Below are 57,671 nucleotides of genomic sequence, written 5' to 3'. Positions count from 1 at the left end.
CCAGATGGGTGACGATGCCGACCTGGCACCGGTCATAGGCCAGGCCTTCGGTGAGGATGGCGCGCGCGCCGTTCTCGATGACCGCGGCATCGATGGCGCGGTTCACCAGAATGCGGCGGGCCGCCGTCCAGTGGGCGGCGTCGGCCGTCTCGACCTCGCGCCGGTCAAAAAACAGGCCCTGGCTGCAGGCCAGTCCGACGCGCGCACCCGACAGATGCAGCAGCCGCGCCACCATGCGGGCCACGGTGGTCTTGCCACGGGCGCCGGTCACGCCCACCAGCGGGATGCGTCCGGTGTCGCCCTCGGGCAGCAAGTGATCGATGATCGCCCGGCCAACAGGGCGGGGCGAACCTTCGGCGGGTTTCAGGTGCATCAGCAGACCGGGGCCGGCATTGACCTCGACCACGGCGCCGCCTTGTTCTGCCAGCGGACGCGAAATGTCGTCGGCCACCAGGTCGACGCCAGCGATGTCCAGACCCACCACACGCGCCGCCAGTTCGACATGCGCGGCCACGCTGGGGTGCACGATGTCGGTGACGTCGAACGCGACATTGCCATTGCGCTGGATCAGCACGTGGGTGCCGGCCGGCGGCACGGAATCGGCGTCAAAGCCCTGGCGCGCGACTTCCAGGCGCGCCGCCGAATCCAGGTGGACCAGGTTCAGCGGATGGTCTTCGGTGCGGCCCCGGCGGGGGTCGCTGTTCAACTGGCTCTGGATCAATTCCTTGACGGTGGATGTGCCGTCGCCGACCACCGACGCGGCCATGCCCCGCGCAGCCGCGACCAGCTTGCCGCCGACCACCAGCAGGCGGTGTTCGTTGCCGCTGATGAAGCGTTCCACGATCACGCCGCTGCCTTCGTCGTTGGCAATGCCATACGCGGTGGCGATCTCTTCACGGGTGCGCAGGTTGGTGAACACGCCGCGGCCATGGTTGCCATCGCAGGGCTTGACCACCACGGGCACGCCGATGCTTTCGGCTGCGTCCCAGGCGTCGTCGGCGCTGTCAACCGCGCGGCCTTGCGGCACCGGCACGCCGCAGGCTTCCAGCAGCGTCTTGGTCAGGTCCTTGTCGCGTGAGATGCCTTCGGCGATCGCACTGGTGCGGTCGGTTTCGGCGGTCCAGATGCGGCGCTGGCGCGCGCCGTAGCCGATCTGCACCAGGTTGTCTTCGCTGAGCCGGATGGTCGGAATGTCGCGGTCATCAGCGGCATCGACGATGCAGGCCGTGCTGGGGCCCAGGCAATGCCGGCCGATCAGGCGGCGCAGGTCAGAGACGGCGTCGTCCACATCGAAAGGTTCGTCCTGGATCGCCGCCATGACCAGGTCGCGCGCGGCGTACAGCGCCGCATGCGTGACCTTTTCGTGCCAGGCGCGCACGATCACGCGGTACACACCGCGGGTGGAGGTTTCGCGCGCCTTGCCGAAGCCGCCCGGCATGCCGGCCAGGTTCTGCAATTCCAGGGTGACGTGTTCCAGGATGTGGCCGGGCCACGTGCCTTCGCGCAGGCGCTGCAGGAAACCGCCGCGCTCGCCATAGCTGCATCGGTGTTCGATCAGGGAGGGCAGCCACGCCACGAGCCGTTCGTAGAAGCCGGGAATGAGGTTGGACGGGTAGTCCTCCAACTCGCCGATATCGACCCACGCCTCGAGTACCGGACGATAGGTCCAGATGTTCGGGCCGCGCAGGGTGAGCACATCGAGAAAATCAATGTGTTTGTCTTTCATGAAGGTCGTGGTGTCTCGAAGGGCGGAGGGAGCCGTGAGGAACGGCGAACGTCGGTTGCGCATCGTTATGGTTTGCCCGCCGGTCGCAACCGCCATGAGCAGGATACGCCAGCGGCGCGCGCCCCGATATCGGCTTTTGCGTGCAGCACCGCGAAATGTATGTGTTAAGTCTCCTGTAAGCAAGCTGTAAGTATTGGCGGGGCACAAGATAAGGGAATCCCCTAGGTGTGGCCGCGCAACGGCCCGTGTGGCGGCGTAAGCTTTCTCGCCGCTCCCTCTATACTCCGAGACATGCTGTAACAGTCGCCCGCCCGGGCCGCGCGCGACCCAGGCCCGACCCGCCCACCCCTGGCCCACGCTTTGATGACACCCGTTACCCCAACCGCCACTGCCCTGGCGGACGCCCCGGCATCCGTGCCTTCCGACCTGGCCGCCGTGCTCGGCGCCGACGAGCCCGTGCTCGCCAGCGTGTCGCTCGACCTGGATGACGCCCTGCGTTTCACGTTCGGCCAGCTGGTCCTGACGCCACGCCGCCTGATCGCGCAGCATGGCGGTGGCGCATGGCAATCCTGGCCCCTGGCCGATGGCACGCGCCTGCACCTGCATGACCACGCCGGGGTTGGCTGCCTGGCGCTCGACGCGCCCGATGCCCGGCTGGCCACCTGGCGCTATACCCTGGCCCAGCACGCCGATGCGGCGCGCCTGGCTGATGCCTTCGCCCGCGAACAGGCCATGCGCGCGGCCGGCGGCGTGCGCGCACCGCAACCCGATGCCGACGACACGCAGCGGGACTTTGGCGGCGACGTGGAACCCACCGAGGCCGACTCGGGCTGGGCGCTCATGCGCCTGGGCCGGTTCGCGCGGCCGTACCGCAGTCAGCTGATCATCGGCTTCATCCTGACGGTGCTGTCGACGGCTGCGACCCTGGTGCCGCCTTACCTGACCATGCCGCTGATGGACGAGGTGCTGATCCCGTTCCAGAACGGCGCGCCGATCGACATCACCAAGGCCACCTGGTACCTGAGCGGGCTGCTGGTGTCGGCGCTGCTGGCGTGGCTGCTGGGCTGGGGCCGCACGTATCTGCTGGCCTGGGTCAGCGAACGGATCGGCGCCGATCTGCGCACGACCACCTACGAACATTTGCAGCAGCTGTCGCTGGAATACTTTGGCGGCAAACGCACGGGCGACCTGATGGCGCGGATCGGGTCCGAAACCGACCGCATCTGCGTGTTCCTGTCCCTGCATCTGCTCGACTTCGCCACCGACGTGCTCATGATCATCATGACCGCGCTGATCCTGGTGTCGATCGACCCCTGGCTGGCCATGGTCACGCTGCTGCCCTTGCCGTTCATCGCCTGGATGATCCATGCGGTGCGCGACCGGCTCAAGCACGGCTTTGAAAAGGTGGACCGCATCTGGTCCGAAATCACCAATGTGCTGGCCGACACCATTCCTGGCATTCGTGTGGTCAAGGCGTTCGCGCAGGAAAAGCGCGAGGTCGCCCGCTTTCGCGAAGCCAACGACCACAACCTGGCCGTGAACGATCGCGTCAATACGATCTGGTCGCTGTTCTCGCCCACGGTCACCTTGCTGACCGAGATCGGTCTGCTGATCGTGTGGGGCTTTGGCATCTGGCTGATCGCCAATAAACAGATTTCAGTCGGTGTGCTGGCGGCCTTCCTGGCGTATATCAGCCGCTTCTATCTGCGGCTCGATTCCATGAGCCGCATCGTGTCGGTCACGCAAAAGGCCGCGGCGGGCGCCAAGCGCATCTTCGACATCCTGGACCGGGTATCCAGCGTGCCCGAACCCGCGCAGCCGGTGCCGCTGGGCCGCGTCGAAGGCCGCATCGACATTCGCCAGGCCGCGTTCCGGTATGGCAGCCGCAGCGTGCTGCGCGGCGTGTCGCTCACGATTGCGCCGGGCGAGATGATCGGCCTGGTCGGCCACAGCGGGTCGGGCAAGAGCACGCTGGTGAACCTGATCTGCCGCTTCTACGACGTCAGTGAAGGATCGATCAAGGTCGATGGCATCGACATCCGGTCGCTGGCCATTTCGGGCTACCGGCACAATATCGGCGTGGTGCTGCAGGAACCCTTCCTGTTCTTCGGCACCATTGCCGAGAACATTGCCTATGGCAAGCCGCAGGCCACCCGGGCCGAGATCATCGCGGCGGCGCGCGCGGCGCATGCGCATGAATTCATTCTGCGCCTGCCGCATGGGTATGACTCATTGGTGGGCGAACGTGGCCAGTCCCTGTCGGGGGGCGAGCGCCAACGCATTTCGATCGCCCGCGCCTTGCTGATCGACCCGCGCATTCTGATCCTGGACGAGGCCACGTCGTCGGTCGACACGGCCACCGAAAAGGAAATCCAGAAGGCGCTGGATAACCTGGTGCGCGGGCGGACCACGATTGCCGTGGCGCACCGGCTCAGCACCTTGCGGCGTGCCGACCGGCTGGTGGTGCTGGACAGGGGGCAGGTGGTGGAAGAGGGGCCGCACGACGTGCTGATGGCGCGACAGGGCGCCTACTTCCGGCTGTACCAGGCCCAGTCGCGGCCGGCGGATGGCGACGTGGTCGCGTGGAACAACAACGCGGACGAGACAGCATGAATCCGACCCCTTCGATGGCTCAAGACGCCGTGCCCGGATCCCTGGCCACCATCCGCGACGCCATGGCCCCGGCGGCGGTCGTGCCCGGTTCCCTGCAGCGGGACGCCTTCGGCCATCTGGTCTATACCGGCGCCGACGGCGTGGCGCACAACGGCGTCGTGCCGGTGCGCGCCTTTCCGATCGACGGCCGCCTGGAACACATCGCGCTGGTCGGCCGGGAAGGGCACGAACTGGCCTGGATCCCCCGGCTGGATGCGCTTGACGATGCCAGCCGCGCGCTGATCGCCGAAGAACTGGCGCGGCGGGAATTCATGCCGGTGGTTACTCGCATCATCAGCGTGTCGACGCTGGCCACGCCCAGCCGCTGGGCCATCGAGACCGATCGCGGTCCGACCGAACTGGTGCTGCGCAGCGAGCAGGATATCCGCCGGGTGTCGGGCAATACGCTGCTGATTGCCGACGGGCATGGGCTGTATTTCCTGATCCGGGACCTGACCCGGCTGGACCGCGGCAGCCGGCGGCTGCTGGACCGATTCCTGTAGGCCACGCGACAAGTGCGTGCGCTCACTGCACGCATCGGAATACCATATCGGCAGGTGGCCACGACGCCACCACGACAACGATATTGGAGACCGTCATGAAGCGTTCGATCCGCCTGCTCTTTTCCGCGTGTGTGTTTACCGCGACCGCCGCTGCCTCGGCCACGGCCATGGCCCAGGACTGGCCCAACCGTCCGGTCAAGCTGGTGGTGCCGTTTCCGGCGGGCGGGCCGACCGACATGATCGGCCGTGAAGTGGCCGAAGTGCTGCGGGCCGAATTCAAGCAACCGGTGATCGTCGAGAATCGCCCGGGCGGCAACGGCACCCTGGGCCTGGGTGTGCTGGCCAAGGCGCCGAACGATGGCTACACGCTGGGCCTGGTCGCGATTACCGTGGCCATTGCACCGCACCTGGGCAATGCAGGCTTTGATTCGTTCAAGGACTTCACGTACATCAGCAACGTGGCGTCGACCACGCCGGTGCTGGTGGCGGCCAAGGACGCGCCGTATTCCACCCTGTCCGAACTGGTGACCTACGCCAAGGCCAACCCCGGCAAGATCGCCTACGGCACACCCGGCGTGGGCACCATTCCCCATCTGGCCGTGGAACTGTTCCAGACGCAGGCCGCCGTGCAGTTCAATCACATCCCGTACAAGGGCGCGCAGCAGCAGATCCAGGACCTGATCGGCGGGTCGACCCAGCTCGACTCGCAAAGCTCGCTGGTGGTGGCGGGGCCGCAGATCAAGGCCGGGCGCATCAAGGCCATCGCGGTATTGTCCGAACAGCGGTCGCCCCAACTGCCCGAGACACCCACGGCCAAGGAATCGGGCTATCCCGGTCTGGTGGTGGCGCCGTGGTTTGGCATTGGCGGACCGGCAGGCCTGCCGCCCGAGGTGGTGCAGAAGGTGCACGCCGCCCTGGCCAAGGGCTTCCAGCGCAGCGACGTGCAAGAGAAGTTCACCGCCAACGGCAACGTGATCCACATCAGCCCGTCGCCAGCGGAATTCCGCCAATATGCGACGACCGAATTCGCGCGGTGGGGCAAGGTCATCAAGGACGGCGGCATCAAGGGTGAATAAAAGGGAGGGTCAGCGCGCGGACACGGTGGCGCCCTGACGACTTCGTGTCCTGACCGCGTCGTGCCCTGACCACGGCGCGTCCTGAACGCTTCACGCCCTGACTACTTGCCGCCCGCCGCCGGCTTCACGAACTTCAAGGTCATGCGATCCGACTCGCCGATTGCCGCATATTTCGCGCGGTCGCGATCGCCTTCCACGTACGACGGCGGCAGCGTCCACACGCCCTTCGGGTAGTCCTTGGTGTCGCGCGGGTTGGCGTTGATCTCGCTGCGGCCCGCCAGCTTGAAGCCGGCGGCCTGCGCGCGTTCGATCACATAGGCTTCGGTCACATAACCGGTCGCGATCATCTGGTCCACCGACGTGCCCGGCCGGGCGCGATGTTCCTCCACGCCCAGCACGCCCCCCGGCTTCAACACGTCGTAGAACGCCTTCAGGCTGTCGTCCAGGTGCCCGTCCTTGATCCAATTGTGGATGTTGCGGAAGGTCAGCACCATGTCCGCGCCGCCGGGTGGCTGGATGTCGGTAAAGCTGCGCACCGGCAGGTCTCCCACCATCACCTTGCCGTACAGCGTCGGGTTGGCGGCCAGCTTGGCCTCGTACCGCGCGCGGCCCTGCCGGCGGTAGTCGCTGCTGTCGGGGCCGGACGCCGCGTAGTGCGCGGCGTACAGCTTGCCGTGGTCGCGCAGGAAGGGCGCGAGGATATCGGTGTACCAGCCTGCGCCGGGCGCGATTTCGATTACGGTCTGGTCAGGCTGGATGCCAAAGAAGCGCAGCGTTTCCTTGGGGTGACGATAGGGGTCCCGGGCTTGATCCGCCGCCGTGCGGTGGGTGCCGGCAATCGCGCGGTCCAGTTGTGCGTCGGCAAAGTCGGCGGCGTGGATCGGGACGGCAGCGGCAGCCAACATGCCGCCGACCCAGGCAGTCAGCAATGCAGGGAAGGCACGATGCGCCAGGCGCGGCAGTGACGAGATCATGGCGCTCTCCATGAATGAGCCAGGGCAATGAAAAAGGGCTGGCATCGGATCGATGGCCAGCCCTTCGAGAGTACCCCGGCGTGGGCGCAATGCCCACGCCTGCGGGTGTCCGTCAGTCTTCCAGACGGTTATTTTTGGTTTCCTTGACGAACAGCGTGCCGATGATCAGCGTCATCACCGCGATGCCGATCGGGTACCACAGGCCGTAGTAGATGTTGCCCGTGGCCGCCACGATGGCGAACGATGTGGTCGGCAGGAAGCCCCCGAACCAGCCGTTGCCGATGTGGTACGGCAGGCTCATCGACGTATAGCGGATGCGGGTCGGGAACATTTCGACCAGCATGGCCGCGATCGGGCCGTACACCATCGTCACCAGGATCACCAGGAAGGTCAGCAGCACCACCACCATGACCTTGTTGATCTGCGCCGGATCCGCCTTGGCCGGATAGCCATGGCTGCGGATTTCGGACGTCAGCTGGGCCTTCAGGGCGTCACCCTTGGTCTTGAGGTCGGCGGCAGCCAGGCCATTGCCTTCGAACGACTGCACCACCGAATTGCCTATCTTGGCCGACGCCACCGTGCCTGCAGGTGCCGCTTCGTTGCTGTAGTTGACCGAGTTGCTGGCAAGGAAGGCCTTGAGCTGGTCGCACGAACTGGTGAACTTGCTGGTGCCCACCGGGTTGAACTGGAAGGAGCAGGTGGCGGGATCGGCCACGACCACCACGGGCGCATTGGCCTGGGCGGTTTCCAGCGCCGGGTTGGCATAGTGCGTGATGGCCTTGAACACCGGGAAGTAGGTGAGTGCGGCAATCAGGCAGCCCGCCATGATGATGGGCTTGCGGCCGATCTTGTCCGACAGCGTCCCGAAGATCACAAAGAACGGCGTGCCGATCAGCAGGCCCAGTGCGATCAGGATGTTGGCGGTGGTCCCGTCGACCTTCAGCGTCTGCGTCAGGAAGAACAGCGCGTAGAACTGACCCGTGTACCAGACCACGGCCTGCCCGGCGGTCAGGCCGAACAGGGCAAGCAGCACCAGCTTCAGGTTGCCCCAGCGCGCGAACGATTCTGTCAGCGGCGCCTTCGACGTCTTGCCTTCTTCCTTCATGCGCTTGAACGTGGGCGACTCATGCAGTTGCAGGCGGATCCACACCGAGACTGCCAGCAGCAGGATCGACAGCAGGAACGGAATGCGCCATCCCCAGGCAGCAAAGGCTTCTTCACCGACAACGGTGCGCACGCCCAGGATCACGATCAGCGACAGGAACAGGCCCAGCGTGGCCGTGGTCTGGATCCAGCTGGTGTACGCGCCGCGCTTGCCATGCGGCGCATGCTCGGCCACATAGGTCGCCGCGCCACCGTACTCGCCGCCCAGTGCCAGACCCTGAAGCAGCCGCAGGCAGATCAGGATGATTGGCGCCGCAATCCCGATGGACGCATAGGACGGCAGGATACCGACGATGAAGGTCGACACACCCATGATCAGGATCGTGACCAGGAAGGTGTACTTGCGGCCCACCAGGTCCCCCAGGCGGCCGAACACCAGCGCGCCGAATGGCCGCACCGCAAAGCCGGCCGCAAAGGCCATCAACGCAAAAATGAAGGCTGCGGTTTCATTCACACCTGAAAAGAACTGGCGCGCGATGATCGCCGCGAGCGAGCCGTACAGGTAGAAGTCATACCATTCGAAAACGGTGCCGAGGGAGGAAGCGAAGATGACTTTTCGCTCTTCGCTCGTCATGGGGCGTGCCGGGGCGTGCGGCACGCTGGCGGACGTCGTGGTGTTCATGGAAGGGTGTCTCCTCGGAATGCCTGCTGTGATAGTTGATGGATGCAGACTTGCCTGGTGATTTGTCAGGCTTGATTCAGATTAGAAACACTGGCTTACGCGGCGCTGACAGCTTCCTTACGGCGTGCTGAAAGTCTGAAGTAGATTCTTAGTTGATTTCAGGGTCACTTACCCCGGAACGCCCGAAGGCAGTGGCGATGCGGGTGCCGGGGCCCGCGCCGCTGCCGGGTTGGGAGTTTCCCGTAACCGTGATGGCGGCGCCGTGTTGCTGGGCGATTTCGCGCACGATGGCCAGTCCCAGGCCGCTGCCGTCGGTCGCCGTGCCAAGCACGCGATAGAAGCGGTCGAACACCATCTCGCGTTCCGCTTCCGGGATGCCGGGGCCCGAATCTTCGACCTCCAGAATCGCCTGGGTCGGCGTCACACGCACCCGGACCGTCACGGTCCCGCCTCGCGGCGTGTAGCGCAGGGCATTGTCGATCAGGTTGTTCAGCAGTTCGGCCAGCAGCAGGGCGTTGCCACGGATCCTGACAGGCCCGTCTTCGCCCTCCAGGCCCAGGTCGATGTCGCGCGCCATGGCTTCGTGCACCCAGTTCTGCGTCTGTTCCTGGGCAATGGCCTGCAGATCGATGTCGCTGTGCAGGTTCGACGGGTTGCGGGGATCTTCGGCGCGTGCCAGCGCCAGCAACTGATTGACCAGCCGCGTCGCCCGTTCGGCGCCCGAAATCAGCTGTCGCAGGCTGGCTTCCATGTCTTCCGGACTGGCATTGCGCAGCGCCAGTTCGGCCTGCGTGCGGATGCCGGCCAGCGGCGTCTTCATCTGGTGCGCCGCGTCGGCCACGAAGCGTTTCTGGGCTTCCACATTGGACGAAAGCCGCTGCAGCAGATCGTTCATGGCGGCCACCAGCGGCGCGATTTCCTGCGGGGCTTCGCGTTCGTTGATGGGGGACAGGTCATCCGGCCGCCGCGCCCGCAGCCGGGCCTGCAGCTTGTTCAGCGGCGCGATGCCGCGCGACAGGCCGAACCACACCAGCAGCACCGCCAGGGGCAGGATGACGAACTGCGGAATGATCACGCCCTTGATGATCTCGTTGGCCAGCTGCGACCGCTTTTCCAGCGTCTCGGCCACCTGGACCAGCGCCGGCTGGCCGTCCGCCAGGGTCGGCAGCGACACCCAGGTATAGGCCACCCGCACACTGAAGCCCCGCACCGTGTCGTCGCGATACTGCACGATCCCCGGCAGGGGCCGTTCAGCGCCCGGCGGCAGGGGCAGTTCGCGGTCGCCGCCCAGATACTCGCCGCGCGTGCCCAGCGCCTGGTAGAACACGGTGTCGGTCTCGTCGGCGCGCAGCATCTCGCGCGCGGGCACGGGCAGGGTCAGGCGCGCGCGGCCGTTCACTTCCTTGACCTGCTGGGCCAGCACCAGCACGCTGTTGGCCAGCCCCCGGTCGTACGGAACGACCGCGATCGACTGCGCCACCACATAGGTGATCGCGACCGACATGGGCCACAGCAGGAAGAGGGGGGCGAGCATCCAGTCCAGGATCTCGCCGAACAGGGATCGGGCTTGCGTTTCGGGCGGCGCAACGGCAGCCGGGTCCAGCCCTTCGGAATCGTCGTTCATGCGGGCGCGGTGCCGGCCGGAAGCACGCCGCGGCCCGTCAAGGCGCGCTGGCGGGTGCGCCGGCCTCGCGCTCCAGGCAATAGCCCAGGCCGCGCACCGTGGCGATCTTGACCTCGCCCACTTCCAGTTTCTTGCGCAGGCGGTGCACGTAGACCTCGATGGCGTTGGTGCTGACTTCTTCGCCCCACTCGCACAGGTGGTCCACCAGCTGCTTCTTGCTGACCATGCGTCCGCTGCGCGACAGCAGGACTTCAAGCAGGCTCACTTCCCGCGCCGACAGCTCGACGATCTGATCGTCGATCGTCACCACGCGCCCCACCTGGTCGAACGACAGCCGGCCATGCTTGAGCACCGCAGGCCCCCCGCCCGCGCCGCGGCGGGTCAGCGCGCGCACCCGCGCTTCCAGTTCGGACAGCGCAAAAGGCTTGGCCATGTAATCGTCGGCGCCCAGGTCCAGGCCCTTGACGCGCTGTTCGACACTGTCGGCCGCCGTCAGGATCAGCACCGGCATGTGCGAGTTGCGGGCCCGCAGCCGCCGCAGCACTTCGGTGCCGTTCAGCTTGGGCAGGCCGATGTCGAGGATGAGCAGATCAAAAGGCTGCGCCGCCAGCGCGGAGTCCGCCGACAGTCCGTCATGGACCGCGTCGACGGCATAACCGCTTTGGCGGAGCGAGCGGGACAGCCCATCCGCAAGGATGCTGTCGTCTTCGGCGATGAGGATGCGCATGCCCGGATTGTAATGCGGCCCGGGGCCTGCGTGAGCACGGGTGAGGCGGGATTTCGGCGTCTATTCGGTCTGGTACATGCCGATCTTGTGGGTCGCCTGGTTCCAGTAGTCGGTGTGTTCCTTCAGGAAGCCAGCGAACTCGGCGGCGCTGAGCGGCGGAACGGACTCGAGCCCCAGCTCGGCCATGCGGCCGTGGATTTCTGGCGACTTCATGGCAGCCAGCAGGTCGACGCGCACCTTGGCGACGATATCGGGATCCGTGGCGCGCGGGGCGAAGACGCCATACCAGGGCCGCTCGGGCAGGCCGGACACGCCTGCCGATGACGCGGTCGGAATGTCTGGCGCGATGGTGGACGGCACGTCGGAACTGGTGATCGCAATGGCGCGCACGCGTCCGCCTTTGACCTGCGGCAACGAACTGGGCATGGCGTCGATCATCAGCTGCGTGCTGCCGCCGATCAGGTCCGTGAACGCGGGTGCGCTGCCCTTGTAGGGCACATGGGTGATCTTGACCCCGGCGGTGCGCTTGAACACTTCCATGCTCAGGTGACTGGTCGATCCCGTGCCCGGCGATCCGTAGCTGTACTTGTCGGGATGCGCCTTCAGTTCGGTGATGACCTCCTGCAGATTCCTGGCGGGAAATTTGTCGGTCACCACCATGACCATGTCGGTCGCCGCCAGCAGCGCGACCGGGACAAAATCGCGGCCCACGTCGTACGGCAACTTCTTGTACAGGCTCGGGTTGATGACGATGGGCGAGTTGGACGTCAGCAGGATCGTGTAGCCGTCTGGTGCGCTGCGGGCCACGTCCTGCAGGGCAATGGCGCCGTTGGCGCCCGCGCGGTTTTCGACCACCACCGGTTGCCCCCATGCCTTGGTCAGCCGCTCGCCAATCGCGCGCGCCAGGATGTCCGATCCCTGGCCCGGCGCGAACGGGATCACGATGCGCACGGGTTTGGTCGGGAAGGGCGCGGATGACGCGTGCGCACTAACGCCGGTTAAGGCGGGCAGCACGGCGGCCAGCGCGAGCAGAGCGCTCAACAAGGGTTTCATGACGTCTCCTGCGGATTGGGTGTGGCCGGTCGGCCGCCCCTTTGCTTTGAATCCATTTTGATATATTGTTATATCAAATGCAATACCGGCTGGCCCGGTGGCATCCGCATCGTGCACCTTCAACCTGGCGTCGCCTTCATGTCCATCCTTTCCGGCTACAGAATCCTTTCGGTCGAACAGTACGGCGCTGCTCCGTTCGGCACGCAACTGCTCGCGTCGTTGGGTGCCGAGATCATCAAGATCGAACAGCCCGACATGGGTGGCGACGTGTCGCGGTATGTCGGTCCGCACTTTCGGGATGACCTGCCGGAAACGGCGCAAAGCCTGTTCTTCCAGAGCCTGAACGCGGGCAAGAAAAGCGTCACGCTCAATCTGAATCACGAAGAAGGGCAGCGCGTCTTCCACCGCCTGGTCGCCACCGCCGACGCCGTCATGCACAACCTGCGCGGCGACGTGCCCGCCAAGCTCGGGCTGACCTACGACCATCTCAAGCACATCAAGCCCGCGATTGTTTGCGGCCACATCTCGGCCTATGGCCGCGACAACGAACGCACCAGCTGGCCGGGCTACGACTATCTGATGCAGGCCGAAGCAGGCTATTTTTCGGTCACGGGCGAGCCCGATTCGCTGCCGGCCCGCATGGGGCTGTCCGTGGTCGACTACATGACCGGTCTGATGATGTCGCTGGGCCTGGTCAGCGGCATGCTGGAAGCCAGCCGCAGCGGTCAGGGATGCGATGTCGATACTTCCTTGTTCGACGTGGCGCTGTTCAACCTCAACTACGTGGCCGCCTGGTATCTGAACGCGGGCGAGCAGACCGAACGCCAGCCGCGCTCGGGGCATCCGGTGCTGACACCCTGTCAGCTGTACCGCACGCAAGACGGCTGGATCTACCTGATGTGCAACAAGGAAAAGTTCTGGCGCAACCTGTGCAAGACGATCGACCGGGAAGCCTGGATCACTGATCCGCGTTTCCTGACCTTTGCCGACCGCGCGCCCAACCGCGAACTGCTGGCCGGCATGCTGGACGAGGCGTTGAGCACACGCACCACGGAACAGTGGATCGCCATCTTTGGTGGTTCGGTGCCGGCGGCGCCGGTGTGGTCGGTCGGGCAGGCGCTGGACGCGCCGTTTGCCCGCAGCGGCTCGCGCATCGCCAGTGTCGACCTGCCCGGCGGCGGGGCGCTGCGCACCGTGGGTTCGCCGCTGCACACCTCGCGGCCGGCGGTGCCCGTGCGCGGCGCGCCCGCCCTGGGCGAAAACACCGGGGACATCCTTGCCGCCCTGGGAATCGACCGCGATGAGCAGGGTAGACTGAGAACCCTTGGCGTACTCTGAAGTGCAGAACGATGGCTCAACGCAATGCGGGCACGCAATACATGATGCTCGCGCAGACTCTCCTCAAGCAGATACGCGGCGGACAGTATCCGGCCGGGGCGCTCCTGCCGACCGAAAGCGCGCTGTGCCAGCAATTCGGCGTCAGCCGCATCACCGTGCGCGGCGCGCTGCGCGAACTGGAAACCCAGGGCATCGTCAGCCGCAAGGCGGGGGTGGGTACCCGCGTCGAGTCGGCGTCGCCGGGCAGCACCTTCGTGCATGTCGGCAATACGGTGGACGAAATCCTGCGCTTTACCAAGGGCTTTCGCTTCCAGACGCTGACCGTGAACGACGTGGTGTTCGACGCCGCCCAGGCGCGCACCCTGCAGGCCGAGCCTGGCCAGGCCTTCACCCGGGTGACCGGCGTGCGGCGCGCGCAGGACGGCGCTCCGCCCGTGGTTTACAGCGAGCATCACATTCCCACCATGTACGCCGGGCCGGCGGATCGGCTCGACGGCTACAGCGCGTCGATTGCCGAACTGCTGGCCGACGAACGGGGCGACCGGGTCACCGAAATCCGGCAATCGATCGACGCCGTGCGCCTGACGCGCGCGCAGGCCAGATTGCTCGAGACCCCCGCGTCGTCTCCTACCTTGCGCACCCGCACCTGGTACTACGGCACGCAAAAAAACCTCATCGTCGCTTCCATCGGGCTGTTTCCCGAAGGGCGGCATCTGTTCACCACGGTGATGCGGCGCGAGCCGGCGGGCTGATCGTCCCGCGCGGGCCGCTTCCCGATCCGGGAGTGCTCGCGTGACCCCTGCTGTCGTTCCTTCCACTTACCTGTTCTGCCCCGGCAACCGGCCCGACCGGTACGACAAGGCGCTGCGCAGCGGCGCGCCCGGCATCATCATCGACCTTGAAGACGCGGTGCCCGAGGCCGACAAGGCGTCGGCTCGGCGCGATGCGTTTGCGTGGCTGGCGGGGCTGGGTGGCGTCGAGGCGTTGCGCGGCTCGGCGGGGGCATCGACGGCGTCGTCCGCAGACGATTCGTCTGATGTTCCGGGCTCCGACCCTGTTGGATCCACCAGGTCGACCCGTCCGGTTGTTGCGCTCCGAATCAGTTCGCCAACGACACCCGCCGGGCTCGAAGATCTCTACGCCTTTGTCCATGCCGCGCCCATGCCGGCCTTGCACACGATCGTCCTGCCCAAGGTGGCCGATGGGACCGAGGTGCGCCTGCTGGCGTCGCAACTGCTGCGGGCTGCCCCGGCGCTGCGCCTGATGCCGCTGATCGAAACGCCGGAAGGCGTGCGGGCGGTGGCCGGGATTGCCCGGTCCCACCCGTCGGTGTCGTGCATCGGCTTTGGCGCGGCGGATTACTGCGTGGAAGCCGGCATTGCGTTTGCCTGGGAAGCGCTGTCGCACGTCCGATCCCGCCTGGCCTTTGACTGTGCCGGGACCGGTGTCGGACTGCTGGACGTGCCCTTCCTGGACCTGGCCGACGACGCCGGATTGCGGCAGGAATGCGGCCGCGTCAAGGCACTGGGCTTCATTGGCAAGCTGGCCATCCATCCGGCCCAGGTCGCCTCCATCCTGCAAAGTTTCGCGCCAAGCCCGGCCGAAGCCGCCTGGGCTGGCAGGGTGGTGGCCGGGTTCGAGGCAGCGGGCCGAAGGGCCTGCACGGTCGACGGCAAGATGGTCGACGAACCCGTCTATCTGCAAGCGCTACGCATCACGCAGCGCGCCGTCTGACCGCGGCTTGTCCGCCTTCTTTCTTGACTTCGCCCGGATGGATTCCACCATGCACACCTCCTACTATCGCGTCGACGATCACACGTACTTTGAACGTTTCGGCCTGGGCTACGACCACCTGAGCGTGGGCCAAAAGTTCATTCACCGCCCCGGCATCACGTTTTCGCAGCAGGACAACGTGAATGAGGCTCTGGATTCGGTCAACTCGGCCATGGTGCATTTCGACCAGTGTTTTGCCGAGCACACCAGCTGGCGCAAGAACATCATGGTCAGCACGCTGACCCTTCAGCGGCTGATCGGCATGACGACCAAGACATTCGGCAGGCGGCGCCGGATTGTGGCCATGTCCAGCATTGCGCTGACCAAGGCCATGTTCGCGGGCGATACCTTGTATGTCGAAAGCGAAGTGGTGGGCGTCGAGGACATCGACGGCGACCTGGGCAGGGTGGTGCTGCGCACCGAAGGATTCAACCAGCATGGCGAAAAAGTCGCGACGCTGGACTACACGATCGAGCTGTGGCGGTCGGCCGCCGGTCCGGATCGCGAACAGTGCCCCGACCGTCCCGCGCTGGAAAGCCGGTTCGCGTCGCACCTGCAACGGCCGGATGGGGCCTGGTTGGAGCAGGTCGGCATCTTTTTCGAGGACCTGCGCGTCGGCGAGACCTTCATCCATTCGCCCCGCCGCACCATCCTGGCCGAAGAGGCCGTGCTGCACGCGTTGCGATCGCTGGACTGGAATCCGCAGACCCATGATGCCGAATATGCCAGGTCGGCAGGGCTGGCCGGGCCTGTCGTGATCCAGACCTGGGGTATCGGCATTGCCGTGGCGCTTTCGACCCGGACGTTCGGGCGGGTGACCGTCAACCTGGGGTGGAGTGACGTCAAGTTCGGTGTTGACCTGATGGCGGGCGATACGATCGAAGCCCGTTCCACCGTGCTCGATACCCGTCTGTCCAAATCCCGTCCCGACGAAGGCGTGGTGACGGTGCTGACCGAAGTGCACAACCAGCGCGGGGAATTCGTCAATTCCTACCAGCGCGTGCTGATGGTCTACCGGCGGTCCGCCCCGAATCCGTACGGCGATGCGGGCTACTGAGTCCCCTTGCAAAAAATACTGTAAATAAACACAGTTATTTTGCCGTTTGCCCCTTGCGTGAGCGGGCGGTGGCCGCACATTCCTTTGACGGCGGCACAATGGCTTCAGGCCGATGCCGCCACAGGCAGTGTGAGGACGACGACCGGCAAACGCGCCATGACGCGGCAGCCGGCCGGCGCAGCAGGGGAGAGGGTCGCGCGTGCACCAGATGTTGCGCGAAATCCATGCTTTTGGACCTTTTTGTCCGAAGGACCTTGCGGTCACATACTGTTTTTTTATACAGTATCAGGCGATGCAATAATCCGCCCATTCCACAAGGGACTCAAAAATGGACGACACCAAAGTTTCCAAAGCCGCAGCAGCCGCTGCCGCCAATGCCCAGGCCGAGCGCAGCAAGGCGCTGGCCGCTGCCTTGTCGCAGATCGACAAGCAGTTCGGCAAAGGCTCGGTCATGCGCTACGGCGACAACCAGGTCGAGCACGACATCCAGATCGTCTCCACCGGTTCGCTCGGATTGGATATCGCACTTGGCGTCGGTGGGTTGCCACGGGGGCGGGTGATCGAGATCTACGGTCCGGAATCGTCGGGCAAGACCACGCTCACGCTGCAGGTCGTGGCCGAAATGCAAAAGCTGGGCGGCACGTGCGCATTCATCGACGCGGAACACGCGCTCGACGTGCAATACGCGTCCAAGCTGGGCGTGAACCTGACCGACCTGCTGATCTCGCAACCTGACACGGGTGAACAGGCGCTGGAAATCACCGACGCCCTGGTGCGCTCGGGATCGGTCGACCTGATCGTCATCGACTCGGTCGCGGCGCTGGTGCCGAAGGCTGAAATCGAAGGCGAAATGGGCGACTCGCTGCCGGGCCTGCAAGCCCGTCTGATGAGCCAGGCGCTGCGCAAGCTGACCGCCTCGATCAAGCGGACCAACTGCATGGTCATCTTCATCAACCAGATCCGGATGAAGATCGGTGTCATGTTCGGCAACCCCGAAACCACCACTGGCGGTAACGCGCTCAAGTTCTACGCGTCGGTCCGTCTCGACATTCGTCGTACCGGCTCGATCAAGAAGGGCGACGAAGTGGTCGGCAACGAAACCCGCGTCAAGGTCGTCAAGAACAAGATCGCGCCTCCGTTCAAGAGCGCAGAATTCGACATCATGTACGGTGCCGGCATCTCGCGCGAAGGTGAAATCATCGACCTGGGCGTATCGGCCAACATCGTCGAAAAGTCGGGCTCGTGGTTCAGCTATAACGGCGAACGTATCGGCCAGGGCAAGGACAATGCCCGCGAGTTCCTGAAAGAGCGTCCCGCACTGGCACGCGAAATCGAGAACCGTGTGCGTGAAGGCCTCGGCGTTGCCGCACTTGCCGAAGGTGTAGCCGCTCCCGCTACTGCTGCAGCAGGCGGTGACGACGAGTAATCGTTTCGGCAACGGCCGCTCCAGCTTCGGCCGCCCCGGCGGGCGATCGAAGGGCGGCCGGGCCGATGGCGACGGGGACTCGGCTGAAGAGAGCCGCCCCGTCAAACGCGTGCCGCCCCGGCGACAGGCGGCTGATGCGGCGGTTGATGCGGGTGCTATTTCAGTAGCCGATGGTGCTGCTGCGGCTGCCGATGCTGATACCGCTGCGGACTTGCCGTCGGGCACCCCGCAAGCGGGTGCAAGGCCGGCAGCCGTATCTGTTGCGCCGGCAAGCCCAGTGGTCCCCGTTGCTTCCGCTTCTGAAGATGAAGTGGACGGCGAATATTCCCGCACGTCTACAGAGCGGGCCAGACGGGCCGAAGCCCAGCAAGACACCTTTTCCCGATCGTCCGACGATCGCGCCGCGCGCAAGTCGCGGGGCAGCAGTTTCGGATCGGGCGCCAAGTCCAGCTTTCGATCCGGCAGCGGATCGTCGCTGTCTTCGTCTTCCTCTTCCTCCTCTTCTTCCTCCGAATTCACCCGCTCGTCCGAGACGCGCGCGGCAGGCAAGTCGTTCGGCAAGCCGGCCAAGTCGCGTCGTGGCGGTGTTGCGCCCGCGCCGGTGGTTGACGAAGACGGCTACACCCGTTCGTCCAGCCGATATGCGTCGGCCGCCAAGCCTGCCGCCGCGCCGGCCGCGCCGGCCGCGCCGGCTGCGCCGGCACAAACCTCGCAAGACGCTTCTGACGCCCAGGCCGATGCCGACGCCTTCAGCAACGTGCCGGTTGTCCGCGCATCGTCGTTGCTTGCGCCTAGCCATGTGGCACGCAGCGTCGCGCCTGCGTCTGCCCCTCCCGCCTCGCCCCTGACCGGCAAGATCGGCTTCGTTGCCGACCTGTCCGACACCTTCGACAACGACGCCTTCGACCTGGAAGACGACGATGACGAGCCATTCGTTGCCCCCAGCTCCAACGTGCCGCCGCCGGGCAGCCCCCAGACCGTCCAGCCCGTCAAAAGAAAAGGCCCTTCCCTGAAAGCGCGCGCAGTCGACCTGCTATCGCGCCGCGAACACAGCGAACAGGAAATGCGCCGCAAGCTGGCCCGCCATGCCGAAGACCCGGCCGAGATCGATCCGGTCATCGCCAGCCTGAAGAAAGAAGGGTGGCTGTCGGCCGAGCGTTTCACTCAAAGCCTGGTCCATCGGCGCGCCCCCGGTCGCGGCATGTCGCGCGTGGTACAGGAACTGCGCCAGCACGGCGTCGATCCCGACCAGATCGCCGAGGTCAAGGAGTCGCTGCAGGCCACCGAACTCGACCGCGCCCGCGACGTCTGGGAACGCCGCTACGGCACCCCGCCCGCAGACGCCAACGTCCGCGCAAAACAGACCCGCTTCCTGATGTCGCGCGGCTTTTCGTACGACGTGATCAAACGCGTGTTGGCCGGTGCAGGCGATTCGTCAGACGACGAGTGACGTGTCGAATGACAAGGCCACCCCGGTAACGTGACCCCCGGGATCGGCCCGCATCACCCTCAGCTCTTCGGCGCCTTGATCCCCAGCAGGTTCTTGAAGCTCAGTTCCTTCGCCACCGCCAGAAAATCCTGAATGTAGGGCGCTTGTTCGTCTTCGATCCGCACGCCCGCGTACAGCGTGCGCCACACGCCGGTTTCACCCAGCCGGCAGCTGTGCACCATCCCCAAATCCAGATACTCCGTCAGCGCCCAGTTCGGGATGGCGGTGACGCCGCGGCCGCTCGCCACAAGCTGCACGATCATGGGTGTGAGTTCGGCGGTGCGGGTTTCGGCGGGTTCGACGTCGGCGGGGTCCAGGAACGCGGTGTAGATGTCGAGGCGGTCGCGGTCGACAGGGTAGGTAATCAGGGTCTGCTCGGCGACTTGGGCAGGCGTGACGAATTTGGCGTCGGCCAGCGGACTTTTGCGGGAGACGGCCAGGACCAGTTCATAGCGGAACAGCGGGACATAGCTGATCGATTCGGACCGGATGGGGTCGGACGTGATGACCAGGTCCAGGTCGCCGCGCGTCAGGGCGGGCAGGGGGGCGAAGGAGAACGCGGCGGACAGGTCCAGCACGACGTCGGGCCATTGTTCGCGAAAGACGTCCAGCGTGGGCATCAGCCACTGAAAGCAGGAATGGCATTCGATGGCCATGTGCAGGCGGCCGGTGCGCCCGGCGGCGAGGCGTTTCAGTTCACGTTCGGCCGTGCGCATGCGGGGCAGCACGTCGTCGGCGAGCGCGAGCATGCGCAGCCCGGCCGTGGTGAATCGCAGCGGGCGGGTGCGCCGGTTGAGCAGCTGGGTGCCCAGCCGGTCTTCCAGTTCGCGAAGCTGGTGGGACAGCGCGGACTGCGTGACGTGCAGGCGTTCGGACGCTTCGACCATGCTTCCGCCTTCACGGATGGCGGTCAGCGTTTCAAGGTGGCGGATATCTATCATGGCGGCATGCTACCCGAAATTCGCCGCGACTTGAATATTTCTCATGCTGCGTATGCGAAAGTTGATTTTGACTCAACACCGGTTGCCGGGAGAATGCCGTGCATGGTGCTTGTGCCGCAGTCACTGCTGCCCACGCGCTGCCGCCCACCCGTCTTCAGGATCCGTCATGCCCCAGCTTCACACTCTTGGTTTTCCTCGTATCGGCGTCCGCCGCGAACTCAAGCACGCCCTTGAACGCTATTGGGCGGGTACGGCCAACCGCGAAGAACTCGACGCCACCGGCCGCGAATTGCGCGCCCGCCACTGGGCGGTGCAAGCCGAGGCCGGCGTGACGCTGGTGCCGGTGGGCGACTTTGCCTGGTATGACCACGTGCTGGAGTGGACGTGCACCCTGGGCGCCGTGCCGGCACGGTTCGAGCAGCCGGCCGACCAACCCGGGGAACTGGACACCTTGTTTCGCATGGCGCGGGGCCGCGCGCCAACCGGCGCGCCCGCCGCCGCCTGCGAAATGACCAAGTGGTTCGATACCAACTACCACTATCTGGTGCCAGAAATCTGGCCCGGCCAGACCTTCCGCATTGCCCGCAACAGCCTGTTCGACCAGGTGGCCGAAGCGCGTGAACTGGGCGTGAATGCGAAGCCGGTGATCCCCGGTCCGTTGACCTGGTTGTGGCTGGCGAAGGGCGACGCCTACGACGGCGCCGATGACATTGCCAAGCTGGACCTGTTGCCCAACCTGCTGCCGGTATACGAAGCCGTGCTGAAGCGGCTGGCGGAGCAGGGCGTGGAGTGGGTTCAGATCGACGATCCGATCCTGGTCCTGGATCTGCCGCAAGCCTGGCGCGATGCGTTCGCGTCGGTCTACGCGACCCTGAAGGCCGCACCGGTCAAGCTGCTGCTGGCGACCTACTTTGGCGCCCTGGGCGACAACCTGGATACCGCGCTGTCCTTGCCGGTGGCGGGCCTGCATATCGACCTGGTGCGTGCCCCCGAACAGCTGGCTCCGGTGGTGGCCGCCTTGCGCGCCGACCAGGTGCTGTCTGCCGGCATCATCGATGGCCGCAACATCTGGCGCACGGATCTGGATGCGGCACGCGACCGCCTGGCCCCGGTGGCCGAGGCCCTGGGCAGCCGTCTGTGGCTGGCGCCCTCGTGCTCGCTGCTGCATGTGCCCGTGGATTTGGCCGCCGAACAGCAGCTGGACGACGAACTGCGCAGCTGGCTGAGCTTCGCCCACCAGAAACTGGAGGAACTTGCGCTGCTGGGCCAGGCGCTGAACCACGCACCCGGCCACGCAGGCACGCCATCCCAACAGCCATCCCAACAGCCATCCCTAGCGGCCACGCATGCCGCCTGGGCGGCTCAACGCGCCGCCTGCCAGACGCGCCGTACGTCCCCGCGCATCCACAACCGCGCGCTGCAAGCCCGATTGACCGACGCGCTGGCCATCGACCGCGCCCGCGCGCCGTTCAAGGATCGCATCGCGTCCCAGCAGGCCTGGCTCAAGCTGCCCGCATTCCCGACCACCACCATCGGTTCGTTCCCGCAGACCAAGGACATCCGCGGCCTGCGCCGGGACTGGAAAGAAGGCGCGATTGGCGACGCGGTGTACGAAGCGGCCATCCGCAAGGAAATTGCCGGCAGCATTGCCTTCCAGGAACGTATCGGCCTGGACGTGCTGGTGCATGGCGAAGCCGAACGCAACGACATGGTCGAGTACTTTGGGGAACTGCTGGCAGGCTTCGCCTTTACGCAGAATGGCTGGGTGCAGAGCTACGGGTCGCGCTGCGTCAAGCCGCCGGTAATCTTCGGTGACGTGTCCCGCCCGGCGGCGATGACCGTGGGTTGGACCACCTACGCGCAGTCCCTGACGGATAAACCGGTAAAGGGCATGTTGACCGGCCCGGTGACCATCCTGCAGTGGTCGTTCGTGCGGGACGATCAGCCGCGCCAGCAGACGTGCGAGCAGCTTGCCCTGGCCCTGCGCGACGAAGTCCTGGACCTGGAACAGGCCGGCATCCGCGTGATCCAGATCGACGAACCGGCCTTCCGCGAAGGGCTGCCGCTGCGCCGGTCGCAGTGGGCGCACTATCTGCACTGGGCGGTCGATTGCTTCCGCCTGAGCACGGCGGGTGTCGGCGACACCACGCAGATCCATACCCATATGTGCTATTCGGAATTCAACGACATCATCGAGGCGATCGCGGCCATGGATGCCGACGTGATCACGATCGAAACGTCGCGCTCCAACATGGAGCTGCTCAAGGCGTTCGAGGATTTCAGCTATCCGAACGATATCGGCCCGGGGGTGTACGACATACACTCGCCCAATGTGCCGGAGGTGGACTGGATGGTTCAGCTGATGGAAAAGGCGGCAAAGCGCCTTCCGCGCGAGCGTCTATGGGTAAACCCTGACTGCGGTTTGAAGACGCGCGGATGGCCGGAAACCGAGGCTGCACTGGCGAAAATGGTCGATGCAGCGCGGTTTTTGCGGTCCGCGGCCTGACATACTGCCCGTCCCGGGCGTGCGCTATACTTCACGGGTTTTGTTGCTCCGGCACCGCAACCAGGGTTCTCCCTGTGGTCAGCGCGTACGGTCGGCAACCAACCGGGTAGTTGTAACGCATGCCTTTATTTGCTGAATCTGCAGTCTCGAACGTCCGAACGCTCCTGCTCCATTTGCGCGCAGGAGCGTTTGCGTATGCGCCCGAAGTGTGAGCGCCGTGGCCGGTATGTCGTTCCGGCCACGCCTGACCGGCGAGTCATTCCATGCTTTACCTAGTACCTGCATCGGGCATCCGCGCGTGCGCAGTCGGCACGACGCTCTGTCCGTCATCCTTTCAACCGATCATTCAACGTCTCCCTGACAGCGAAGGCTCCGCATGAAAATCCACGAGTATCAGGGCAAAGAGCTTCTGAAGAAATTTGGCGTCACCGTTCCGCGCGGCATCCCCGTGTTCACGGTCGACGAAGCCGTCACCGCGGCCGAAAAACTGGGTGGCCCCGTGTGGGTCGTGAAGGCCCAGATTCACGCCGGTGGGCGTGGCAAGGGCGGTGGCGTCAAGCTCGCGCGCTCCCTTGACGAAGTGCGCAAGATCTCCGGCGAGATCATGGGCATGCAACTGGTCACGCACCAGACCGGTCCTGCAGGTCAGAAGGTCAAGCGCCTGATGATCGAAGAAGGCGCCGACATCAAGCAGGAACTGTATGTCAGCGTCGTGACCGACCGCGCTTCGCAGCGCGTCTGCGTCATGGCCTCCAGCGAAGGCGGCATGGACATCGAAGAAGTGGCCCACGCCACTCCCGAGAAGATCCTGAAAGTCTTCGTCGACCCCGCAACCGGCCTGACCGATGCCGACGCAGCCAAGCTGGCTCGCGACATCGGCGTGCCGGAAGGCTCGATCGACAAGGCTGTCGTCCAGTTCAAGGGTCTGTACACCACCTACGTGGAAACCGACGCCGACCTGGCCGAAATCAACCCGCTGATCGTGACCGGCAGTGGCGACGTGATCGCCCTGGACGCCAAGTTCAACTTCGATTCGAACTCGCTGTTCCGTCATCCGGAAATCGTGGCCTACCGCGACCTGGACGAAGAAGACCCAGCTGAAGTCGAAGCCAGCAAGTTCGACCTCGCCTACATCCAGCTCGATGGCAACATCGGCTGCCTGGTGAACGGCGCCGGTCTGGCCATGGCCACGATGGACACCATCAAGCTGTTCGGCGGCGAGCCGGCCAACTTCCTGGACGTGGGCGGTGGCGCCACGGCCGAGAAAGTGACCGAAGCGTTCAAGATCATGCTCAAGAACCCGGAACTGAAGGCCATTCTGGTCAACATCTTCGGCGGCATCATGCGCTGCGACGTCATTGCCGAAGGCGTGATCGCCGCGTGCAAGGCCGTGAGCCTGAGCGTGCCGCTGGTGGTTCGCATGAAGGGCACCAACGAGGAACTCGGCAAGAAGATGCTGGCCGATTCCGGTCTGCCCATCATCAGCGCCGACACGATGGCCGAAGCGGCCACCGCTGTCGTAGCCGCCGCCAAGTAACCGCCGCGCTCTTAGGACACAAGGACTTTTCATGTCGATTCTGATCAACAAAGATACCAAGGTCATCACGCAAGGGATTACCGGCAAGACCGGTCAATTCCACACGCGTATGTGCCGCGAATACGCCAACGGACGCAACGCGTTCGTGGCGGGCGTGAACCCCAAGAAAGCCGGCGAAGACTTCGAAGGCATTCCGATTTTCGCCAACGCCACCGAAGCGAAGGCCGCCACTGGCGCCAACGTGTCGGTGATCTACGTGCCGCCGGCAGGCGCAGCCGCCGCGATCTGGGAAGCCGTCGAGGCCGATCTGGATCTGGTCATCTGCATCACCGAAGGCATCCCGGTGCGTGACATGCTGGAAGTGCGCAATCGCATGCGCGCCGAAAACAAGCGCACGCTGCTGCTCGGACCCAACTGCCCGGGCCTGATCACGCCGGACGAAATCAAGATCGGCATCATGCCGGGTCACATCCACCGCAAGGGCCGCATCGGCATCGTCAGCCGCTCCGGCACCCTGACGTACGAAGCGGTTGCGCAGGTTACCGAACTGGGTCTGGGTCAATCCAGCGCCGTCGGTATCGGTGGCGACCCGATCAACGGCCTGAAGCACATCGACATCCTCAAGATGTTCAATGACGATCCAGATACCGACGCCGTCATCATGATCGGCGAAATCGGTGGTCCGGATGAAGTCAACGCCGCGGAATGGGCGAAGGACAACATGAAGAAGCCGGTGGTTGGCTTCATCGCGGGTGTCACGGCGCCTGCCGGCAAGCGCATGGGTCACGCCGGTGCGCTGATCTCGGGCGGTGCCGACACGGCCCAGGCAAAACTGGAAATCATGGAAGCGTGCGGCATCAAGACGACCAAGAACCCGTCTGAAATGGCCAAGCTTCTCAAGTCCGTCATGTAATAAGCGGGCGATGGTGCGCGCAAACCGCGCACCATCGAAGAGGAGATAAGAAGTGGAATTCGGATCGACAGCGTTTTTTCTGGCATTGCTCCAGATCGTTTGGGTAAACATCCTGTTGTCGGGGGACAACGCGGTGGTTATCGCTTTGGCGGCGCGTTCGCTGCCTGAGCATCAACAGAAGAAAGCCATTGTCATTGGCTCGGCGGCAGCGATCGTCATGCGGATCGTGTTGACGCTGGTGGCTGCGCAGTTGTTGCAGTTGCCTTGGTTGAAGCTTATCGGCTCCATCCTGCTGTTGTACGTGGGTATCACTTTGCTGGTGCCTGAAAACGAGGACGACAGCGGTCACGCGGTCAAGGGCACGATGCTCGCTGCCATTCGAACCATTCTTATCGCTGACCTGGTCATGAGCCTGGACAACGTGATTGCGGTGGCTGCCGCAGCGATGGGCAATACGACATTGCTGATCGCGGGTCTGGCCATCAGCATTCCGTTGGTGATTTTCGGCAGCACGCTGCTGCTCAAGGTGATCGAGCGTTTCCCGCTCATCGTCTGGGCAGGCGCGGCACTGCTGGGTTTCATCGCTGGCGAACTGTTCGTCAACGACCCGGCCCTGTACCACACGTATACCGATTCGATCGAAGCCACCATCGGCGTGAGCCATCATGGTGCGGAAATCGCGTGCGGCATTATCGGTGCGGTGATTGTCCTTGCCATCGGCAAGTACATGAAATCGCGCCACGAGAAGGGCGCCGTCACGGCGTAATTCTCGGGTTTTTCTCTTTATGTAAAAGCCTGATGTGACACCTTGCCGGCCTGATGCAGAATATCGGGCCGGCATTTCTTTTTCCCATCAGCCTTGTCGTGAGCGTGCGGGCGCAAACAACAGGGGCGGGACGAAGAGGCATCGGGTCGTCCGTCCACACCATAAATGGGGTCCAACCCCACTTACCACCTGCTAGGGGATCGCACGTGCTTGAGTTCTTCCAGACGCTCAATTGGAGCTCCGTCTTTCAAATTATCCTTATCGACATTCTGCTCGGTGGGGACAACGCGGTCGTGATCGCGTTGGCTTGTCGCAACCTCCCCCAGAAGACCCGCATGCAGGGCATTCTCTGGGGTACCGCCGGCGCCATCATCCTGCGCGTGATCCTGATCGCGTTCGCGGTGACGATGCTGGGTATTCCGTTCCTGAAGGTCGTGGGCGGTCTGCTGCTGTTCTGGATCGGCATCAAGCTGTTGATTCCTGAAGATGATGCGCACAACGTTGAAGGCGGCTCGACCCTGATGTCGGCCATCAAGACGATCATCATCGCCGACTTCGTGATGAGCCTGGACAACGTCATCGCCATTGCTGCCGCCGCGCAGCGTGCCGACGAAGCCCATCAGCTGGGTCTGGTGATCTTCGGTCTGCTGGTCAGCGTGCCGATCATCGTCTGGGGCAGCACGATCGTCCTGAAGCTGATCGACCGTTTCCCGGTCGTCATCATCCTGGGCGGCGCACTGCTGGGCTGGATTGCCGGCGGCATGCTGGTCACCGACGTCGCGACCGAGCGTTACCTGATCGCGCCGACGGCCTTGGCCAACTACCGTACGGAACTGACCTACGCCGCCGAAATCCTGGGCGCGTTGATCGTTGTTGTCGTGGGCCTGGCGATTGCCAAGCGCAAGAAGACGACGACCACGCCGCACGCGGTCTAAGCAAGCGAAGCAGTCACCCTCTCCTGCCAGGAGAGGGTGCCGGATCGACGACACGCCCCGCCCTGCGGGGCGTTGTCGTTGGTGCGTCGGCTATCATTCGGCTGCGGCAGGCTGGTCTGCCGGATCAAGGGTTCGTCATGAAAAAGCTTCAAACGGGTATGTCTCTGATGCAGATGCTGCTGCTGATCGGCGTGGTCGGCGCGGTCGTCGCCGTGGCCGCGCACTACCTGCGGTGACACCCGGCGTGCCGGCCTGACCGGGCGGCGGCCATGAAAAAAGGAGCCCGAAGGCTCCTTTTTCTTTGTCGACGACGTGGCGTGGACCCTGGTGTCACCCTGTATTGCGCAGCCCGGCCGCAATCCCGTTGATGGTCAGATGAATGCCGCGCTGGGTCCGTTCATCGGGCGCAGCCACGTCCTTGGCTTTGCCAGCCTTGCCCGATTTGCCTCCTGCCGACTTCTTGCTGGCCTTGCCGGCGGCGTCGCGCTGGGCGCTTCGATAGCGGCGGATCAGTTCGATCTGCAGGTGATTCAGCGGGTCGATGTACGCGATCCGGTCGCGCAGCGATCGCGCCAGCGACGGATTGTCGGCCAGCAATTGCCGCTGCCCGGTGATCAGCTTGAGCGCCGCGATCGTGCGTTCCAGCTCGTCGCGCATCGCGCCAAAGATACGGTTGCGCAGGGCCCGGTCCTCGACCAGCAGCGCATACCGTGACGCAATGGCCAGGTCGGTCTTGGCCAGCACCATTTCCATGTTCGACAGCAGCGTCTTGAAGAAGGGCCAGCGCTGCGACATGTCGCGCAGGTGGCGCAGGCGATCGCTGCGCTTGCCTTCCGCGCCCGAGTCGGGGCCACCCCGCAGGTAGGCCTCGATGGCGGATCCCACGCCGTACCAGCCCGGCAGCAGCAAGCGGCATTGGCCCCACGAGAAGCCCCAGGGAATGGCGCGCAGGTCTTCGATGCGGCCGGTGGATTTGCGGGCCGCCGGGCGGGATCCGATGTTCAGCTCCGAGATTTCCGACAGCGGTGTGGCGGCAAAGAAATAGTCCGCGAACCCGGGGGTCTCGTAGACCAGCGCGCGGTAGGTGCGCATGGCCGTGTCCGACAGGAACTGCATGGTCGGGCCGAATTCCGCAAACAGCTTGTCTTCGGCCTGCTTGGCCTCGGCCGGGTCCACCAGGCTGGCCTCGAGCGTGGCCGCCGTCAGCAATTCCAGGTGCCAGCGGCCGATGTCGGCGTCCTTGTACTTGCTCTGGATGACCTCGCCCTGTTCCGTCAGGCGGATCTGGCCAGCCACGGTACCGGGCGGCTGGGCCAGGATGGCGTCGAAGCTGGAACCACCGCCCCGGCCCACCGTGCCGCCGCGGCCATGGAACAGGCGCAGGCGCACCTTGCGCTGGCTGAACACATCCACCAGCGCACGTTCGGCTTCGTACAGCGACCAGTTGGACGTCAGGAAGCCGCCGTCCTTGTTGCTGTCCGAATAGCCCAGCATGACTTCCTGCACGCCGTACTGCGCGTGCTTGACCCGGGCGCGCACTTCCGGAAGGTCCAGATAGCGCGACATGATGCCGGGGCCATTGACCAGGTCGGGAATGGTCTCGAACAGCGGCACCACGATCAGGCCTTCACCGACATCGGGCGGCCGCTTGCCGGTGGGGTCGGCGCCGGGGGCGATCAGGCCGGTTTCTTTCTGCAGCACCAGCACTTCCAGCAGATCGCTGACGGTCTCGGTATGCGACACGATGGCATGCTGCAGGGCCTGGGGACCGTAGTCGGCACGTGCCTTGGCCGCCGCGCGGAAAATGTTCAGTTCCCGCTGCGTTTCTTCGCTGTAGGCCATCCACGGGGACCCCAGCGGGCGGGCCTGCGTCAGCTCGTCGCGCAGCAGGGCGACACGTTCATCTTCGGTCAGTGCGGCGTAATCGCCTTGCACGCCAGCCCGCGCAAACAGCTCGGCCAGGGTGCGTTCATGCACATCCGAACTCTGCCGCAGGTCAATCGTGGCCAAGTGGAAGCCGAACACCGACACGGCCTGGCGCAGCGCGGCGAGGCGCAGGCGGGCGATCGGGGCGGCATGGTGCTCGACCAGGGAATCGGCGATCACGGTCAGGTCGGCCGCCAGTTCATCGGGGCTGCCATAGGGTTCGGCCGGCGGCGCGGCGCGGCGGGCCAGGTCGCGGCCCGTCAGCTTCTTGCCGGTTGCGCCGATGCGGGCATAGATGCCGACCAGGGCGCGCCGGTAGGGCTCGTCGGCACGATGGCTCGACGTGTCGCCGCTGGACTCGGCCAGTTCCAGCAGGGCTTCGGATGCGGGTGTCAGCAGCGTCGTCATCGACAGTTCGGCGCCCAGCGCGTGGGTCTCGTCCAGATAGAACTCGACGGCCGTGGCGGTCTGGCGCAGCAACGCCAGTTGCAGCGTGTTGGCGTCCACATTCGGATTGCCGTCGCGGTCCCCGCCGATCCAGCTGCCCATGGTCAGGAAGGGCGTCATGGGCGGGGGCAGGGGAGCAAACGGGTCGGTCGCCTCGCGGCCCAGCAGGCGCGACAGGTGCGCATAGATCTGCGGGATCACCGTCAGGAAGGTGCTGCGGTAGAACGACAGCGCGTTCTCGATCTCGTCGGCCACCGTCAGCTTGGTATAGCGCAGCATGCGGGTCTGCCACAGCGTGTCGATCCGGCCGAGCAACTCCAGTGACTTCTCGTAGGCCTCGTCAGGCGTGTGGGGCGCGTCGCGATCCTGCAGCAGACGCGCGATCTCGCGGTGCACATCCAGCGTGCTTTTGCGCTGCACTTCGGTCGGGTGCGCGGTCAATACCGGCGACATGACCGCCGTGTGCAAGGCCTGGCGGATCTTGGCGGGCGTCACGCCGCGCGACTTGAGTCCGGCCACCGCATCGCGCAGCGTGCCCCGCGTGGGCGTATCGTTTTCCAGCCACTGCGCGCGCCGCTGCCGGTTCTGGTCGCGGTCTTCGGCAATATTGGCCAAGTGCAGGAAGTAGCTGAAGGCGCGCACCACGGAATTCGTGTCATCCGGCGACAGTTGCTTGAGCCGCTTTTCGAGCGCTTTCCCATCACCTTCGTCGCCATCGCGGCGGAATTTAACGGCGTTGCGGCGGACGGTCTCGATCGTATCGAAGACATGTTCGCCTTCGCTGGCGCGAATCACGTCGCCGAGCAGGCGGCCGAGCAGGCGAATATCGTTGCGGAAAGGAAGGTCGGGGGCGGCGCTGGCAGTCGTCATCAGGTCTTGGCTTCTGGTTGTGGTTGGAAGGCGTTGACAGGAAAGCGGGTGCGGCTCGAAATGGGCAAGGGACTCCTTGGGGGATGCACGGACTAAGCTTACCGCGCCTGGCCTACGGCGATCGGGAAAGCGGCGTGGCAACGATGTCTCTTATAATCATCGACCCCCGCCTTCACGCTTCCAAGAGAATCCACATTGACCCACGACCGTTTGATCATCGCGACGCGCGAAAGCCGCCTGGCCCTCTGGCAGGCGGAACATGTGCAGGCGAAACTGCGGGCCCTGTATCCGCAGATGTCGGTCGAGCTGTTAGGCATGACGACGCGCGGCGACCAGATTCTGGATCGCACGTTGTCCAAGGTGGGCGGCAAGGGCCTGTTCGTCAAGGAACTTGAAAATGCGCTGATGGACGGCCGCGCCGACCTGGCAGTGCATTCGCTCAAGGACGTGCCGGTCGACATGGCCGACGGGTTTCGCCTCAGCACGATCCTGTCGCGGGAAGACCCCCGCGATGCGCTGGTATCCAACACCTACCCCAACCTGGCCGCGATGCCCCCGGGCGCGGTGGTCGGCACGTCCAGCCTGCGCCGCGAATCACAGATCCGTGCGCGATTCCCGCACCTGAATGTGCAGCCCTTGCGCGGCAACCTGGACACACGGCTGGCCAAGCTGGATCGCGGCAACTACGACGCAATCGTGCTGGCGGCCGCGGGGCTGAGCCGGCTCGGCCTGGGCGCGCGTATCCGCTGCCTGCTGGAACCGGAAGACAGCCTGCCGTCGGCCGGGCAGGGCGCGCTGGGCATCGAAATCCGTGCCGATCGCAGTGATCTGCAGGCGTTGTTTGCACCGCTGTCCGACACGGCCGCCACGGCCGAAGCCATTGCCGAACGCGCCGTGTCGCGGGCGCTGGGCGGATCCTGCCAGGTGCCGCTGGCGGCGTTTGCCCAGGCGGATCTGGATGGCGGTCTGTCCTTGCGCGCCTTGGTGGCCCTGCCCGATGGATCCAGGGTGATCCGCGTGGCGCGCGCGGGCCGCATGGACGACGCCGAAGCCTTGGGCCAGGCGGTGGCGGACGAACTGCTGGCCGGTGGCGCCGCCGAGATCCTGGCCGTGCTGAACGCGCCGGATGCGCCGGACCCCCATGCCCCGGACCCCCATGGCGAGTGACGGGCGGCAGGCCGCCGCGGCGCAGCCTGTGGTTCTGACCCGTCCGGCCGGCCAGAACGCCGCGTTGGCGGCCCGCTTGCGCGCCGCCGGCCGTGACGTGCTGGAACTTCCGTCCTTGCAACTGACCCCGTTGCCTGGCCCGGCACCTGACCCTGCCGCGTTCGACCTGGTGGTGTTCGTCAGCGGCAACGCGGTCCGCTTCTATCTGGACACGCGCCAGGATGCCTATGGGGCATGGCTGCCCTGGCCGGTGAACGTCCCGGCGGCCACGGTCGGCCCGTCCAGCAGTGCGGCGCTGCGGGCCCATCCGGCGTTTGGCGATGCGCCTTCTGTCATCCAGCCTTCTTCCGACGCGGCCACGTTCGACTCCGAATCCCTGTGGACCGAACTGGCTGCGCTTGCGCCGATGCCGTCGACAGCGTTGATCGTGCGCGGCGGGAGCGGACCGGAAGGCCGGGGCAGGGACTGGCTGGCGGCCCGGCTGCGCGAAGCGGGCGTTGCCGTCACGATCCACAGCGCCTATCGGCGGGAGCCCGCGCCGTGGTCCGACGACGCCATGGCGACGCTTCAGGCCTGGGCCGCCGCAGGCCGCTCCGCGGTCATATTGGTCACCAGCAAGGAAGGCGCCGATGCCCTGCAAGCCGCTGCGCAGGCCGCCGGCCTGCTCGATTGGTACGCCGGATGTCGCCTGATTGCAACGCATCCGCGCATTGCTGCTCACGTGGCGATCGCCCTGCCCAGCAACGGTTCAGTCCCCCGTGGCCTCGGCGCTGGAGAACCCTTGTTACAAATATCATCGCCACGCGATGATGACATCTTTGCCGCGATAGAATCGACGCCATGACTGCACCCGAGAATGACATTCGCCCGCCGACCGCCGCCGCGCCTGAATCGCGCCCGGCGTCCGACCGACCTGCCGGCCGCGCGCCAAAGCGCCGTGGCCAGCCATTTCCGTGGGTCACTACCGGCCTGGTATTCGCGCTGATCGTCATCCTGGTGCTGGCCGCCGCGCTGTGGCGCCAGCAGCGTCTGGTCGAAGCCATCGGCCGCGAATCGGCCACCCGCTATTCGCAGATCGACGCCACCGCGCGCGACGCCCAGGCGCGTGCCCGCCAGTCGCTGTCCACCAGCCAGGGCAATGCCGACAAGCTGGCTGTGCTTGAATCCAAGATTCTGGAATCGCAAAGCCAGCAGGCCGCGCTGGAACAGCTCTATCAGGAACTGTCGCGCGGCGAAGATGAATGGACCCTGATCGAAGTCGAGCAGGCCCTGTCGATCGCTTCGCAGCAGTTGCAGCTGGCTGGCAACGTCCCGAACTCGATCGCCGCCCTGCAGGTGGCCGATGCCCGCCTGGCCCGCGCCGACCGTCCCCAGTTCACGCCGGTGCGCCGCGCCATTGCGCAAGACCTGGAACGCCTGCGTGCCTTGCCGTCGGTGGACGTGTCGGGCCTGGTCGTCAAGATCGACCAGCTGGTCACCCTGTTCGACAAGATCCCGCTCCTGGCCAGCGTGGAACCGGCCCGCCGCCGCGGGAACACGCAAGCGCCCGTCGACACGACGCCCGCCGTTGCCCCGGTGGACGATGGCCGCTGGTGGAATGATTGGCTGGCGTGGTGGCCGTCGCTGCGCGATGGCTTCCTGAACGACACGCGCGATCTGATTCGTATCCAGCGCGTGGACCGGCCGGATGCCTTGCTGGTGTCGCCGGAACAAGGCGCGCTGCTGCGTGAAAACCTGAAGCTGCGCCTGCTCAATGCCCGTCAGGCCCTGTTGTCGCGCCAGGAACATGCGTGGGACGCCGACCTGGCCGCCATCTCGGCCGCGATCCCGGTGTACTTCGACGTCGAAGCGCCTGCCACCCGCAGCGCCCAGGCCTTGCTGACGCAGGTCAAGGACACCGAAATCACGATCCAGCTTCCCGGCATCAATGACAGCCTGGCCGCCGTGCGGTCGGTCCTGCCTCGCAGCGCGGTGCCCGCCGCACGCCAGAGGTAAGTCATGCGCTCCTGGATCTGGACTCTGCTTTTATTGGTCGCCGCGGTCGGCCTGGCGGTAGGCGTGCGCTACCACTCGGGCAACGTCGCGCTGCTGCTGCCGCCGTATCGTGTGGAACTGTCGGCCAGCCTGGCCGCCTTGCTGCTGCTGATCACCTTCATTGCCCTGCACGTTGCGCTGCGCACCGTGGCATGGACACTGGGCCTGCCGACGCGGGTGCGGGAATGGCGCGAACGCCGTGCGCTGGCGCAGCAGCAGCAACTGCTGGAACGCGGCTGGATCGGTCTGCTGGAAGGCCGCTACGCGCGGGCCGAAGCCGACATGGGCAACGTGGCCGACCAGACCGACGTCGCGTCACGCAAGGTGCTGGCCTTGCTGTCGGCAGCACGCGCCGCACACGCCATGCAGGAATACGTGCGCCGCGATGCGCTGCTGGTGCGCGCACGCGATGCCGCCGCGGCCGACCCCGCACTCAAGCCTGCCACCATGATCGTGGAAGCGGACATGCTGCTTGACCAGCACCGTCCGGCCGATGCCCTGGCGCTGCTGTCCCAGCTGCACGAAAACGGTCCGCGCCACATGCATTCGCTGCGGCTCGAGCTGCGCGCGCATCGCGACCTTGGCCACTGGGCCGACGTGCTCAAGCTGGCGCGCACGCTGTCCAAGCGCAACGCCCTGCATCCGGCGGCCAGCGCGCGCATGATCGCCACCGCCGCGGCAGGCTTGCTGACCTCGTCCGATATCGTCACGCGCCGCGCCATCTGGAAAGACCTGAAGGCCGACGAACGCACCTTGCCTGAAGTGGCCCTGGCGGCTGCCGCCGTGTTCGATGCCGATGGCGAAGAAGCCCGCACCCGCAAGGTGCTGGAAGACGCCATCGAAACCGACTTTGCGCCCGCCTTGCTGCAGGCCTACGCCCGATGCGGCGGCGACGAAATCCGGCCTCGTCTCGAAACAGCCGAACGCTGGCTCCAGAGCCGCCCGAACGATCCCGACCTGCTGCAGGCGCTGGGTTCGCTGTGCCTGTGCGGCCGCCTGTGGGGCCCGGCGCAGCGTTACCTGGAACGCAGCCTGGCCGCGCGCAGCGATCCCCGTACCCATGCCCTGCTGGCCAGCCTGTTCGACCGCACCAATCGCGGGTCGGATGCCGTGCGCCACTGGCGCCTGGCGACCGAGGCAGTGGTAGGCTTGCCGGTGCTCAAGGCGGCGGCCGACACGATGCTGTTCGATCCGGTTGCGGCGCCCCAGTTCGAAAGCGAGGAACCCGTTGCGCCCGATCGCGCCGCGGGGCTTTGATCGCCCGTTCCTGATTTCCGATTTGCGATTTCCGTTTTCCCTCTTTCTTTCCAGTTTTCTTCTTTTACCTCTCACTCTCGCAGGCTGTTATGAACCTCGATCGCGTCGGTCCCGGCGACAATGCACCGGATGAAGTCAATGTGATTATCGAGATCCCGATGAACGCGGATCCGATCAAGTACGAAATCGACAAGGCCACCGGCGCCTTGTATGTCGACCGTTTCATGATGACGGCGATGCACTATCCCTGCAATTACGGCTACGTGCCCAACACCCTGTCGGACGATGGCGATCCGGTCGACGTGCTGGTCATCACGCCGCATCCCGTGACCGTCGGCGCCGTCGTGCGCTGCCGCGTCATCGGCGTGCTGCAGATGGACGACGAAGCCGGCGGCGACGCCAAGCTCCTGGCCGTGCCGATCGACAAGGTCCTGCCGATCTATCGTCACTGGCAAAAGCCGGAAGACCTGCAACCCGAACACCTGATGCGCATCCAGCACTTCTTCGAGCACTACAAGGATCTGGAGAAGGGCAAGTGGGTCAAGGTCAAGGGCTGGGAAGGCCCGGAAGCCGCCAAGGCCGAAATCACCAGCGGCATCGCAGCCTTCAAGAAGGCCAAGGGCGGCTGATTCTGACAGCGTCGCCTGGCGGGTTGTTGACCGCCTGTACGGCGACTTGTAAGATGAACACGCAGGACAAGACGTTCCAGGAGCGAGTGAAACATGGACGTGCTGCCCTAAGGGGTTCCGCAGACAGCGGAGGCAACAGAAGCTCGCAGACCTGGGTTCCCAGGTCGGAAACAGGCGCTACGGCGCCTTTTTCTTTGGCCGCGGCCTTTTGCCCGGGGCGTCGAATACACCGCTGATCTGCCCCGCCAATGATCCAAACCGCCAGGACTCCTTGGGCTTTCGACTCAAAGGCTTCAGGTAGGCGCTTTGAACGCGCATATGCAATTGAGCTGGCGCCTTTGCGGTTAGCTTGAAAAACACCGAGTACGTTTCAACGCCCTGGTTGACGGGGATAAGGGCCACATAGGTGTAATTGTCCTGTTCGGCTCGATAAACCGTCCGGCGTGGCAAACCGTTTAGCAGTGAAGGCAGTTGCAGCGAGCATTGATAGCGCAAGATGTTGAAGGCTCGCGTTTCGCCACGATGCGTATACCGATGATGATCACGATGCCGTTCGGGATCGAACGCCTCGGTAAAGCAATGGCAGCTGTACTGCACTTGAAGAGAGACCTTTAGGGTGTTGGCCACATCCAGGGCGATCCTGATCGAGGTTGGCTCAAGATGGTCCAGCAGGTACGTCGTGCCGTTGAAATGTTTGTGTGGGAAGTAGGCCAAGACGCACTCACGTTGAATCTGCGAGTGCCAGAGTCGCTGCAATGCCAGGCCAGCGCAAGCCGCGTCGGGACCAAATTGTCCTGGTAAAAGCGCATCATTCCTGCCGCTGCTTGCGTGCCCTTGGTCCAGGACATTGGCGTTACACCGGCCTGCAACCAGGCCGGGTTGCGAACAGCAGCAGGGGCCTCGCCGTTCAGCGCACGGCCTTCACCACCGCGTCAAAGAAGTCGATGTTGTTGACCACGCCTGCGCCGGTGGGTTTGGACTGCGCGCCCCAGGTCACGATCACGACTTTTTCCTTCTGGTTGATGTAGATGTTCTGCCCGAAGATGCCGGTCGCGTAGAAGGCCTTGTCGAGCGCAGACTGGCCGGTGGTGGGCACCCACCACATGTAGCCGTAGAAGGGCAGGGGCGTGCCGCCGGCCAGGGTCTTGGGGCTGCCGGCTTCGGCCACCCAGGTCGGGGGTACGACCTGCACGCCCTGCGCGCGGCCGTCGTTCATGATGAACAGGCCGAAGCGGCCGTAGTCACGCAAGGTGGCGCTGATGCCGCTGCCGCCGATCTCGACGCCATCGGGCGAATCGAGCCACCAGTTGGCTTCCGCTTCCATGCCGACCTTGGTCCAGATCTTTTCCGACAGGTATTGCGCCAGCGGCTTCTTGACGGCGCCGCGGAGCAGCTCGCCCGCAATCTGGGTTTCGCCGGTGCTGTAGTTGTTGACGGTGCCGGGGGCGGCCGCGCGGGGCAGCTTGGCCATCAGGTCCAGCGCCGATCCGGGCTTCTGGCTGATTTGCGCTTCGAGCAGGGCGCGCCGGTCGGACGCCGGGTTGGTATAGGTCTCGTCCCACTTCACGCCCGACGCCATCATCAGCACATCGCGGACCGTCACGCCGTCGTAGGCGCTGCCGGCCAGGCGGGGCACATATTTGACGACCTGATCGTTCAGGCTCGCGATCAATCCGTCCTGGATGGCCGCGCCGATCAGCGTCGACGTGATCGACTTGGCGACCGACATCGACATCCATCGGGTCTTCTCGGTGTTGCCGTACAGATAGGCTTCGTGCGCGATTTCGCCGTTCTTCAGCACCAGCAGGCCCGATACGCGATTCAGGGCCAGGTAGTCGACCAGGTCGTAGGCTTTGCCGCCGGACGTGAACTGGACGGCCGTCAGCGGTCTGGCCGCCTTGGGCATGGCCAGCGGCGTGGACGATGGCGTGATGGACCGGGTAGGGAACAGCCGGTCGATGTTGCGGAAGGTGTTGACCGACAAGTCGGGCGTCAACGCGCCGTCGTACACCTGCCGCACGGTGCCGATGGGTTCCTGCGCATGCGGGTAGGCGGCAGTCGGTGCGGGCGTGGCGTTGTCGTCATCGCCTCCGCCACAGGCTGCCAGGGCAGTCAGGGCGGCAAGGGAAAGGGCGCGCAACACGGTGCGCGGGCGCACGCACGAAGGCGCTTGAACGGTGGGGTAATGCATGGTTGTCTCCTCGACCTGGTGTGACGTCTTGCGTCATCAACCCGGTGCGGAGAATTGTTGTGTGTGCACCGAGGTGCGTACCGCCCGGGTAGCCGAGGTATAGCACCAACCGCCGCCGCACGCCCGTGGAGATTGCTCAACCATGGGCATGCTCAATCTTGCCGACCGCTCAATGTTGAGTGCGTGCGGCCGGCGGTTCGCGGCGGATTTCGCGCGGCAGCGTGAAGCGGACGGTGGCGCCCTGGCCAGGTTCGCCATAGGCGCTGATCTTGCCGCCGTGCCGTTCGATGATGCGGCGGCAATGCGCCAGGCCCACGCCGGTGCCTTCAAAGTCGCGATTCGAATGCAGGCGCGTGAACATCTGGAACAGCTTGTCGACGTTGTTCATGTCGAACCCTGCGCCGTTGTCGCGCACGCAGACGGCAGTCATGTGCTCGAATTCTTCGGACCAGATTTCGATGATGCTCATGGGCTTGTGGCGCGTGAACTTGAGCGCGTTGCCGATCAGGTTGACCATGACCATGCGGATCAGTTGCGGGTCGGCATACACCCGCGGCAGCGCTTCGATTCGCCACACCAGATTGCGCGAATGCAGGTCGGCCGACAGTTCGGACCGGATCTCTTCCACCATCACGCCCAGCGGCCAGACGGATTGCACGATGCCGGCGCGGCCCAGCCGCGACAGTTCCAGCAGCGCGTCAATCGTGCGGTTCATGCGTTCGGCCGTGGCGTGCAGCGCGGTCAGCATCGGCTTGACGTTGCCGTCGGGCTGTTCAAGCTTGCGCAGCATGATGTCGGCCGCCGACATGACCTGTCGTGCCGGCGCGCGCAAGTCATGGCTGACCGACGTGGTGAAGGCTTCGAGTTCGGCCGTGCGTTCGGCCACGCGCAGCTCCAGCGTCTCATTCAGTTGCCGGACTTTTTCTTCGGTCAGGCGGCGTTCGGTCACATCGACACAGAACAGTTCGACCAGTTGCTTGCCGTCGCGCGTTACGCTGATGGCGGCCAGTTCCACATCGCGTACCTGCGAATTCAGGGCCACCAGGCGGTGGTGCCGGAACTCGGCAAAGCCCGGGGCGTCGGCCAGCATCGCGATGCGATCCCGCACGGCCGCGCGGTCGGCTTCGATGATGAATTCCGAGAACGGCCGGCCAACGGCGCGGCCCGACCATTCGGCAGATAGCATCATCAGGGCCGCCGGATTGGCGTACGAGATCAGGCCATCCACCTGCGTCAGGATCGCGATCGGCGCATGGTCCACCACCGCGCTGTACATGGTTTCGCGTTCGGCCAGCGCGCGTTCCATCCGCAGGCTTTCGGTGCGGTCCAGCATCAGCACCAGCGAGTCGAAGCGGCCGTCTTCGCCGGGCGTCGTGGGCGCGACGAACACGTCGAATTCCCGCGTCGCGCCATCGGGCAGATTGAAGCTGAAGCTGTAGGTGCCGGGCTTGCCGCGCGCAGCGGTCGCAAAGTGCGGCGCGGCGAGCATCGACGCGCGGCGGGGCCACAGGTCGGTCATGGGCTGGGCCAGGCATTCGGGCAGCGTCTTGCCCAGCAAGGACAGATAGGGATCGTTGGCGTAACGCAAAATCGCGTCGGCGTCATACAGGGCGACGGCCACCGGCAGCCCGCCAAACATCAGATGCAGTTCCTGCGCCTGGTCCAGCATGATGCGCCGGTCCCGTTCCTTCTCGGCGTTGGACAGCGCGGCCGCAATGCGCCGTTCGATGGTCTGTTGCACGCTCAAATGCAGCAGCACCACGGCCAGCAGCGCCGTGATCGAAAACGTCATGCCCAGCGGCGGTTCGCGGATCGCCCACAAGGTCGGCAGCGGGTTCACCACGGCCCGCCAGATCTCGATGAAAAACGCGGTCAGGACCGCCACCAGGCAGACCGGGACCGACTCGCGCAGCCGGAACATCAGGCCGGCCACGATCAGCACGGCCAGCCAGGGCAGGGCCACGTAGGCATGCAGGCCGCCGCTGGTCAGAGAGGCAAGCACCGACAACACAGTCACGCCATAGACCAGCGTGCGCGCCGCCAGCCGCGCGCGCCGGCGGGCCAGCAACACGCCCGCCACTGCGGCGACGGCGATGGCGCCAATGGCCAGCAGGGCCGGCGCCAGGACCCAACTGCCAGGAAGGAGGGGGCTCATCGTGGGTCGTCAGGCGCCTTGCCCGCACGGGCTCGAAGGTGTTGTTTCACGATGTCCCGCACTTCCTGCGAATGCAGGGCGCGGTGCAGCGCTTCTTCGGTCTCGTCGATCTCGGCCTGGTCCTGCGATATGGCGCGCAACACGGACGAGACCACGATGACAAGCACGACGGTAAAGGGCAGCGCCATCAGGATGGTCATGGCCTGCACGGCTTCCAGCCCGCCGGCCAGCAGCAACGCGATCGCGATCAGCGCGATCAGGATGCCCCAGACCAGCTTGAGCCGGGCCGAAGGATCCCCCTTGCCCCCATTGCTGATCACGCCCATCACGAACACGCCGGAGTCGCCCGACGTGACAAAGAACACCACGACCAGCAATGTGGCGACGCCCGACAGCAGTGCCTTCATGGGCAGGTAATCGAACAGCATGAACAATGCCGACGACGGTTCCTTGAGCGCGGCCTGCCCGATGCCGGCGTTCTGGAAAATGTCGAAGTGCAGGGCGCTGCCGCCAAAGATGGCGAACCACACGAAACACGTCAGGGCCGGCACGAACATGGCGCCGATCAGGAATTCGCGAATGGTGCGGCCGCGCGAAATGCGGGCAATGAAAAGGCCCACGTAGGGCGCCCACGCAATCCACCACGCCCAGTAGAAGATGGTCCAGTCCGCGAACCAGCCGCCGCCCGTGAACGGCGTCAGGCGCAGGCTCATGCGGACGAATTCGCTGATGTAGCCGCCAAGCGAGGTGGTGAGCGTATCCAGGATCGCGGCCGTCGGCCCGACGATGAATACGACCGCGGCCAGCGCAAGGGCGATGACCAGATTGATGTTGGACAGCAGCTTGACGCCGCGATCCAGGCCGGACAGCGCCGAAGCCAGGAAAGCGATCGTGGCGCAGACAATGATGATGATCTGCGAGGTCGGCCCGACCGGGATGCCGAACAGCTGCGCCAGGCCGCTGTTGATCTGCATGGCGCCGAACCCCAGGCTGGTCGCAATGCCAAAGGCCGTGGCCACCAGCGCCAGGATGTCGACGATCACGATCCACTTGCCGCGCCACCGCTCGGGCAGTCCGCCCAGGGTGGAACTGATGGTCATGGGCGCCTGCCGGCGGAACTGGAAGAACGCGACGGCCAGGCCGAAGGTGCAGTAGATCGCCCAGGGGTGCAGGCCCCAATGGAAGAAGGTATAGCGCATGGACGCGTTGGCCGCGGCCGCTGTGACGGGTTCCACGCCGGGCGGAGGCTGCAGGTAGTGCGAGACGGGTTCGGCCACGCCCCAGAACATGAGGCCGATGCCCATGCCGGCGGCAAACAGCATCGAGAACCAGGACTTGCGGTCGTACGCGGGCCTTTCGTCGTCGCCGCCCAGGCGGATGTTGCCGTACCGGGAAAAGACCAGGAAGAAGCAGACGAGGACTAACGCAAAGACGACCCATAGATAGAACCAGCCGAAGCTGCGGGTGCTGAATGCAAGCATGGCGTCCATCGCGCCGCTCATCGACGCGGGGCTGGCAAGCGCCCAGATGACGAACAGGCCGACCAAGGCCAGGGAACTCCATAGGGCCACAGTGACTCTCCTGCAGGGGACGGGGGGCGACCGCGGCGTGCGCCGGGGACTCCGTCGGCAGACCGGCTTCGGGGCCGATCCAGGGTGAGGCGTCTGGCGCGAAACGATTCTTGGATCGTGGAATGCGGGGATTTTACTCGCAACTGTTGCGTTGACTTGGGGGCTGTTCGCTGGGGTTGCTTCGAGTTGTTTTCTTGAGTGGTGGGTCTCGGGAATGAAACGCTGGCGATCTGATTGGGGTGGGGTGGGGACCCTCGCGTAAGATCGGGCGCATCTCAATCGGAATACGCAGGGGACACGCATGGCGCTCGAGCAAACATCCTTCAAAGCAGGCGCGGTAAAGATAGCGGTTGTCGGGGCGGGGGCGATTGGGGGGTTGTTTGCGGCGCGGTTGGCGGGGGCGGGGCATCAGGTGAGCGTGCTGGCCCGGGGGGCGTTGACGGGGATCTTGCGGCAGCATGGGATCCGGTTGACGTCGGGGGGCGTGGAGACGGCGTACCCGGTGCGGGCGTCGGATAGCGCGGCGGACCTTGGAGTCCAGGACATTGTCATCATCACCGTCAAGGCGCCCGCGCTGGGCGCGGTGGCGGCGTCGATGGCGCCGATGATCGGGCCAGACACGATCGTCATTCCTGCGCTCAATGGCATTCCGTGGTGGTTTTTCCTGAACGAGGGTGTGCCGTTGTCCGGCACGCGGCTGAAGCGGGTCGATCCGGACGGCAGCATCGAGGCGGGCATCCCCTTGCCGCATGTCATTGGCGCCGTCGTCATTGTCTCCAGTTCCACGTCGGCCCCAGGGCAGGTGGTGCATGCGTCGGGCAACAAGGTGGTGTTTGGCGAGCCGTCTGGCCAGCCGAGTGAACGGGCGGATCGGGTGGCGGCGATGTTTGCGGACGCGGGGTTCGTGGCCACCGCCAGTCCGGATATCCGTCGGGACATCTGGGCCAAGCTGCTCGGTAACGCCTGCTTCAATCCGGTCAGTCTGCTCACGCAGTCGCCAACGGACCTGATGCTGGCCGATCCTGGGCTGGAACAGTTGTTCGTCGGCATGATGCATGAATTGCTGGGCTTGAGCCGGGCGCTGGGGATCGGCCTGGACATCGCGCCGGAACAGCGCATCGGCGAGACGCGCAAGCTGGGGCATATCAAGACGTCGATGCTGCAGGACCTGGAGGCTGGCCGCAGCGTCGAACTGGACAGCATCGTCGGGGCGGCGATCGAAGCGGCGGATGCGGCCGGGGTGGAAGTTCCGCTGCTGCGAACGGTGTTCAGCATGGCGGTGCAACGGGCGCGGATGGCGGGAATCTACGAGGCGTAATCCCAAGGAAGCACGTTCCGGTGCCCGAACAACAGGGGCATCCGGGGCCTTCGTTTCACGCAGTGAAACTGCCGTGAGTCCCTATGGCGCGGCCACCGCGCTTGGCGCATTCTTCGGCCAGCACGTTCCTTACCCCTTAAAACAGGAGACGCCGCAGTCTTCTGCGGCGGGTGGCCCATGGCGATTTCCAGTGAACTGATCCGGTCAGTCACGTCCTCTCTGTACGAGTGGTCGTTGAAGAAAGTCCCGGACGATACCCAGCTTGAACTGGCGCGCGCCAGCGAGCGTGAACGCACCGATGTCGCGAAGAACACCTTCCGCATCATGCTGCAGAGCGCCGATGCCGCCGAGCGCGAAGATCATCTGGTGTGTTCCGATGTCGGTGTGCCGACCTACTCGATCAAGGTCGGCACGCAGGTGTCATTTTCCGGCAGTGTGCGTCAGGCCATCGTCGATGGCTTTGCCGACCTGGCCGCCCGCATCGATCCGCCCATCCTGCAGATGGTCACTCATCCGCTGACCTTGCAACGCAGCTACGTCGGCAAGAACATGCCCCTGGTGGCATTCGATATGGTTGACGATGTCGACTATATCGAGATCATCTGCGCGCCTAAGGCACTGGGCACCGGGCGATGGGAATCGATCGAGACCTTTGTCTATCCGTCGCTCGCCGTGATTGAACGGTATGTGCTGGACTCGGTGCTCAAGGCCGGCTCGCAACCCTGTCCGCCCATCGTGGTGGGCGTGGGCATCGGCGGGACCTTTGACACGGCTGCCAGGATGGCCAAGGAATGCGTGCTGCGTCCCTTTGGCCACGACAATCCCGAACCCATTCTTGCCGATATGGAGCAGCGCCTGCTCAAGGCCATCAACGCCACGGGCTTTGGTCCGATGGGCACGGGCGGCGACACCACGGCCATGGCCGTGCACATCGATTACTCGTCGGGACATGGCTTCACGCCGGTCGCCGTGGCCTTCAATTGCTGGATCAACCGCCGCACCCGCGCGCGGATCTATAACGATGGCCGCGTGGTCAGGATCGAGTAGGAGCACCGTCATGAGCACCACCCATCGTCTGACCTTGCCCGTGACCGCCGAAGCTATCGCAGCGGTGCGCGCGGGCGATCTGGTCTACCTCGATGGCGACATCGTCGTCACCATCGGCCTGCCCACCCATCAGCGCATGATCGACTGCGCGGCGCGGGGCGAGGCCTTGCCCGTGGATCTGCAGGGCGGCGCCTTCCTGCATCTGAGCTCGTACAACCGCGAGGCGGATACGCCGTCGGGCCACGAAGCGCTGTACATGAACCCGACCACCAGCACCCGCTACACCGCCTTCATGCCGACGCTGATCCGATCCTATGGACTGCGGGTGATCGGCGGGAAGGGCGGGCTGGATGCCGAAAGCGTCAAGGCCATGCAGGAAGTCGGCTGCATCTACCTGTCGTTCCTGGGCGGTGGCGCAACCTTGCTGGCCCGAGCGATCAAGGAAGTCGTGGCCGTGGATTGGGAGGAATACATTTCGCAATTTCGCCTGGTGACCCTGCGCGTGGAAGGCCTGGGGCCCGCCACGGTCGGGATCGATGCGCACGGCAACAGCCTGTACGACAGCCTGCGGCAGACGGCCACGGATCGGCTGCCTGCCATCCTTGAAGAACTGGACCGGACACGGGCGCCGCTGCCCGGCCACTGAAAAAAAATCATGATAAGAACGGAGACAACCATGACCCACGCATACCACGGCGTGCCTGCCCGCGCGATCCCGCGCCGCCCGATCCCGACGCCGCGCGGCTGTGCCACGACGTCAGCACTGACGTCGGCACTAAGCCTGGCACTGACGGCCCTGGTGGCAACGATGGCGCCTGGCGCTGCCATGGCTGCCGATGCCGCCAGCTATCCCACCAAACCCATCCGCCTGGTCGTGCCGTTCCCGGCCGGCGGCAGCACGGATGCCGTCGCGCGGCTGATCGGCGAGAAGCTGAGCCAGAGCATGGGCCAACAAGTTGTGGTCGACAACCGTCCGGGCGCGGCGGGCAACATCGGCACCGACCAGGTCGCCAAGGCGGCGCCCGATGGCTATACCCTGGCGCTGACGACCTCGGGCCCGCTGGCGAACAACAAGTATCTGTACAAGCAGATGCCGTTCGATGCCGACAAGGACCTCGCGCCTGTCGTGCTGGTAGGGGAGATCCCGCTGGTGATCGTGTCCACCGACAAGACGCCGGCGGCCTCGCTCAAGGAATTCATGGCGCTGGCCAAGTCCGCGCCGGGCAAGTATTCGGTGGGCAACCCGGGCAAGGGCACGATCGGGCACCTGGCGTTTGAACTCTGGCGCCACAACGCCAAGGTGGACCTGCTGGGCGTGCCCTACAAAGGCGACACGCCCGCCATGGCGGACCTGATGGGCGGGTCCATCCACGCGATCATCGCGCCGATCACGGCCTTCATTCCGCAGATCCAGGGCGGCAAGATGCGCGGCCTGGCGGTCACGTCGGCCAAGCGGTTTGCCGGCCTGCCCGACATCCCGACGGCGCGCGAGCAGGGCGTGGATATCGACGCGTCGGTATGGTTCGCGGTGGCTGGCCCGGCCGGCATGCCCAGGCCGGTTGTTGACAAACTCAACAAAGAAATCAATGCGATCCTGAGCTCGCCGGAAGCGCGGGCCAAGCTGGAACAATACGGCGCGATCGTCGGCGGCGGGTCACCGGACAAGCTCGGCTCGCTGATGCGAGACGAGTCGGCAAAGTGGAAGCAGGTGGTCGAGACGGCTAACATCGCGCTGGATTGATCACTGGCGCGGCGCGGCACACAGGGCGCACAGGGCATACAGGGCACACGCGCACGACATGCTCGCGCTCGCTGCGACCCACACGAACGCACAAAAAAATGCCCCGCGGACTGTCGCAGTCCGCGGGGCATTCTTCATTTCAGCCTTTACACCCGTCCTGCGACGGGCATCACTGCACTTACAGCGCGACGGCCGGCGACGTATCCGTCATGCGGGTTTCGATCTTCTCGAACACCTTGCCGGTGGCGCCCTTGGCTTCCAGCGCAAACACCAGCATCGAGTTGCCCGTCACCTGATATTCATCGCCCGAGTTGAAGACCGGCAGGTCTTCGCGCACCGGCATATTGGTGTCGAGGATGCAGGTCCACTGGTCGGGGCCGGGAATGTTCGGCAGGGTGAAGTTGACCGTGTCGTGATAGGCGTTGAACACCATCAACAGCGTCGCATCCGATGCCGGACGCTTGATGCCGGTGGCCTGCGCGCGGCCATCGATCACCATGCCGAAGCAGCGCATCGACGCATCGGCCCACTGTTCGCTGGTCAGCTCGGTAGCCGACGGCGACAGCCACTTCACGTCCGTCACATCCAGTTCTTCGTTGTATTCGCCAATGAAGAAGCGGCTACGACGCAGCACCGGCAATTGGCGGCGCAGGAACAACAGCTTGCGGGTGAACTCGTGCAGGGCATGACCTTCTTCGGTAATGCCGTCCCAGTCCAGCCAGCTGATCTCATTGTCCTGACAATAGGCGTTGTTGTTGCCCTGCTGGGTACGACCGATCTCGTCACCGGCCAGCAGCATCGGCGTGCCTTGCGACAGCAGCAGCGTGGCCAGCATGTTGCGCTTCTGGCGCTCGCGCAGGTTGATGATTTCCGGATCGTCGGTCGGGCCTTCCACGCCGCAATTCCACGACTTGTTGTCGGAATGGCCGTCGCGGTTGTCTTCGCCGTTGGCATCGTTGTGCTTCTCGTTGTAAGACACCAGGTCGTTCAAGGTGAAGCCATCATGCGCGGTGATGAAATTGACGCTGGCCCACGGCTTGCGGCCGCGGCGGTTGAACTTGTCGCCCGATGCCGTAATGCGCGTGGCAAAGTCGGCCGCCGTGCCTTCATCGCCTTTCCAGAAGCTGCGCACGGTGTCGCGATAGCGGTCGTTCCATTCGGCCCAGCCCGGCGGAAAGCCGCCCACCTGGTAGCCGCCCGGGCCGCAGTCCCACGGCTCGGCAATCAGCTTCACGCTGGACAGGATAGGATCCTGGCGGCAGCTGTCGAGGAAACCGCCGCCTTCGTCAAAGCCGTGGTCTTCGCGGCCCAGGATCGTGGCCAGGTCGAAGCGGTAGCCGTCGACCTTCATTTCGGTCACCCAGTAACGCAGGCTGTCCGTCACCATCTGCAGCGTGCGCGGATGGCTCAGGTTCAGCGTGTTGCCGGTGCCGGTGTCGTTGATGTAGTAGCGCTTTTCTTCGGGCATCAGGCGGTAGTACGACGCGTTGTCGATGCCCTTGAACGACAGGGTCGGCCCCATCTCGTTGCCTTCGGCGGTGTGGTTGTAGACCACGTCAAGGATCACTTCCAGACGCGCTTCATGCAGGCGGTCAACCATGTCCTTGAATTCCTGCACGGCTTCGCCCGAGAAGTAACGGGGATCCGGTGCAAAGAAGCCCAGGGTGTTGTAGCCCCAGTAATTCTTCATGCCCTTTTCGAGCAGGTAGCTGTCGTTCACGAAGGTGTGAATGGGCAGCAGTTCGACCGACGTGACACCCAGCGTGCGGATGTAGTCGACGACTTCCTGCTGCTTCAGGCCGGCAAAGGTGCCGCGCAGTGCGTCAGGCACGTTGGGATGGCGCTTGGTAAAGCCGGCCACATGGGTTTCGTAGAACACGGTGCGGTCCCACGGCACGATCAGGCCGGTCGGGCGTTCGGCCGGGCTGGTGGAATTGACCACCACGCATTTCGGCACGAACTTGGCGCTGTCGCGGTCATCGAACGTCAGGTCGCCATCTTCGTGGCCCATCTGGTAGCCGAACACTTCCGGCGCCCAGGTCAGCTCGCCGATATGCGCTTTGGCATAGGGGTCGAGCAACAGCTTGTTCGGGTTGAAGCGGTGGCCTTCCAGCGGCAGGTAGGGACCATACACGCGGTAGCCATACACGGTGCCCGGGGGCAGCTCGTGCAGGTAGCCGTGCCACACTTCATCGGTGTATTCAGGGAGTTCGATTCGTTCGAGTTCGGTCTCGCCCTTGGCGTCGAACAGGCAGAGTTCCACCCGTTCCGCATGGGCAGAGAAGAGCGCGAAGTTGGTACCTTTACCGTCCCAGGTCGCGCCCAGGGGGTTCGGTGTACCTTCGGAAAGTCGGTAGCGGCCAGATTGCATGTTCGTCTCTTCGGTCAGCAGGGTGTTCAGTGAGAAACGAGCATGAAGCAAAGGAAATGCCGCAACGGTTTCCGCTGGCGTAAAAGGTGTAAGTCATTGATGTGCGCCTGTCAGGTTTACCGGGACGTTGCACGCTTTACACGATCGCACGGTTGCGACTGCCCTGGCACGCATGTGCACTGCAACATCTCGTCAACCCTGTGACGGGATATTGCAGAGTGCAACCATCGGACTCAGGCGCGAAAGCGTTCGGCGGTCAGTCCGTCCAGGTCGATCTCGGGCGTTCGCCCGTGCACGATGTCGGCCACGATCTTGCCGGTGCCGCACGACTGCGTCCAGCCATTGGACCCGTGCCCGCTGTTCAGGAACAGGTTGGGATACTGCGTGCGGCCCAGAATGGGCGGGCCGTCGGGCGTCATGGGGCGCAGCCCCGCCCAGAATTCGACCTTGCCAAAATCCAGGCCGGTCGGGATCAATTCCTTCACGACCCGTTCGATCAGCGCCTGGCGGTTCGCGTCCAGTTCAAGGCCGTACCCCGTCAGCTCGGCCATGCCTGCCGCGCGGATGCGGTTGCCCAGGCGCGACATCATGATCTTGTTGTGTTCGTCCATGATGGCGACGCGGGGCACGGCGGTGGCCGCACCGTCGTCCTGACCTTCGATCACCGGCACCGTGATCGAATACCCCTTGAGCGGGTACACCGGCAAACGGATACCCAGCGGCGATACCAGGAAGGGCGCATGGCTGCCCAGCGCGACCACGTAGCTGTCGGCCTGCATCGCGCCGCGATCCGTCAGCACCGATTCGACCTGACCGCCGGCGGTGCGGATCAGCTGCACCTGGGTGTCGTACTGGAAGGTCACACCCCGGGCGGCCAGGAAGGCAGCCAGTTCATTGACGAACTTGTAGCTGTCGCCCGATGCGTCCGCGGGCATATGCAGCGCGCCCGCCACGGCGACCGTGGAATGCGCCATGGCCGGTTCGACGGCGGCGAGTTCCTGCGGGCCCAGCAGCTTCCAGGGCACGCCGAATTCATCAAGCGCCTTGGCCGACAGCCGCCCGATTTCCAGTTCGGCGTCGGTGCGGAAGATCTGCAGCGTGCCGCCGTCATGAAAGTCGAAGTCGGTCAGTGGTGCTTCGGCCGCGATGCCCTTCAGGCAGCGCAGGCTGTAGTGCGCCACCCGCTGCATGCGCAGCTTGTTGACGCGGAAATGGTCGGGGGTGCATTGCTGCATCCACCGGATGATCCACTGGATCTTGCGGGGGTCGAGCCCCAATGAAAACCGGATTGGCGAATCCGGCTGCATCGACATCTTGAGCACCTTGGCCACCATGCCCGGCGCGGCCCAGGGGCCGGCAAAGCTGGGGCACAGGCCGCCGGCATTGCCGTAACTCGTTTCCCGGCCAGGCCCGGCCTGCCGATCGACGACCACCACGTCGTGGCCATCGCGCCAAAGAAAATAGGCGGTTGCGATGCCGACCACGCCGGCACCCAGCACGAGAACTTTCATGGATCTGGACTCAATCCACCGTGATGTTGGCTTTTTCGATCACGACCTTGTAGCGGGCGGTCTCGGCATCGATGAACTTGGCGAAGTTGGCCGAGTTCTTGTAGGCCGATTCAAAGCCGAAGGTTTCCAGCTTGGACTTCATGTCGGGCTGGGCCATGATGCGCGACGACGCTTCGTCCAGCTGCTTGACGATGGCGGGAGGCACATTGGCAGGCGCCCACAGGCCGTACCAGGAATACAGCTCGAAGTCCTTCATGCCCGATTCACGCAGGGTGGGCACATCGGGCAGCAGGGGGCTGCGCTGCGCGCCGGTCACGGCCAGCGCCTTGAGCTTGCCGGCCTTGACGAAGGGCAGGGACGACAGCATCGGGTCCATCATGGCCTGCACCTGGCCGCCGACCAGATCCTGCAAAGCCGGAGCTGCGCCCTTGTACAGCACGATCGGGATCTGGCCCAGATCGTTTTCATACAGGAACTGCGCCGCGCCCAGGTGGCCGGCCGAACCGAAGCCGCTGGTGGCGAAGCTGTAGCGGTTGGGGCTGGCCTTGAACTTGGCGACCAGGTCCGACACCGAGGTCGCGCCGACCGACGGCGGCACGCTGAAGATCAGCGCGCCTTGCGTCAGCATGCTGACGGCCGTGAAGTCCTTGACCGCATCGAACTTGATGCTTTTCTTGTACAGCAGGGGATTGATCGAATGGATCGAGGCGTTCACATACAGCGTGTAGCCGTCGGCTTCCGAGCGCGCGACATGCTGCGCGCCGATCATGCCGGACGCACCGGCCCGGTTTTCGACGATGACCGACTGCTTCAACTCGTCTTTCAGCTTCTCGGCAAAAATGCGCGCGACGCTGTCGACCGCGCCGCCTGGCGCATGCGGCACGACGATCGTGACCGGACGGGTAGGGTAGGACTGGGCCGTGGCAAGACCGGCGTGGGCGAGCGCAGCCGCGCCCGCCAGGACAACAGTGTGGCGCACGAACGTGCGGCGATTTGAGCGCGTCATTGCAAGTTTCCCCAACGAGTTGATAGTGTGATTGTTTGCGCCTCCCCTCCCTGCTTGCTAGAACGTACCGGGGTATCCTCCGCCGTCGATCAGCAGGCTCTGCCCGGTCATGTAGCCGGCATGCGCCGAACACACGAACGCGCAGAGCGCACCCAGTTCTTCGGCGCGGCCATAGCGGCCTGCCGGATTGTTGCTGCCACGCTCTTCCCACAACTGGTCAAAGGTCTTGCCGGTCGTGTCGAGCATGCCGTTGATGTGGCGGCGCTGTGCATCGGTCGCAAAGACGCCTGGAAGCAGATTGTTGATGGTGACGTTGTGGCGCACCGTCTGCCGCGCCAGTCCGGCGACGAAGCCGACCAGGCCGGACCGTGCGCCGTTGGACAGCCCCAGCTCGATCTGTGGCGTCTTGACGCTGCGCGACACGATGTTCACGATACGGCCGAACTTGCGTTCGATCATGCCGTCCACCGTGCGCCGGATCATCTCGATCGGGCCCAGCATCATCGAATCCAGGGCGGCGTGCCAGTCGTCGATGGTCCAGGTGCGGAAGTCGCCGGGCTCGGGGCCGTCGGCGTTGTTCACCAGGATGTCCGGCGCCGGACAGGCCGCCAGCGCGGCATCGCGGCCCGCTTCGGTCGTGATGTCGGCGATCACCCAGCGAACGGGCGTGCCCGTCTGCGTGGTAATCTCGGACGCCGCGGCTTCCAGCGTGGCCTGGGTGCGCGCCGCGATCACGACGTGCACGCCTTCACTGGACAGCTGCTGCGCTACCGCGCGGCCCATGCCCCTGCTGCCCCCGAAAACCAGGGCGGTCTTGCCGTTGATGCCGAGATCCATGAAAGGTGTCCGCCCGCGATCAGATCGACTTCAGCTCGGGCGAGCTCCAGCCATATTGCTTGTCGAGCTCGAGTTCCTTGACGATGCGCAGACCCTTCTTCAGGCCTTCGGGCGCCATGGCCTTGAGCGGCTTGCGCAGCTCGCCGGCAGGCAGGCCCACGGCTTTCATCAGCGACTTGATCGCGACCGGGTTGATCGCCGAATACGAGTAATGCAGCATCGGCAGCAAACCCAGGTACGAGTCGCGGAAGCTGGTCGACACGTCAGGCGTGTGCCAGGGCTTCGAGATCGTGGCCAGTTCGGCCGGAGCAATGTTGCCGGTCATGTTGGCGGTGCCGTGGCCGCCCAGGCTCATGGTCGGGACGACCAGACCCAGGTTGGGCGAATCGCAGCACATCACGGACACGTCCGGACGCGCGGCCAGCACCTGGGCGACCTGGCCCACGCGGGTGGTCGATTCCTTGTGCACCACGTAGTTGGGGTGCTTGAAGATGCGCAGCAGGTTGTCCCAGTGCAGATCGCTTTTGACGCGCGGCGGGTTGTTGTAGATGCCCAGCGGCAGGTCGGTCGCATCGGCCACTTCCATGAAGTAGTCTTCGATCGCGTCTTCCGGTGCGCAGATGTAGGCGGGCGCGGCCAGGATCGCGCCGTCGGCGCCATTGGCGTGCGCAAAGCGCAGGTAGTCGATGGTGGTGTCGGTGTTGTTGCCCGTGCAGCCGTAGAAGAACTTCATCTTGCCGGTCTTCATCTTGGCGGTTTCGGCAATGATCTGGTGACGCTCGGCCTGCGACAGCATCGAGACTTCACCGGTCGAACCCATCATCAGCACGGCCGACGTGCCCTGCGATTCCTGCCACTGCAACAGCGTGCGGAACCCTTCGAAGTCGACGCTGCCATCCTGGTTGAATGGCGTGATCAGCGCGACGAAAGAACCTTCGATCTTCATCTTGGACATTGCAATTCCTACTGTTCGTGTTACCCGACATGATAACGCCGGGCGGGACGGTTTCAGGGCAGGCGCCGCGGCGCCGTGGTTATAAGCAAATTCAGGCGTCAGGCCGCTTTGGCCTGGGCGCGGGCCAGGGCGGCAAAGCCTTTTTCCAGATCCGCGATCAGGTCGTGCGGATCTTCCAGGCCGACATGGATACGGATGCCCTGGCCGCTGAAGTTCCAGCGCTTGGTGGTGCGGTCGCCCGGGGTGAAGGGCAGGGCCAGGCTTTCGAAGCCGCCCCACGACACGCCCAGGCCGAATAGCGCCAAGTTGTCGATGAAGGCTTCGACGGCGGCCGGCGACACCGGCTTGAGCACCATGGCGAACAGGCCGCACGCGCCGCTGAAGTCGCGCTTCCACAGCGCGTGGTCCGGATGGCTGGGCAGGGCCGGGTGCATGACGGCTTCGACTTCGGGCCGCGATTCCAGCCACTTGGCCACCAGCACGCCCGACGACCAGTGCTGGTGCAGGCGCACCGACAGGGTCCGCAGGCCGCGCAGGGCCAGATAGACGTCGTCCGGACCGGCCGTCTGGCCCAGGTCATAGGTGGTCTGCTTGATCTTGGGCCAGTACTTTTCATTGGCGGTGACCGTGCCCAGCATGGCGTCGGAATGGCCGACGATGTACTTGGTGGCCGCCTGGATGGTCACGTCCACGCCGTGTGCAAACGGCTTGTAGAACAGCGGCGTGCCCCAGGTGTTGTCCATCACCACGGCCGCGCCATGGCGGTGGGCCACTTCGGCAATCGCCGGAATGTCCTGGATCTCGAAGGTCTCGGATCCGGGAGACTCCACATAGACGACCTTGGTGTTCGGTCGCATCATCGACGCGATACCGGCGCCGCAGCAGGGGTCATAGGCTTCGACTTCAACGCCATAGCGGGCCAGCACGCGGGTCGCGAAGGTGCGGGTCGGCGAATAGGAACTGTCGGTGACCAGCACATGGTCGCCGGCCGACAGCAGGGCGGTCAGCGCCGATACCCCGGCAGCCAGGCCCGACGGGCACACCAGCGTCCGGTAACCGCCTTCCAGTTCCGCGATCGCTTCTTCCAGCGCATGGTGGGTCGGGGTACCGAAACGGCCGTAGGTGCTCACACCGGCTTCGTCGGCGGCACGGCGCTTCTTGGTCTTTTCCCAATCGGCCAGCGTGGGGAAGAGGATGGTTGACGCACGGAATACCGGGGTGTTCACCATGCCGGCAAAACGTTCCGGGTGTCGGCCGGCCGCGATCAATTGGGTTGTCTCTTTCATTCGGAACCTGTGGTGTAAGGGATGCTTGGGTGGTTGCCACCTCGTAACGAAAGTGTAATTTCCGGACGCTGGAAAATTATTTCCTTATTGATCGGTAATCTTTAGAATATTAGGAAAATATTTATCAATGAAACATTAAGATGGTGGAAAAATCTCTATGGATAAAAAAGACAGCAATATTCTTTCTATCCTGCAAGAAGATGCGACGCTGTCGGTGAACGAGATCGCCGAACGGGTCAGTCTCTCGCCCACCGCCTGCTGGAAGCGCATCCAGCGGCTGACGCAAGATGGCATCATCCGCAAGCAGGTGTGCCTGCTGGATAGCAAGAAGCTGGGGGCGGGCGTGACGGTATTCGTCGCCATCAAGACCAACCGGCACGACATGCAGTGGCTGCAGCAATTCGCGGCGGGCGTGCGGGACATGCCCGAAGTGGTCGAGTTCTACCGCATGAGCGGCGAAACCGATTACCTGCTCAAGGTCGTGGCGCCCGACATCCAGGGCTTTGATGTCGTCTACAAACGGCTGATCCAGATCGTCGAGCTGTTCGACGTCAGTTCCAGCTTTGCCATGGAAGAACTGAAATACACCACCGCACTGCCGCTCGATTACCTCTGATTCACCTACCCGCCTCGAGTCACGCCTCATGACCACTGATACCCGCCGTTTTCCTTCCCTGTCGCACTGGGGCGCCTTTACCGCCGTGGTCCAGGACGGCCGCCTTGTCGATTGCGAGCCTTTTGAACGTGACAGCGCGCCGTCGGCCATCCTGTCGTCGATGCCGGGCATGGTGCACTCGCCGCTGCGCGTGCGGCGGCCCGCGGTGCGCAAGGGGTGGCTGGAACAGCGGGAAGGCAGCGACCGGACGGCGCGCGGCAGCGATGCCTTCGTGGAAGTCAGCTGGGACAAGGCGCTGGAACTGGTCGCTGGCGAATTGGGCCGCGTGCGCGGCACCTATGGCGATTCGGCGATCTTTGGCGGGTCGTACGGCTGGTCGTCGGCCGGCCGCCTGCACCACGCCCGCACCCTGACGCACCGTTTCCTGAACAGCGGCGGCGGCTGCATCAACCAGGCGGGCAACTACAGCTGGGGCGCCGCGCAGTTCCTGCTGCCGCATGTGATCGGCACCTATACCCCCGTGACCGGCCGCGTTACCGATTGGGAAAGTGTGATCGCCCACACCCGCCTGTTCATCGCGTTTGGCGGGCTGGCGCTGCGCAACGCGCAGATCACGTCAGGCGGGGCAGGGGACCATTCCACGGCGGCGTGGGTCGCCAAGGCGCGCGCTGCCGGCGTGGACTTCGTGGTGATCAGCCCGACCCGGGGCGATGTGCCCGACGACCTGGACGCCCGCTGGATTCCGATCCGCCCCAACACCGATACCGCCATGATGCTGGGCATGCTGCACACCCTGATCGATGCCGGACGGCACGACCGCGCCTTCGTGCGTTCGCATTGCGTGGGGTTCGAGCCGCTGGCCGACTATGTCATGGGCGTGACCGACGGCCTGCCCAAGGACGCGGCGTGGGCCGAAGGCATCACCGGCGTGCCCGCCGAAACGGTGCGGCAACTGGCGCTGGACGCGGCTGCCACGCGCAGCCTGCTGACCTGCACGTGGTCCTTGCAGCGCGCGCATCATGGCGAACAACCCTACTGGACCTGCATCGCGCTGGCCGCGGCCATCGGCCAGATCGGGCTGCCGGGCGGCGGCTTTGCCTTTGGCCATGGGTCGATGAACGGCGTGGGCAACCCGCGGCCCAACGCCCCCGGTCCGGAAATGGGTTCCGGCGCCAATCCGCTGGGCAAGTCGATTCCGGTCTCGCGTCTGTCGGACATGCTGCTTTATCCCGGACAGCCGTACGAATTCAACGGGCGCCACGACACCTATCCCGATATCCAGATGATCTATTGGGCGGGCGGCAATCCCTTCCATCACCATCAGGACCTGAACAAGCTGGTGCGCGGCTGGCAAAAACCCCAGACCGTGGTGGTGCATGAAAGCTGGTGGACACCCACCGCGCGGCGTGCCGACATCGTGCTGCCGGCCACCACCACGCTGGAACGCAATGACATTGGCGGATCGTCCCGTGACCGGTTCGTGCTGGCCATGCACCAGGCCCTGCCGCCCCAGGGCGAAAGCCGCAACGATTTCGATATCTATCGCGAACTGGCCGCCATGGCCGGGCACGAGGCGGCCTTTACCGAAGGCCGCAACGAGATGGATTGGCTGCGGCATATTTTTGATGGCATGGCCATGGGCTGGGCGCGCGGCGGCTTTGCCATTCCCGACTTCGACACCTTCTGGGCGCAGGGCTTTGCCGAGCTGCCGCCGCCCGAACGCGACTTCGTGCTGTTCGACAGCTTCCGCGAGGACCCGGTCGCGCATGCACTCAAGACGCCGTCAGGCAAGATCGAACTGTATTCGGAACGGATTGCCGGCTTCGCGTACGCCGATTGCCCGCCGCATCCCACCTGGATGCCCCCGGCGGAATGGCTGGGCGCCGAAGCCGCCGATACCTGGCCGCTGCATCTGGTGACGTCGCAGCCCGCCGACAAGTTGCACTCGCAAATGGACGCGGGCGCGCTGTCGGTGGCGGCCAAGGTCGCGTCGCGGGAACGGGTACGCATCAACCCGGCCGATGCGGCCGCGCGCGGGGTGTCGGCCGGTGACGTGGTCCGGGTGTTCAACGATCGCGGCTCCTGCCTGGCGGGCGCGGTCATCGATGACGACGTCATGCCGGGGGTGGTGGTCATGTCCACGGGCGCGTGGTTCGACCCGCAGAGCACCAGCCTGGAACGCCACGGCAATCCCAATGTTCTGACCATGGATGTGGGCACGTCGCAGCTGGCGCAGGCGCCCAGCGCGCTGTCGGCGCTGGTGGAAATCGAAGGCTGGACCGGGACGGCGCCACCGGTGCAAGCCTTCGATCTGCCCGAGGGCATCGGGGCGCGGGCGCCGGTTGGCGATACCGTATAATCCGCGCCAGTCTCCCCGTCGCACAATGGATAGTGCAATCCCCTCCTAAGGGATAGATGCAGGTTCGATTCCTGCCGGGGAGACCAGATCAGCCTTCCGCGTCATCCTTCCGCGTCATCCTTCTACCGCCATTGCCCCCGACATCGCCTCGTCGACCTTGTCGCGGGTCAGCCCGGGCGTCACCGTCTCCACAAAATCGTATTGATGCCGCGGCCAGTAGGCGCCCCGGCGCGCGACCACGTACACCGTGCTGGTCGGAAACAGGTGATCGATCGGTGCGGCCGTCAGGTTGCGGTCCAGGTCGCTGGCATACGCGATCACCGGAATCACGGCCAGGCCCAGGCCGATCGACGCGTAATACTTCATCACCTCCACATCCGTCCCGCGCACCGCGATCTTGGGCGCCAGCCCGGCATCATCAAACGCCTGGATCAGCCGCCGGCCGATCGCATGCTGTTCGCTGTAGGTGATCAGCGGGTAGGCCGCCATGGTTTCCAGCGTGATCGGCCCATCGAACACGGCGTGGTCGGGCGGACCGATCAGCACATGCTTGAAGGTGTAGCAGGCAATCGCGACTACCGACGGCGGCAGCGCAGGGGGCAGGGTCGAAATGCCCAGGTCCGCCTGCCCCGTCAGCACCAGATCGGAAATTTCGCTGGGATTGGCCTGCACGATGTTCAGGGCGATTTCCGGATGCCGCCGCGCAAAGCTCGGAATGATGTCCTGCAGCGCGTAGCGCGCGTGCGTGTGCGTCGTTGCAATGACCAGCCGGCCCTGCGCCCGGTGCTGATGGTCGCTTACGATCAGGCCGATGTCCTGCGCCGCGGCAAGCATGGCTCGGGCGCTGCGCAGCACGTCTTCGCCCACATCCGTCAGCCCCAGCAGCCGGCTTTTCGATCGCACCAGCAACGTTGCGCCCAGGCTGTCTTCCAGCTGCTTGATCTGTTTGCTGACGGCGGGCTGCGTCATGCACAGCACGCGCGCGGCCCGCGAAATGCTCATGGCTTCGTCGACAACGACACAAAAGGCGCGGATTTGCTGGAGTTTCATGGTGGCCGGGGTGGGGTATAGCGGTTTGGAATGGACATGAGCAATTTATCAGTTTTCGGAAATGGGTGGCCCGGCTAGGATGCGTGCATACAGAAAATCTCACGGAGACACAGTGAACGCCACCCCATCCGCCCAGACGGCGCCGCCGTCCGCCGCCGCGCCTGCCGAGGATCTGCAGGCCTGGATCGGCCGCACCGAAACCGTGACCGACACCGTGACCCCGCAACTGGCCGAGCGCCTGGCCGCGACCGTGGAATCGAACCGGGTGGGCCTGCGGCGCGGCGATGCCTTGCCGCAGGGCTGGTACAGCGTGCTGTTTCCGCGGGTGGTGCCGCGTTCGCAGATCGGGCGGGACGGCCATCCGGCGCTGGGCGATTTCCTGCCGCCGGTCGCCTTGCCCAAGCGCATGTTCGCGGGCAAACGCATGCAGTTCATTGCCCCCATCCGGATTGGCGACGACGTCGAACGGGTATCCGAAATCGCATCGATTGCCAACAAGCAGGGCAGCACCGGTCCACTCGTGTT

The 57,671-nt window shown here is 64.9% G+C and carries 44 protein-coding genes, 1 tRNA gene and 1 pseudogene (2 of these 46 only partly in view); 27 read left to right on the top strand and 19 right to left on the bottom strand.

Annotation, left to right across the window (positions count from 1 at the left end; translation table 11 throughout):
* Nucleotides 1–1,726, bottom strand: a pseudogene (locus HD883_RS10435) (cyanophycin synthetase); its annotated part reaches 431 nt to the left of the window's first position; the annotation flags it as partial.
* Nucleotides 1,727–2,089: 363 nt separating this feature from the next.
* On the opposite strand from HD883_RS10435, the gene HD883_RS10430 reads away from it, so the two are divergent.
* The 3 genes from HD883_RS10430 to HD883_RS10420 all read left to right on the top strand — a co-directional run bounded on the left by HD883_RS10430 (nucleotide 2,090) and on the right by HD883_RS10420 (nucleotide 5,957).
* On the top strand, nucleotides 2,090–4,339 hold the full coding sequence (locus HD883_RS10430) for a cyanophycin metabolism-associated ABC transporter (RefSeq protein WP_179585797.1): 2,250 nt from the start codon (nucleotides 2,090–2,092) through the stop codon (nucleotides 4,337–4,339).
* 62 nt (nucleotides 4,340–4,401) lie between these two features.
* Nucleotides 4,402–4,881, top strand: coding sequence for a cyanophycin metabolism-associated DUF1854 family protein (locus HD883_RS10425; protein WP_179588621.1), 480 nt, complete (start codon nucleotides 4,402–4,404; stop codon nucleotides 4,879–4,881).
* 95 nt (nucleotides 4,882–4,976) lie between these two features.
* The gene (locus tag HD883_RS10420; RefSeq protein WP_179585799.1) at nucleotides 4,977–5,957 is read left to right on the top strand and encodes a Bug family tripartite tricarboxylate transporter substrate binding protein; all 981 of its coding nucleotides are present in this window, start codon (nucleotides 4,977–4,979) and stop codon (nucleotides 5,955–5,957) included.
* A 101-nt stretch (nucleotides 5,958–6,058) separates the two neighbouring features.
* Here the strand turns inward: HD883_RS10420 and HD883_RS10415 are convergent, their stop codons facing one another.
* The 5 genes from HD883_RS10415 to HD883_RS10395 form a co-directional block, all read right to left on the bottom strand.
* Nucleotides 6,059–6,931 (bottom strand): class I SAM-dependent methyltransferase, encoded by an 873-nt coding sequence (locus tag HD883_RS10415; RefSeq protein WP_179585801.1) that lies wholly within the window; start codon nucleotides 6,929–6,931, stop codon nucleotides 6,059–6,061.
* Between the two features lie 112 nt (nucleotides 6,932–7,043).
* Complete coding sequence (locus tag HD883_RS10410; RefSeq protein WP_373563343.1) at nucleotides 7,044–8,717, bottom strand: MFS transporter; 1,674 nt, start codon at nucleotides 8,715–8,717, stop codon at nucleotides 7,044–7,046.
* A 148-nt stretch (nucleotides 8,718–8,865) separates the two neighbouring features.
* Complete coding sequence (locus HD883_RS10405; RefSeq protein WP_179588623.1) at nucleotides 8,866–10,251, bottom strand: sensor histidine kinase; 1,386 nt, start codon at nucleotides 10,249–10,251, stop codon at nucleotides 8,866–8,868.
* Nucleotides 10,252–10,378: 127 nt separating this feature from the next.
* A complete protein-coding gene (locus tag HD883_RS10400; RefSeq protein ID WP_179585803.1) occupies nucleotides 10,379–11,068 on the bottom strand; it encodes a response regulator transcription factor in 690 nt (229 codons plus the stop codon).
* A gap of 60 nt (nucleotides 11,069–11,128) precedes the next feature.
* Nucleotides 11,129–12,121 carry a Bug family tripartite tricarboxylate transporter substrate binding protein gene (locus tag HD883_RS10395; protein WP_179585804.1) on the bottom strand — a complete coding sequence of 331 codons (993 nt, stop codon included), beginning with the start codon at nucleotides 12,119–12,121 and terminating at the stop codon, nucleotides 11,129–11,131.
* 138 nt (nucleotides 12,122–12,259) lie between these two features.
* On the opposite strand from HD883_RS10395, the gene HD883_RS10390 reads away from it, so the two are divergent.
* The 6 genes from HD883_RS10390 to recX all read left to right on the top strand — a co-directional run bounded on the left by HD883_RS10390 (nucleotide 12,260) and on the right by recX (nucleotide 19,165).
* Nucleotides 12,260–13,459: a CaiB/BaiF CoA transferase family protein gene (locus tag HD883_RS10390; RefSeq protein ID WP_179585806.1), complete on the top strand. Its 1,200-nt coding sequence runs from the start codon at nucleotides 12,260–12,262 to the stop codon at nucleotides 13,457–13,459.
* Between the two features lie 11 nt (nucleotides 13,460–13,470).
* A complete protein-coding gene (locus HD883_RS10385) occupies nucleotides 13,471–14,211 on the top strand; it encodes a GntR family transcriptional regulator (protein WP_179585808.1) in 741 nt (246 codons plus the stop codon).
* 40 nt (nucleotides 14,212–14,251) lie between these two features.
* The gene (locus tag HD883_RS10380) at nucleotides 14,252–15,193 is read left to right on the top strand and encodes an HpcH/HpaI aldolase/citrate lyase family protein (protein ID WP_179585810.1); all 942 of its coding nucleotides are present in this window, start codon (nucleotides 14,252–14,254) and stop codon (nucleotides 15,191–15,193) included.
* Nucleotides 15,194–15,242: 49 nt separating this feature from the next.
* On the top strand, nucleotides 15,243–16,289 hold the full coding sequence (locus HD883_RS10375; RefSeq protein ID WP_179585812.1) for a MaoC/PaaZ C-terminal domain-containing protein: 1,047 nt from the start codon (nucleotides 15,243–15,245) through the stop codon (nucleotides 16,287–16,289).
* A gap of 328 nt (nucleotides 16,290–16,617) precedes the next feature.
* On the top strand, nucleotides 16,618–17,715 hold the full coding sequence (gene recA, locus HD883_RS10370) for a recombinase RecA (RefSeq protein ID WP_179585814.1): 1,098 nt from the start codon (nucleotides 16,618–16,620) through the stop codon (nucleotides 17,713–17,715).
* A gap of 277 nt (nucleotides 17,716–17,992) precedes the next feature.
* Entirely contained in the window at nucleotides 17,993–19,165 is a 1,173-nt protein-coding gene (gene recX, locus HD883_RS27940) for a recombination regulator RecX (protein WP_373563342.1), read from the top strand.
* 59 nt (nucleotides 19,166–19,224) lie between these two features.
* Here recX and HD883_RS10360 read toward each other — a convergent pair whose 3' ends face one another.
* Nucleotides 19,225–20,145 carry a LysR family transcriptional regulator gene (locus HD883_RS10360; protein ID WP_179585816.1) on the bottom strand — a complete coding sequence of 307 codons (921 nt, stop codon included), beginning with the start codon at nucleotides 20,143–20,145 and terminating at the stop codon, nucleotides 19,225–19,227.
* Nucleotides 20,146–20,311: 166 nt separating this feature from the next.
* Here HD883_RS10360 and metE point away from each other — a divergent pair, with 166 nt between their 5' ends.
* The 5 genes from metE (at nucleotide 20,312) to HD883_RS10335 (ending at nucleotide 26,802) form a co-directional block, all read left to right on the top strand.
* Nucleotides 20,312–22,651, top strand: a complete 2,340-nt coding sequence (gene metE / locus HD883_RS10355; protein ID WP_179585818.1) for a 5-methyltetrahydropteroyltriglutamate--homocysteine S-methyltransferase — start codon at nucleotides 20,312–20,314, stop codon at nucleotides 22,649–22,651.
* Between the two features lie 376 nt (nucleotides 22,652–23,027).
* Nucleotides 23,028–24,188 carry an ADP-forming succinate--CoA ligase subunit beta gene (gene sucC / locus HD883_RS10350; RefSeq protein ID WP_179585820.1) on the top strand — a complete coding sequence of 387 codons (1,161 nt, stop codon included), beginning with the start codon at nucleotides 23,028–23,030 and terminating at the stop codon, nucleotides 24,186–24,188.
* A gap of 31 nt (nucleotides 24,189–24,219) precedes the next feature.
* On the top strand, nucleotides 24,220–25,101 hold the full coding sequence (sucD, locus tag HD883_RS10345; RefSeq protein WP_179585822.1) for a succinate--CoA ligase subunit alpha: 882 nt from the start codon (nucleotides 24,220–24,222) through the stop codon (nucleotides 25,099–25,101).
* Between the two features lie 52 nt (nucleotides 25,102–25,153).
* Complete coding sequence (locus HD883_RS10340; RefSeq protein WP_179585824.1) at nucleotides 25,154–25,867, top strand: TerC family protein; 714 nt, start codon at nucleotides 25,154–25,156, stop codon at nucleotides 25,865–25,867.
* A gap of 206 nt (nucleotides 25,868–26,073) precedes the next feature.
* The gene (locus HD883_RS10335; RefSeq protein ID WP_179585826.1) at nucleotides 26,074–26,802 is read left to right on the top strand and encodes a TerC family protein; all 729 of its coding nucleotides are present in this window, start codon (nucleotides 26,074–26,076) and stop codon (nucleotides 26,800–26,802) included.
* Nucleotides 26,803–27,132: 330 nt separating this feature from the next.
* Here the strand turns inward: HD883_RS10335 and ppc are convergent, their stop codons facing one another.
* Nucleotides 27,133–30,045 carry a phosphoenolpyruvate carboxylase gene (gene ppc / locus HD883_RS10330; RefSeq protein ID WP_179585827.1) on the bottom strand — a complete coding sequence of 971 codons (2,913 nt, stop codon included), beginning with the start codon at nucleotides 30,043–30,045 and terminating at the stop codon, nucleotides 27,133–27,135.
* Between the two features lie 195 nt (nucleotides 30,046–30,240).
* Here ppc and hemC point away from each other — a divergent pair, with 195 nt between their 5' ends.
* The 5 genes from hemC to ppa all read left to right on the top strand — a co-directional run bounded on the left by hemC (nucleotide 30,241) and on the right by ppa (nucleotide 35,132).
* On the top strand, nucleotides 30,241–31,212 hold the full coding sequence (hemC, locus tag HD883_RS10325) for a hydroxymethylbilane synthase (protein ID WP_257022127.1): 972 nt from the start codon (nucleotides 30,241–30,243) through the stop codon (nucleotides 31,210–31,212).
* Nucleotides 31,187–32,056 carry a uroporphyrinogen-III synthase gene (locus HD883_RS10320; protein WP_257022126.1) on the top strand — a complete coding sequence of 290 codons (870 nt, stop codon included), beginning with the start codon at nucleotides 31,187–31,189 and terminating at the stop codon, nucleotides 32,054–32,056. The genes hemC and HD883_RS10320 overlap by 26 nt, the downstream gene beginning before the upstream one ends.
* Nucleotides 32,053–33,207, top strand: a complete 1,155-nt coding sequence (locus HD883_RS10315; protein ID WP_179585829.1) for a uroporphyrinogen-III C-methyltransferase — start codon at nucleotides 32,053–32,055, stop codon at nucleotides 33,205–33,207. Before HD883_RS10320 ends, HD883_RS10315 begins: the two co-directional genes overlap by 4 nt.
* Nucleotides 33,208–33,210: 3 nt before the next feature.
* Nucleotides 33,211–34,503, top strand: coding sequence for a heme biosynthesis HemY N-terminal domain-containing protein (locus HD883_RS10310; protein WP_179585831.1), 1,293 nt, complete (start codon nucleotides 33,211–33,213; stop codon nucleotides 34,501–34,503).
* A gap of 89 nt (nucleotides 34,504–34,592) precedes the next feature.
* Nucleotides 34,593–35,132, top strand: coding sequence for an inorganic diphosphatase (gene ppa / locus HD883_RS10305; RefSeq protein WP_179585832.1), 540 nt, complete (start codon nucleotides 34,593–34,595; stop codon nucleotides 35,130–35,132).
* A 177-nt stretch (nucleotides 35,133–35,309) separates the two neighbouring features.
* On the opposite strand, the gene HD883_RS10300 is transcribed toward ppa, so the two are convergent.
* The 4 genes from HD883_RS10300 to HD883_RS10285 all read right to left on the bottom strand — a co-directional run bounded on the left by HD883_RS10300 (nucleotide 35,310) and on the right by HD883_RS10285 (nucleotide 41,049).
* On the bottom strand, nucleotides 35,310–35,846 hold the full coding sequence (locus HD883_RS10300) for a hypothetical protein (protein ID WP_179585834.1): 537 nt from the start codon (nucleotides 35,844–35,846) through the stop codon (nucleotides 35,310–35,312).
* A 193-nt stretch (nucleotides 35,847–36,039) separates the two neighbouring features.
* Nucleotides 36,040–37,323: a serine hydrolase domain-containing protein gene (locus tag HD883_RS10295; protein WP_179585836.1), complete on the bottom strand. Its 1,284-nt coding sequence runs from the start codon at nucleotides 37,321–37,323 to the stop codon at nucleotides 36,040–36,042.
* 169 nt (nucleotides 37,324–37,492) lie between these two features.
* Nucleotides 37,493–39,478, bottom strand: a complete 1,986-nt coding sequence (locus HD883_RS10290; RefSeq protein ID WP_179585838.1) for a sensor histidine kinase — start codon at nucleotides 39,476–39,478, stop codon at nucleotides 37,493–37,495.
* Nucleotides 39,475–41,049, bottom strand: a complete 1,575-nt coding sequence (locus HD883_RS10285) for a BCCT family transporter (RefSeq protein ID WP_373563341.1) — start codon at nucleotides 41,047–41,049, stop codon at nucleotides 39,475–39,477. The genes HD883_RS10290 and HD883_RS10285 overlap by 4 nt, the downstream gene beginning before the upstream one ends.
* A 301-nt stretch (nucleotides 41,050–41,350) precedes the next feature.
* Between HD883_RS10285 and HD883_RS10280 the strand changes: the two genes are divergently transcribed.
* The 4 genes from HD883_RS10280 (at nucleotide 41,351) to HD883_RS10265 (ending at nucleotide 45,155) form a co-directional block, all read left to right on the top strand.
* The gene (locus HD883_RS10280) at nucleotides 41,351–42,367 is read left to right on the top strand and encodes a ketopantoate reductase family protein (protein ID WP_179585842.1); all 1,017 of its coding nucleotides are present in this window, start codon (nucleotides 41,351–41,353) and stop codon (nucleotides 42,365–42,367) included.
* Nucleotides 42,368–42,544: 177 nt separating this feature from the next.
* Entirely contained in the window at nucleotides 42,545–43,414 is an 870-nt protein-coding gene (locus HD883_RS10275) for a fumarate hydratase (RefSeq protein ID WP_179585844.1), read from the top strand.
* A gap of 10 nt (nucleotides 43,415–43,424) precedes the next feature.
* Nucleotides 43,425–44,060 carry a fumarate hydratase C-terminal domain-containing protein gene (locus HD883_RS10270; RefSeq protein ID WP_179585846.1) on the top strand — a complete coding sequence of 212 codons (636 nt, stop codon included), beginning with the start codon at nucleotides 43,425–43,427 and terminating at the stop codon, nucleotides 44,058–44,060.
* A gap of 30 nt (nucleotides 44,061–44,090) precedes the next feature.
* Entirely contained in the window at nucleotides 44,091–45,155 is a 1,065-nt protein-coding gene (locus HD883_RS10265) for a Bug family tripartite tricarboxylate transporter substrate binding protein (RefSeq protein ID WP_179585848.1), read from the top strand.
* Nucleotides 45,156–45,333: 178 nt separating this feature from the next.
* Here HD883_RS10265 and glgX read toward each other — a convergent pair whose 3' ends face one another.
* The 6 genes from glgX to metC all read right to left on the bottom strand — a co-directional run bounded on the left by glgX (nucleotide 45,334) and on the right by metC (nucleotide 53,121).
* Complete coding sequence (gene glgX, locus HD883_RS10260) at nucleotides 45,334–47,526, bottom strand: glycogen debranching protein GlgX (protein ID WP_179585850.1); 2,193 nt, start codon at nucleotides 47,524–47,526, stop codon at nucleotides 45,334–45,336.
* A 233-nt stretch (nucleotides 47,527–47,759) separates the two neighbouring features.
* Nucleotides 47,760–49,037: a D-amino acid dehydrogenase gene (locus HD883_RS10255; RefSeq protein ID WP_179585852.1), complete on the bottom strand. Its 1,278-nt coding sequence runs from the start codon at nucleotides 49,035–49,037 to the stop codon at nucleotides 47,760–47,762.
* Nucleotides 49,038–49,047: 10 nt separating this feature from the next.
* The gene (locus HD883_RS10250) at nucleotides 49,048–50,043 is read right to left on the bottom strand and encodes a Bug family tripartite tricarboxylate transporter substrate binding protein (RefSeq protein WP_179585854.1); all 996 of its coding nucleotides are present in this window, start codon (nucleotides 50,041–50,043) and stop codon (nucleotides 49,048–49,050) included.
* Between the two features lie 57 nt (nucleotides 50,044–50,100).
* Entirely contained in the window at nucleotides 50,101–50,880 is a 780-nt protein-coding gene (locus HD883_RS10245; protein WP_179585856.1) for an SDR family oxidoreductase, read from the bottom strand.
* Between the two features lie 19 nt (nucleotides 50,881–50,899).
* Nucleotides 50,900–51,835, bottom strand: a complete 936-nt coding sequence (locus HD883_RS10240) for a 4-hydroxy-tetrahydrodipicolinate synthase family protein (protein ID WP_179585858.1) — start codon at nucleotides 51,833–51,835, stop codon at nucleotides 50,900–50,902.
* 98 nt (nucleotides 51,836–51,933) lie between these two features.
* Entirely contained in the window at nucleotides 51,934–53,121 is a 1,188-nt protein-coding gene (metC, locus tag HD883_RS10235; RefSeq protein ID WP_179585860.1) for a cystathionine beta-lyase, read from the bottom strand.
* Between the two features lie 157 nt (nucleotides 53,122–53,278).
* Between metC and HD883_RS10230 the strand changes: the two genes are divergently transcribed.
* From HD883_RS10230 to HD883_RS10220, 3 genes are all read left to right on the top strand, one after another.
* On the top strand, nucleotides 53,279–53,737 hold the full coding sequence (locus tag HD883_RS10230) for an Lrp/AsnC family transcriptional regulator (protein WP_179585862.1): 459 nt from the start codon (nucleotides 53,279–53,281) through the stop codon (nucleotides 53,735–53,737).
* Between the two features lie 28 nt (nucleotides 53,738–53,765).
* Entirely contained in the window at nucleotides 53,766–56,096 is a 2,331-nt protein-coding gene (locus HD883_RS10225) for a molybdopterin-dependent oxidoreductase (protein WP_179585864.1), read from the top strand.
* An 11-nt stretch (nucleotides 56,097–56,107) separates the two neighbouring features.
* Nucleotides 56,108–56,182 (top strand) — tRNA-Arg (locus HD883_RS10220).
* 28 nt (nucleotides 56,183–56,210) lie between these two features.
* Here the strand turns inward: HD883_RS10220 and HD883_RS10215 are convergent.
* Nucleotides 56,211–57,146, bottom strand: coding sequence for a LysR substrate-binding domain-containing protein (locus tag HD883_RS10215; RefSeq protein ID WP_179585866.1), 936 nt, complete (start codon nucleotides 57,144–57,146; stop codon nucleotides 56,211–56,213).
* Between the two features lie 112 nt (nucleotides 57,147–57,258).
* Here HD883_RS10215 and HD883_RS10210 point away from each other — a divergent pair, with 112 nt between their 5' ends.
* A protein-coding gene (locus HD883_RS10210; RefSeq protein ID WP_179585869.1) for an FAS1-like dehydratase domain-containing protein crosses the window boundary here: on the top strand, nucleotides 57,259–57,671 show its start. The gene runs 511 nt beyond the window's last position; 413 of the gene's 924 nt are visible here — the first part of the coding sequence; the start codon lies at nucleotides 57,259–57,261; its stop codon lies beyond the right edge, outside the window.

It is taken from the genome of Pigmentiphaga litoralis, from assembly GCF_013408655.1.
In the GTDB taxonomy this organism is placed as follows: domain Bacteria; phylum Pseudomonadota; class Gammaproteobacteria; order Burkholderiales; family Burkholderiaceae_B; genus Pigmentiphaga; species Pigmentiphaga litoralis_A.
Note: the sequence above shows the minus strand (reverse complement) of the source record. Positions and strands in the feature narration are given on the sequence as shown.

What these genes read in the sequence shown, in the direction of transcription:
- HD883_RS10430 (WP_179585797.1), top strand. Translation starts at nt 2,090, where the DNA reads ATGACACCCGTTACCCCAACCGCCACTGCCCTGGCGGACGCCCCGGCA.
- HD883_RS10425 (WP_179588621.1), top strand. Translation starts at nt 4,402, where the DNA reads ATGGCCCCGGCGGCGGTCGTGCCCGGTTCCCTGCAGCGGGACGCCTTC.
- HD883_RS10420 (WP_179585799.1), top strand. Translation starts at nt 4,977, where the DNA reads ATGAAGCGTTCGATCCGCCTGCTCTTTTCCGCGTGTGTGTTTACCGCG.
- HD883_RS10415 (WP_179585801.1), bottom strand. Translation starts at nt 6,931, where the DNA reads ATGATCTCGTCACTGCCGCGCCTGGCGCATCGTGCCTTCCCTGCATTG.
- HD883_RS10410 (WP_373563343.1), bottom strand. Translation starts at nt 8,717, where the DNA reads ATGAACACCACGACGTCCGCCAGCGTGCCGCACGCCCCGGCACGCCCC.
- HD883_RS10405 (WP_179588623.1), bottom strand. Translation starts at nt 10,251, where the DNA reads ATGCTCGCCCCCCTCTTCCTGCTGTGGCCCATGTCGGTCGCGATCACC.
- HD883_RS10400 (WP_179585803.1), bottom strand. Translation starts at nt 11,068, where the DNA reads ATGCGCATCCTCATCGCCGAAGACGACAGCATCCTTGCGGATGGGCTG.
- HD883_RS10395 (WP_179585804.1), bottom strand. Translation starts at nt 12,121, where the DNA reads ATGAAACCCTTGTTGAGCGCTCTGCTCGCGCTGGCCGCCGTGCTGCCC.
- HD883_RS10390 (WP_179585806.1), top strand. Translation starts at nt 12,260, where the DNA reads ATGTCCATCCTTTCCGGCTACAGAATCCTTTCGGTCGAACAGTACGGC.
- HD883_RS10385 (WP_179585808.1), top strand. Translation starts at nt 13,471, where the DNA reads ATGGCTCAACGCAATGCGGGCACGCAATACATGATGCTCGCGCAGACT.
- HD883_RS10375 (WP_179585812.1), top strand. Translation starts at nt 15,243, where the DNA reads ATGCACACCTCCTACTATCGCGTCGACGATCACACGTACTTTGAACGT.
- recA (WP_179585814.1), top strand. Translation starts at nt 16,618, where the DNA reads ATGGACGACACCAAAGTTTCCAAAGCCGCAGCAGCCGCTGCCGCCAAT.
- HD883_RS10360 (WP_179585816.1), bottom strand. Translation starts at nt 20,145, where the DNA reads ATGATAGATATCCGCCACCTTGAAACGCTGACCGCCATCCGTGAAGGC.
- metE (WP_179585818.1), top strand. Translation starts at nt 20,312, where the DNA reads ATGCCCCAGCTTCACACTCTTGGTTTTCCTCGTATCGGCGTCCGCCGC.
- sucC (WP_179585820.1), top strand. Translation starts at nt 23,028, where the DNA reads ATGAAAATCCACGAGTATCAGGGCAAAGAGCTTCTGAAGAAATTTGGC.
- sucD (WP_179585822.1), top strand. Translation starts at nt 24,220, where the DNA reads ATGTCGATTCTGATCAACAAAGATACCAAGGTCATCACGCAAGGGATT.
- ppc (WP_179585827.1), bottom strand. Translation starts at nt 30,045, where the DNA reads ATGACGACTGCCAGCGCCGCCCCCGACCTTCCTTTCCGCAACGATATT.
- HD883_RS10320 (WP_257022126.1), top strand. Translation starts at nt 31,187, where the DNA reads ATGCCCCGGACCCCCATGGCGAGTGACGGGCGGCAGGCCGCCGCGGCG.
- HD883_RS10315 (WP_179585829.1), top strand. Translation starts at nt 32,053, where the DNA reads ATGACTGCACCCGAGAATGACATTCGCCCGCCGACCGCCGCCGCGCCT.
- HD883_RS10310 (WP_179585831.1), top strand. Translation starts at nt 33,211, where the DNA reads ATGCGCTCCTGGATCTGGACTCTGCTTTTATTGGTCGCCGCGGTCGGC.
- ppa (WP_179585832.1), top strand. Translation starts at nt 34,593, where the DNA reads ATGAACCTCGATCGCGTCGGTCCCGGCGACAATGCACCGGATGAAGTC.
- HD883_RS10295 (WP_179585836.1), bottom strand. Translation starts at nt 37,323, where the DNA reads ATGCATTACCCCACCGTTCAAGCGCCTTCGTGCGTGCGCCCGCGCACC.
- HD883_RS10290 (WP_179585838.1), bottom strand. Translation starts at nt 39,478, where the DNA reads ATGAGCCCCCTCCTTCCTGGCAGTTGGGTCCTGGCGCCGGCCCTGCTG.
- HD883_RS10280 (WP_179585842.1), top strand. Translation starts at nt 41,351, where the DNA reads ATGGCGCTCGAGCAAACATCCTTCAAAGCAGGCGCGGTAAAGATAGCG.
- HD883_RS10275 (WP_179585844.1), top strand. Translation starts at nt 42,545, where the DNA reads ATGGCGATTTCCAGTGAACTGATCCGGTCAGTCACGTCCTCTCTGTAC.
- HD883_RS10270 (WP_179585846.1), top strand. Translation starts at nt 43,425, where the DNA reads ATGAGCACCACCCATCGTCTGACCTTGCCCGTGACCGCCGAAGCTATC.
- HD883_RS10265 (WP_179585848.1), top strand. Translation starts at nt 44,091, where the DNA reads ATGACCCACGCATACCACGGCGTGCCTGCCCGCGCGATCCCGCGCCGC.
- glgX (WP_179585850.1), bottom strand. Translation starts at nt 47,526, where the DNA reads ATGCAATCTGGCCGCTACCGACTTTCCGAAGGTACACCGAACCCCCTG.
- HD883_RS10255 (WP_179585852.1), bottom strand. Translation starts at nt 49,037, where the DNA reads ATGAAAGTTCTCGTGCTGGGTGCCGGCGTGGTCGGCATCGCAACCGCC.
- HD883_RS10250 (WP_179585854.1), bottom strand. Translation starts at nt 50,043, where the DNA reads ATGACGCGCTCAAATCGCCGCACGTTCGTGCGCCACACTGTTGTCCTG.
- HD883_RS10245 (WP_179585856.1), bottom strand. Translation starts at nt 50,880, where the DNA reads ATGGATCTCGGCATCAACGGCAAGACCGCCCTGGTTTTCGGGGGCAGC.
- HD883_RS10240 (WP_179585858.1), bottom strand. Translation starts at nt 51,835, where the DNA reads ATGTCCAAGATGAAGATCGAAGGTTCTTTCGTCGCGCTGATCACGCCA.
- metC (WP_179585860.1), bottom strand. Translation starts at nt 53,121, where the DNA reads ATGAAAGAGACAACCCAATTGATCGCGGCCGGCCGACACCCGGAACGT.
- HD883_RS10230 (WP_179585862.1), top strand. Translation starts at nt 53,279, where the DNA reads ATGGATAAAAAAGACAGCAATATTCTTTCTATCCTGCAAGAAGATGCG.
- HD883_RS10225 (WP_179585864.1), top strand. Translation starts at nt 53,766, where the DNA reads ATGACCACTGATACCCGCCGTTTTCCTTCCCTGTCGCACTGGGGCGCC.
- HD883_RS10215 (WP_179585866.1), bottom strand. Translation starts at nt 57,146, where the DNA reads ATGAAACTCCAGCAAATCCGCGCCTTTTGTGTCGTTGTCGACGAAGCC.